The 55,675-nt window shown below is 62.8% G+C and carries 53 protein-coding genes, 1 tRNA gene, 1 pseudogene and 1 riboswitch (1 of these 56 cut by a window edge); of the genes and pseudogenes, 20 read left to right on the top strand and 35 right to left on the bottom strand.

Translation table 11 applies throughout. The features are described from left to right. On the top strand, window positions 1–27 hold the final stretch of the coding sequence (locus tag DBP26_RS23250; RefSeq protein ID WP_108239802.1) for a general stress protein. It extends 159 nt beyond the left edge of the window; only the last 27 of its 186 coding nucleotides appear in the window; its start codon lies off the left edge, out of view; the stop codon is at window positions 25–27. 63 nt (window positions 28–90) lie between these two features. Here DBP26_RS23250 and DBP26_RS27010 read toward each other — a convergent pair whose 3' ends face one another. Then, the gene (locus tag DBP26_RS27010; protein ID WP_158541434.1) at window positions 91–246 is read right to left on the bottom strand and encodes a hypothetical protein; all 156 of its coding nucleotides are present in this window, start codon (window positions 244–246) and stop codon (window positions 91–93) included. 38 nt (window positions 247–284) lie between these two features. Next, entirely contained in the window at window positions 285–842 is a 558-nt protein-coding gene (locus tag DBP26_RS23245; protein WP_108239801.1) for an ATP-dependent Clp protease proteolytic subunit, read from the bottom strand. Window positions 843–1,012: 170 nt separating this feature from the next. Here DBP26_RS23245 and DBP26_RS23240 point away from each other — a divergent pair, with 170 nt between their 5' ends. The 5 genes from DBP26_RS23240 (at window position 1,013) to DBP26_RS23220 (ending at window position 6,331) form a co-directional block, all read left to right on the top strand. After that, on the top strand, window positions 1,013–2,008 hold the full coding sequence (locus DBP26_RS23240) for an aldo/keto reductase (protein ID WP_108239800.1): 996 nt from the start codon (window positions 1,013–1,015) through the stop codon (window positions 2,006–2,008). Window positions 2,009–2,281: 273 nt separating this feature from the next. After that, window positions 2,282–3,013: an aspartate/glutamate racemase family protein gene (locus tag DBP26_RS23235; RefSeq protein WP_108239799.1), complete on the top strand. Its 732-nt coding sequence runs from the start codon at window positions 2,282–2,284 to the stop codon at window positions 3,011–3,013. Between the two features lie 166 nt (window positions 3,014–3,179). Beyond that, a riboswitch (cobalamin riboswitch) is annotated at window positions 3,180–3,376 on the top strand. A 125-nt stretch (window positions 3,377–3,501) separates the two neighbouring features. After that, window positions 3,502–4,518, top strand: coding sequence for an ABC transporter substrate-binding protein (locus DBP26_RS23230; protein ID WP_108239798.1), 1,017 nt, complete (start codon window positions 3,502–3,504; stop codon window positions 4,516–4,518). Beyond that, on the top strand, window positions 4,515–5,546 hold the full coding sequence (locus DBP26_RS23225; protein WP_108239797.1) for an iron chelate uptake ABC transporter family permease subunit: 1,032 nt from the start codon (window positions 4,515–4,517) through the stop codon (window positions 5,544–5,546). Before DBP26_RS23230 ends, DBP26_RS23225 begins: the two co-directional genes overlap by 4 nt. Beyond that, entirely contained in the window at window positions 5,543–6,331 is a 789-nt protein-coding gene (locus DBP26_RS23220) for an ABC transporter ATP-binding protein (RefSeq protein ID WP_108239796.1), read from the top strand. Before DBP26_RS23225 ends, DBP26_RS23220 begins: the two co-directional genes overlap by 4 nt. A gap of 217 nt (window positions 6,332–6,548) precedes the next feature. On the opposite strand, the gene DBP26_RS23215 is transcribed toward DBP26_RS23220, so the two are convergent. The 13 genes from DBP26_RS23215 to DBP26_RS23150 all read right to left on the bottom strand — a co-directional run bounded on the left by DBP26_RS23215 (window position 6,549) and on the right by DBP26_RS23150 (window position 27,208). Beyond that, entirely contained in the window at window positions 6,549–7,166 is a 618-nt protein-coding gene (locus tag DBP26_RS23215) for a response regulator (protein ID WP_218565121.1), read from the bottom strand. Window positions 7,167–7,181: 15 nt separating this feature from the next. After that, entirely contained in the window at window positions 7,182–8,705 is a 1,524-nt protein-coding gene (locus tag DBP26_RS23210) for a winged helix-turn-helix domain-containing protein (protein WP_108239795.1), read from the bottom strand. A gap of 426 nt (window positions 8,706–9,131) precedes the next feature. Continuing rightward, entirely contained in the window at window positions 9,132–10,004 is an 873-nt protein-coding gene (locus DBP26_RS23205; protein ID WP_108239794.1) for an AraC family transcriptional regulator, read from the bottom strand. A 133-nt stretch (window positions 10,005–10,137) separates the two neighbouring features. Beyond that, window positions 10,138–10,233: transfer RNA gene (locus DBP26_RS23200), tRNA-Sec, on the bottom strand. 8 nt (window positions 10,234–10,241) lie between these two features. Next, window positions 10,242–12,170, bottom strand: a complete 1,929-nt coding sequence (gene selB / locus DBP26_RS23195) for a selenocysteine-specific translation elongation factor (protein WP_108239793.1) — start codon at window positions 12,168–12,170, stop codon at window positions 10,242–10,244. Then, window positions 12,167–13,612, bottom strand: a complete 1,446-nt coding sequence (selA, locus tag DBP26_RS23190) for an L-seryl-tRNA(Sec) selenium transferase (RefSeq protein WP_108239792.1) — start codon at window positions 13,610–13,612, stop codon at window positions 12,167–12,169. Before selA ends, selB begins: the two co-directional genes overlap by 4 nt. Window positions 13,613–13,711: 99 nt before the next feature. Then, window positions 13,712–14,653, bottom strand: coding sequence for a formate dehydrogenase accessory protein FdhE (fdhE, locus tag DBP26_RS23185; protein WP_108239791.1), 942 nt, complete (start codon window positions 14,651–14,653; stop codon window positions 13,712–13,714). Next, window positions 14,650–15,318 carry a formate dehydrogenase subunit gamma gene (locus DBP26_RS23180; protein WP_108239790.1) on the bottom strand — a complete coding sequence of 223 codons (669 nt, stop codon included), beginning with the start codon at window positions 15,316–15,318 and terminating at the stop codon, window positions 14,650–14,652. Before DBP26_RS23180 ends, fdhE begins: the two co-directional genes overlap by 4 nt. Continuing rightward, window positions 15,315–16,283, bottom strand: a complete 969-nt coding sequence (gene fdxH, locus DBP26_RS23175; RefSeq protein WP_108239789.1) for a formate dehydrogenase subunit beta — start codon at window positions 16,281–16,283, stop codon at window positions 15,315–15,317. Before fdxH ends, DBP26_RS23180 begins: the two co-directional genes overlap by 4 nt. Beyond that, on the bottom strand, window positions 16,284–19,349 hold the full coding sequence (fdnG, locus tag DBP26_RS23170) for a formate dehydrogenase-N subunit alpha (protein ID WP_146749665.1): 3,066 nt from the start codon (window positions 19,347–19,349) through the stop codon (window positions 16,284–16,286). Between the two features lie 248 nt (window positions 19,350–19,597). Further along, entirely contained in the window at window positions 19,598–21,832 is a 2,235-nt protein-coding gene (gene glgB, locus DBP26_RS23160; protein ID WP_108239786.1) for a 1,4-alpha-glucan branching protein GlgB, read from the bottom strand. A 2-nt stretch (window positions 21,833–21,834) separates the two neighbouring features. Next, window positions 21,835–25,155: a maltose alpha-D-glucosyltransferase gene (treS, locus tag DBP26_RS23155; RefSeq protein ID WP_108239785.1), complete on the bottom strand. Its 3,321-nt coding sequence runs from the start codon at window positions 25,153–25,155 to the stop codon at window positions 21,835–21,837. Between the two features lie 19 nt (window positions 25,156–25,174). After that, the gene (locus tag DBP26_RS23150) at window positions 25,175–27,208 is read right to left on the bottom strand and encodes an alpha-1,4-glucan--maltose-1-phosphate maltosyltransferase (RefSeq protein ID WP_108239784.1); all 2,034 of its coding nucleotides are present in this window, start codon (window positions 27,206–27,208) and stop codon (window positions 25,175–25,177) included. Window positions 27,209–27,522: 314 nt separating this feature from the next. Between DBP26_RS23150 and DBP26_RS23145 the strand changes: the two genes are divergently transcribed. Continuing rightward, window positions 27,523–27,714, top strand: a complete 192-nt coding sequence (locus tag DBP26_RS23145; RefSeq protein WP_108239783.1) for a hypothetical protein — start codon at window positions 27,523–27,525, stop codon at window positions 27,712–27,714. A 7-nt stretch (window positions 27,715–27,721) separates the two neighbouring features. Here the strand turns inward: DBP26_RS23145 and DBP26_RS23140 are convergent, their stop codons facing one another. After that, complete coding sequence (locus DBP26_RS23140; RefSeq protein ID WP_108239825.1) at window positions 27,722–28,267, bottom strand: MgtC/SapB family protein; 546 nt, start codon at window positions 28,265–28,267, stop codon at window positions 27,722–27,724. 140 nt (window positions 28,268–28,407) lie between these two features. Here DBP26_RS23140 and DBP26_RS23135 point away from each other — a divergent pair, with 140 nt between their 5' ends. Together DBP26_RS23135 and DBP26_RS23130 are read left to right on the top strand one after the other, a co-directional pair. Next, window positions 28,408–28,656, top strand: coding sequence for a DUF3203 family protein (locus tag DBP26_RS23135; RefSeq protein WP_108239782.1), 249 nt, complete (start codon window positions 28,408–28,410; stop codon window positions 28,654–28,656). Window positions 28,657–28,760: 104 nt separating this feature from the next. Then, window positions 28,761–29,162, top strand: a complete 402-nt coding sequence (locus tag DBP26_RS23130) for a hypothetical protein (protein WP_108239781.1) — start codon at window positions 28,761–28,763, stop codon at window positions 29,160–29,162. A 21-nt stretch (window positions 29,163–29,183) separates the two neighbouring features. Here DBP26_RS23130 and DBP26_RS23125 read toward each other — a convergent pair whose 3' ends face one another. The 17 genes from DBP26_RS23125 to DBP26_RS23045 form a co-directional block, all read right to left on the bottom strand. Continuing rightward, window positions 29,184–30,035 carry a DUF1989 domain-containing protein gene (locus DBP26_RS23125; RefSeq protein WP_108239780.1) on the bottom strand — a complete coding sequence of 284 codons (852 nt, stop codon included), beginning with the start codon at window positions 30,033–30,035 and terminating at the stop codon, window positions 29,184–29,186. Between the two features lie 14 nt (window positions 30,036–30,049). Beyond that, a complete protein-coding gene (locus DBP26_RS23120) occupies window positions 30,050–30,715 on the bottom strand; it encodes a GntR family transcriptional regulator (protein ID WP_108239779.1) in 666 nt (221 codons plus the stop codon). Between the two features lie 154 nt (window positions 30,716–30,869). Next, on the bottom strand, window positions 30,870–31,691 hold the full coding sequence (locus DBP26_RS23115; protein WP_108239778.1) for an alpha/beta hydrolase: 822 nt from the start codon (window positions 31,689–31,691) through the stop codon (window positions 30,870–30,872). A gap of 212 nt (window positions 31,692–31,903) precedes the next feature. Then, window positions 31,904–32,653, bottom strand: coding sequence for a phosphonate metabolism protein PhnP (gene phnP, locus DBP26_RS23110; RefSeq protein WP_108239777.1), 750 nt, complete (start codon window positions 32,651–32,653; stop codon window positions 31,904–31,906). After that, on the bottom strand, window positions 32,644–33,210 hold the full coding sequence (gene phnN, locus DBP26_RS23105) for a phosphonate metabolism protein/1,5-bisphosphokinase (PRPP-forming) PhnN (RefSeq protein WP_108239776.1): 567 nt from the start codon (window positions 33,208–33,210) through the stop codon (window positions 32,644–32,646). The genes phnP and phnN overlap by 10 nt, the downstream gene beginning before the upstream one ends. Further along, window positions 33,210–34,379 carry an alpha-D-ribose 1-methylphosphonate 5-triphosphate diphosphatase gene (locus tag DBP26_RS23100; RefSeq protein WP_108239775.1) on the bottom strand — a complete coding sequence of 390 codons (1,170 nt, stop codon included), beginning with the start codon at window positions 34,377–34,379 and terminating at the stop codon, window positions 33,210–33,212. The genes phnN and DBP26_RS23100 overlap by 1 nt, the downstream gene beginning before the upstream one ends. Beyond that, entirely contained in the window at window positions 34,373–35,104 is a 732-nt protein-coding gene (phnL, locus tag DBP26_RS23095; RefSeq protein ID WP_108239774.1) for a phosphonate C-P lyase system protein PhnL, read from the bottom strand. The genes DBP26_RS23100 and phnL overlap by 7 nt, the downstream gene beginning before the upstream one ends. A gap of 23 nt (window positions 35,105–35,127) precedes the next feature. Next, a complete protein-coding gene (gene phnK / locus DBP26_RS23090) occupies window positions 35,128–35,943 on the bottom strand; it encodes a phosphonate C-P lyase system protein PhnK (protein ID WP_108239773.1) in 816 nt (271 codons plus the stop codon). After that, entirely contained in the window at window positions 35,940–36,827 is an 888-nt protein-coding gene (locus tag DBP26_RS23085; protein ID WP_108239772.1) for an alpha-D-ribose 1-methylphosphonate 5-phosphate C-P-lyase PhnJ, read from the bottom strand. The genes phnK and DBP26_RS23085 overlap by 4 nt, the downstream gene beginning before the upstream one ends. After that, entirely contained in the window at window positions 36,824–37,897 is a 1,074-nt protein-coding gene (locus DBP26_RS23080) for a carbon-phosphorus lyase complex subunit PhnI (RefSeq protein WP_108239771.1), read from the bottom strand. The genes DBP26_RS23085 and DBP26_RS23080 overlap by 4 nt, the downstream gene beginning before the upstream one ends. Beyond that, on the bottom strand, window positions 37,897–38,514 hold the full coding sequence (phnH, locus tag DBP26_RS23075) for a phosphonate C-P lyase system protein PhnH (protein ID WP_108239770.1): 618 nt from the start codon (window positions 38,512–38,514) through the stop codon (window positions 37,897–37,899). The genes DBP26_RS23080 and phnH overlap by 1 nt, the downstream gene beginning before the upstream one ends. Continuing rightward, entirely contained in the window at window positions 38,514–38,981 is a 468-nt protein-coding gene (gene phnG / locus DBP26_RS23070) for a phosphonate C-P lyase system protein PhnG (protein ID WP_108239824.1), read from the bottom strand. Before phnG ends, phnH begins: the two co-directional genes overlap by 1 nt. Window positions 38,982–39,020: 39 nt before the next feature. Further along, window positions 39,021–39,725, bottom strand: a complete 705-nt coding sequence (gene phnF, locus DBP26_RS23065) for a phosphonate metabolism transcriptional regulator PhnF (protein WP_108239769.1) — start codon at window positions 39,723–39,725, stop codon at window positions 39,021–39,023. A gap of 38 nt (window positions 39,726–39,763) precedes the next feature. After that, entirely contained in the window at window positions 39,764–40,552 is a 789-nt protein-coding gene (gene phnE, locus DBP26_RS23060; RefSeq protein WP_108239768.1) for a phosphonate ABC transporter, permease protein PhnE, read from the bottom strand. 178 nt (window positions 40,553–40,730) lie between these two features. Then, window positions 40,731–41,735, bottom strand: coding sequence for a phosphonate ABC transporter substrate-binding protein (phnD, locus tag DBP26_RS23055; protein WP_108239767.1), 1,005 nt, complete (start codon window positions 41,733–41,735; stop codon window positions 40,731–40,733). Between the two features lie 50 nt (window positions 41,736–41,785). Beyond that, a complete protein-coding gene (gene phnC / locus DBP26_RS23050; protein ID WP_108239766.1) occupies window positions 41,786–42,619 on the bottom strand; it encodes a phosphonate ABC transporter ATP-binding protein in 834 nt (277 codons plus the stop codon). Window positions 42,620–43,017: 398 nt separating this feature from the next. Further along, window positions 43,018–43,440, bottom strand: a complete 423-nt coding sequence (locus DBP26_RS23045) for a helix-turn-helix domain-containing protein (protein ID WP_108239765.1) — start codon at window positions 43,438–43,440, stop codon at window positions 43,018–43,020. An 86-nt stretch (window positions 43,441–43,526) separates the two neighbouring features. Between DBP26_RS23045 and DBP26_RS23040 the strand changes: the two genes are divergently transcribed. After that, the gene (locus DBP26_RS23040) at window positions 43,527–44,384 is read left to right on the top strand and encodes an SDR family oxidoreductase (protein WP_108239764.1); all 858 of its coding nucleotides are present in this window, start codon (window positions 43,527–43,529) and stop codon (window positions 44,382–44,384) included. Between the two features lie 229 nt (window positions 44,385–44,613). Continuing rightward, complete coding sequence (locus DBP26_RS23035; protein ID WP_108239763.1) at window positions 44,614–45,543, top strand: AEC family transporter; 930 nt, start codon at window positions 44,614–44,616, stop codon at window positions 45,541–45,543. A 30-nt stretch (window positions 45,544–45,573) separates the two neighbouring features. Here DBP26_RS23035 and DBP26_RS23030 read toward each other — a convergent pair whose 3' ends face one another. Next, window positions 45,574–46,332 carry an SDR family oxidoreductase gene (locus DBP26_RS23030; RefSeq protein WP_108239762.1) on the bottom strand — a complete coding sequence of 253 codons (759 nt, stop codon included), beginning with the start codon at window positions 46,330–46,332 and terminating at the stop codon, window positions 45,574–45,576. Between the two features lie 120 nt (window positions 46,333–46,452). Between DBP26_RS23030 and DBP26_RS23025 the strand changes: the two genes are divergently transcribed. The 5 genes from DBP26_RS23025 (at window position 46,453) to DBP26_RS23005 (ending at window position 49,997) form a co-directional block, all read left to right on the top strand. Beyond that, window positions 46,453–47,358: a LysR family transcriptional regulator gene (locus DBP26_RS23025; protein ID WP_108239761.1), complete on the top strand. Its 906-nt coding sequence runs from the start codon at window positions 46,453–46,455 to the stop codon at window positions 47,356–47,358. Between the two features lie 256 nt (window positions 47,359–47,614). Then, window positions 47,615–47,884 (top strand): DUF2282 domain-containing protein, encoded by a 270-nt coding sequence (locus tag DBP26_RS23020; protein ID WP_108239760.1) that lies wholly within the window; start codon window positions 47,615–47,617, stop codon window positions 47,882–47,884. A 52-nt stretch (window positions 47,885–47,936) separates the two neighbouring features. Continuing rightward, complete coding sequence (locus DBP26_RS23015; RefSeq protein ID WP_108239759.1) at window positions 47,937–48,767, top strand: DUF692 domain-containing protein; 831 nt, start codon at window positions 47,937–47,939, stop codon at window positions 48,765–48,767. Beyond that, entirely contained in the window at window positions 48,764–49,549 is a 786-nt protein-coding gene (locus DBP26_RS23010; RefSeq protein WP_108239758.1) for a DNA-binding domain-containing protein, read from the top strand. The genes DBP26_RS23015 and DBP26_RS23010 overlap by 4 nt, the downstream gene beginning before the upstream one ends. Beyond that, on the top strand, window positions 49,530–49,997 hold the full coding sequence (locus DBP26_RS23005) for a DoxX family protein (protein ID WP_108239757.1): 468 nt from the start codon (window positions 49,530–49,532) through the stop codon (window positions 49,995–49,997). The genes DBP26_RS23010 and DBP26_RS23005 overlap by 20 nt, the downstream gene beginning before the upstream one ends. 64 nt (window positions 49,998–50,061) lie before the next feature. Here the strand turns inward: DBP26_RS23005 and DBP26_RS23000 are convergent, their stop codons facing one another. Continuing rightward, window positions 50,062–51,081 (bottom strand): branched-chain amino acid aminotransferase, encoded by a 1,020-nt coding sequence (locus DBP26_RS23000; protein WP_108239756.1) that lies wholly within the window; start codon window positions 51,079–51,081, stop codon window positions 50,062–50,064. Window positions 51,082–51,328: 247 nt separating this feature from the next. On the opposite strand from DBP26_RS23000, the gene DBP26_RS22995 reads away from it, so the two are divergent. The 4 genes and pseudogenes from DBP26_RS22995 to DBP26_RS27140 form a co-directional block, all read left to right on the top strand. Further along, the gene (locus DBP26_RS22995) at window positions 51,329–52,099 is read left to right on the top strand and encodes an MBL fold metallo-hydrolase (protein WP_108239755.1); all 771 of its coding nucleotides are present in this window, start codon (window positions 51,329–51,331) and stop codon (window positions 52,097–52,099) included. A gap of 223 nt (window positions 52,100–52,322) precedes the next feature. Continuing rightward, the gene (locus tag DBP26_RS22990) at window positions 52,323–53,147 is read left to right on the top strand and encodes an HDOD domain-containing protein (RefSeq protein ID WP_108239754.1); all 825 of its coding nucleotides are present in this window, start codon (window positions 52,323–52,325) and stop codon (window positions 53,145–53,147) included. A gap of 231 nt (window positions 53,148–53,378) precedes the next feature. Next, window positions 53,379–54,224 carry an NAD-dependent protein deacetylase gene (locus tag DBP26_RS22985; protein ID WP_108239753.1) on the top strand — a complete coding sequence of 282 codons (846 nt, stop codon included), beginning with the start codon at window positions 53,379–53,381 and terminating at the stop codon, window positions 54,222–54,224. A gap of 1,249 nt (window positions 54,225–55,473) precedes the next feature. Continuing rightward, window positions 55,474–55,675 (top strand): annotated as a pseudogene (locus tag DBP26_RS27140) (energy transducer TonB); the annotation flags it as partial.

The following is a 55,675-nucleotide window of genomic DNA, read 5'->3' as shown; positions in this document are numbered from 1 at the left end:
CAAGGCGGCGCAGGGCGCAAATCCTGATCGATGACGATCAGCGCAAGGAGCGAGGGCGAAAGCTCTCGCTCTTTTAGTTTGGGCCAACCGTCATTCGTCAGGATCGATCAACGGCACAGTGGCATCGCGATCGAACTGCGAACCCGGGTCTTCATTGCCGGGATCATTGTCCACGTCCACTTCCAGATCTTCTTCGTCCAGCGCGTCCGGCGCCGTGTGCATTGCTGTGTGCAGGGTGTGTTGCATGGCAGGCTCCTTTGTGTCGGTTCGGTCAGTGCGGCGGTTCAGTTGCCCGTCACCGTCCAGTGGACGGCGTCCTCGGGAAATTTCAGTTGTTCGACCCGATGAGCGATGCCGCAGGCAATGGACTCCTCGGCGCTGATCACCTTTTCCTCGGCAGACAGGCAGCGGCCAATGTCCAGCGGCTGCGGGGCGCCCTGGGTTTCACTCGAGTAGATGTTCACGTAGCGCTGCAGGTCGTTGTCCAGGCTGCGCAAGTACTCGCGAATCCGCGAATGGTCCACGGAGCTCTGATTGAAGTACCAGCTCATGGGGTGGATCAGAAAGCGCGAGTGAGGACAGACGATTCGCTCATGGGCGGCGAGGTACATGACGATGCCCATCGATTCGATGTTGCCACTGTTCAACGCGCGGATCGGCACCGCCAGCGACTTGAGAAAGTTGTAAAGGGTAAAACCCAGCGCGGTGCTGCCACCGGCGGTCGAGAGGTTCAGCAACAGGCCCGTGGCGCCTTTGTCGAGGGCCTCCAGACAGCGGTCGCGAAAATGCTCGGTGCTGGCTTGATCGACCCCACAATGGAAATGGACGATGTGTTCACTCATCGACTGCCCTCCCTTTCCGGATTATCGAAACCGCGTGTGAAGTTGGAAGCCACGCGCTCGGGAAAAGTTGCATTTGCCCTTCCGGTCGAACTCCCGCCCCGCACGAGGATCTTTACCCATGCCGCTCCGCTCGTCGGCCGGTATTTCATGACGCCAGACAGGACACTCTCATGAGTCTGCACGACAAGATCATCGGCCGCCTGGGTTTCGGCTCGGCTCCGTTGGGCAACATGTTCCGCGACATTGGCGAAGAAGAAGCCGCCGCCACCGTGCAATCGGCGTGGGACCAAGGCATTCGCTATTTCGATACGGCGCCGCTGTACGGGGCCGGTCTGTCCGAACAGCGCCTTGGCCGGGCGCTGGCTCACCTGCCCCGGGACGCCTACACCCTCAGCACCAAAGTGGGCCGACTGGTGTCCGAGGCGCTCGACACGCAACCGCGCAACGGTCCGTTCACGGACGGTTTGAAGAACAAGATCCTGACCGATTATTCCGCCGACGCCACCTTGCGCTCCATCGACGCCAGCCTTGAACGGCTGAAGACCGACCGGCTGGACATCGTGTTCGTTCATGACATCGCGCAGGACGCCCACGGCGATGAGTGGATCGAGCATTTCAATGTTGCCCGTACCGGCGCCTTCCGTACCCTCACGCGCCTGCGTGAGGAAGGCGTGATCAAGGCTTGGGGACTGGGCGTCAACCGCGTCGAACCCTGTGAACTCACCCTGGATTTGAGTGAAGCACAACCCGATGGTTTTCTCTTGGCCGGACGTTACTCGCTGCTCGATCACGACCAGCCACTGCAACGCCTGTTCGCCAAGGCGCGCGAACACAACGCCGAGTTCGTCGTGGGCGGGCCTTACAGTTCGGGGGTGCTGGTCGGCGGCAAGCATTTCGAGTACCAGCCCGCTGCCCAGGCCATGCTGGACAAAGTGGCGCACATACAGGAGATCGCTCGGCAGTATCAGGTCGACATCAAAGCCGCAGCGTTGCAGTTCGTGCTGGCCAACCCCTTGGTCGCTGCGGTGATTCCCGGGGCCAGCCGCCCCTCGCGGATTGCCGAGGATGTGGCCGCGGTCGAGGCCCAGGTGCCTGACGGATTCTGGCAGGCCATGCGCGATCAGGGCTTCATTGCCAGCCAGGCGCCCGTGCCAAGCAAATTCTGACCGCCCCCTCACAGCGCTGGAGTCAGTTTGGCTCCAGCTCAATGTGTCTGGCGCGATGGGCTGTCATGACGGCGCTGCCTGCTGACACACCTGAGCGCAGGCCTTGGGTTCACGTGCCATCGAACGCGGTGACCTCTCTCCCCCTCGTGTGCCACCCTCGATTCCGTTCCCACAAACCGCGTGCGTTGAGTTAGCCTTGCCCTCGCCCTGTATACACAGCACCCATAAATCGTGCACACCGCTCAATCTTGTCCTACCGCGAGGCCGCCGCTCATGCGAATTCTGATCGTCAACGTCAACACCACCGAATCGATGACCCAGACCATCGCCGAACAGGCGCGCAGCGTCGCCTCCCCGGGCACCGAAATCATCGGCCTGACCCCACGCTTCGGCGCCGAATCGGTGGAGGGCAATTTCGAGAGCTACCTGGCCGCCTTGGCCGTGATGGACCGGGTGCTGTCGTACGATCAACCTTATGACGCGGTGATACAGGCCGGCTATGGCGAGCATGGTCGAGAAGGTTTGCAGGAGTTGCTTGAGGTGCCGGTGGTGGACATCACCGAAGCGGCCGCCAGTCTGGCCATGCTCTTGGGCCATGCCTATTCGGTCGTCACCACGCTGGACCGCACCGTGCCGCTGATCGAAGACCGACTGAAACTGGCCGGGGTCTACGAGCGCTGCGCCTCGGTTCGCGCCAGCGGCATGAGCGTGCTGGAACTGGAGCAAGCCCCGGATCGCGCACTGCACGCAATCGCCGAGCAAGCGGTCGAGGCCGTGCAGCAGGACAAGGCCGAAGTCATCTGCCTGGGGTGCGGCGGCATGGCCGGGCTGGAGCAACTGATCCGCGAGCGCGCCGGGGTGCCGGTGGTCGATGGCGTGACGGCTGCGGTGGCGCTGGCCGAATCCTTGGTGCGGCTGGGGTTGAAGACGTCCAAGGTGCGCACCTACGCCACGCCGCGCCCGAAGCGCGTGTCAGGCTGGCCGTTCAACTTTCCCGTCAAATGACGGCTATGCAGGCTGCGGCAGCGCTTGAACCGGTCCGCCGCCGTGGGGGGCCATTGGGCCTCGCACCCGTGTCGTGCCCTGCAACCGGCAGGTCCGTTGACGCCGTCGTACGGCTGAGCAATCGCCATCAGGCGGCAAGATCGACGTGTTCGGTCGGCCGCAAATCGTTTAGTATCCCCCCGCCGGTTTCCACACGGAATTAATAGGGAATCCAACAGCCTCGGCGTGAGGCTGAAACGGAACTGTCCCCGCAACTGTAGGCGCTGAGCCCTGCTTCCCGATTGCCACTGGTTCACACCGGGAAGGCCGAAGCAAGGCAACGACGCGCCAGTCAGGAGACCTGCCGGCCAGCGTCAATCATTCACCGGCGGGGTGTCCGGGGAAGGACTTCCGTCTGCGTACTCTGCGCCGCCTCCGCTCGCGTGGAGCCTATCGGATGTGCTTTCCAGTGCCTGCGCCCTTCAACAGGTCCACTGGAGACGCCCTTGATGTCGTTGCGCCCCCTTGCCGTGCTGTTCACCGGTCTGACGCTGTCCAGCGCACTGTTCATGTCCGCTGCCGTTGCCGCCCCTACGCACTACCCCTTGACCATCGACAACTGCGGCGTGCCGCTGACGTTCGCTCACGCCCCGCACCGTATCGTGACCATTGGCCAGGCGGCCACGGAGATGCTCTACGCACTGGGCCTTGGCCAGCAGGTGGTGGGCACCTCGCTCTGGTTCAACGACACCCTCCCCCAATTCAGCGCGCAGAACGCCCGGATCGAGCGCCTGGCCGACAACGCCCCCAGCTTTGAATCGGTGATCGGCAAGCGTCCTGACTTCGTGCCCGTGCAGTTCGAGTGGATGGTCGGCCCGCAAGGTGCCGTGGGCACCCGGCAACAGTTCCAGGACCTGAACATCGCCACCTACATTCTGCCGTCGGACTGCGAGGGGAAGAACAATCGGGTCGGTGCCGATGGCACGCGCACCGAGGCCTTTGGCGTTGATACGCTGTACAAGAGCATCAGGCAACAAGCGCAGATCTTCGATGTCCAGGCCCGCGCCGAGCAGTTGATCGAGGGCTACAAACGCCGTCTGGCCGATGCCGTCGAGCAGACCCGGCGTCGAAATGCCGAGCCTCTTTCGGCGGTGTTCTGGTTCTCCAGCCCCGATCTGCACAGCGACCCCTATGTGGCCGGGCGCAAAGGCATACCCCATTTCATGCTGGACACCCTGGGCATGCGGAACGTCATCCAGTCCGATGAAGAATGGCCGACCGTGGGCTGGGAAACCATTGCCAAGGCCAACCCGATGATTCTGGTGATCGCCCGCATGGACCGTCGGCGTTACCCGGCTGACGACCACGAGAAGAAGCTGGCTTTTCTCAAATCCGATCCAGTGACCCGCAACATGGACGCGGTGAAAAACAACCGCATCGTCATCATGGACGCCAGCGCGATGGAATCTGGTATTCGGCTGTTCGACGGCATCGAACAACTGGCCGCGGCCACCACCGGGCCATGAAGCTGCCCAGCATCGCCCGTTTGCTGGGCCATGGGCTGTGGGTCGGCGCGGTGCTGCTCCTGGCGATCCTGGCGGGCGTGGCCATCGGCGAAACGCCCATCAGCGTGTCGATCATCGCTCAGGTGCTGGCGAACAAACTCTGGGGTGCGGGGTTCGCCGTCGATCCGATCGATGAAGGTATCGTGTGGAATTACCGCCTGACCCGGGCCATCGTCGCCGCCGCGTGTGGGGCCGGTCTGGCGGTGTCTGGTGTGGTGCTGCAATCCTTGCTGCGCAATGCCCTGGCCGACCCGTACTTGCTGGGCATCTCGGCGGGGGCCTCCACCGGCGCTGTGTTGGTGGCGGTGATCGGGGTCGGCGGCGGCGCGGTGTCCTTGTCCATGGGCGCGTTTGCCGGGGCCGCGGCCGCGTTCGCCATGGTCGCCCTGCTCGCTCGCGTGTCCCGTGGCCAGCCTGCGACCGGTCAGATCATTCTGGCGGGCATCGCCGGTTCACAATTGTTCAACGCCCTGACCTCATTGCTGATCACCAAATCGGCGAATGCCGAGCAGGCCCGCGGGATTCTGTTCTGGCTGCTGGGCAACCTGAGTGGCGTGCGCTGGAGTGCCGTGGCGCTTTCGGTGCCCGTGGTGCTGCTCGGGCTGGGCGTGTGCCTGTGGCATCGACGGTCGCTCGATGCCTTCACCTTCGGCACCGACGCGGCCGCGTCCCTGGGCATTCCGGTGCGCCAGGTGCAGATCCTGCTGATCGCGAGCACGGCGCTGATCACCGCCGTGATGGTCTCTCTCGTCGGCTCGATCGGCTTCGTCGGGTTGGTCATTCCCCATGCCGTGCGGATGGCCACTGGCGTGCGGCATGCCCGGCTGCTGCCCCTGAGCGCCTTGAGCGGCGCGCTGTTTCTTGTCGCGGCCGACGTGGTCTCACGCACCCTGATCAAAGGCCAGGTGCTGCCGATCGGGGTGATCACCGCGCTGGTGGGCGCTCCGGTCTTCGCCCTGATTCTGATTCGGGGGAACCGCAGCCGATGAACGCTCCCGTGGACCAGGTGGTCAGCGTGCTCACCGCCTTCGATCTGAGCTACCGCATCAAAGGAACGCCGTTGCTCGAGGGGGTCGAGCTGGCAATACGTGCCGGCGAAAACCTGGGCGTCGTCGGCCCGAACGGCTCCGGCAAATCGACACTGATCAAACTGTTGGCCGGCATCGCAGTGCCCACCACAGGTGAGGTGCGGTTGCTCGGCGAACGGCTGACGACCCTCCCGCGCCGCCACATCGCGCAACGCCTGGCGGTGGTCGAGCAACAGGCCGAAACCAGCGATGCCATCAGCCTGGTGCAAGCGGTCGAACTGGGCCGCACGCCCTGGCTGTCGGCGTTGGCTCCCTGGGGCGAGGAGGACACCCGGATCGTTCACCAGGCGATTGCCGATGTCAGCCTGCAACACCTGCGCGATCGAGCCTGGCACACGCTGTCCGGCGGCGAGCGGCAACGCGCGCACATTGCCCGCGCACTGGCCCAACGGCCGCAGATTCTGCTGCTGGACGAGCCGACCAACCACCTGGACATTCAGCAGCAATTGGCGATTCTCACGCTGGTGCATCGCCTGCCCGTCACCACGATCATCGCCCTGCACGACCTGAATCAGGCCTTGGCCTGTGATCGGCTGGCGGTGATGGAGCGTGGAAGACTGGTGGCGTTGGGATCGCCGTTCGACGTGCTGACACCGGAGCGCTTGCGCAGCACGTTCGGCGTCAAGGGGCGTTGGCTGACCGATCCGCACGACGGCGCCCGGATATTGCGCTTGCAGTCCACCTGACCGCAGCCGATGGCGAGGCCTCGTCACGGCGCCCCGCTGACACCTTGAATGCACGATTAGGGCCCGTATGAAAATTCCCGAGACTTTTCATGCAGGCCCTAATCGATAAGGCGCGGGCATCAACCACCGAACTTCAGCGACGGCTTAGTTGGCCCGTTTGACATGTTAGATGACATACCAAGTTCAATTCGGCGCACATGGACAATTGTGCGCTCAATCATTGCGAGACTTCGCCAAGCCGCTCGTGCAGTTTCAATAGTTCGATGACATTGCGTGCATTCATCTTTGTCATCACGTGCTTCTTATGAACTTTTGCGGTGACTTCGCTGGTGCCTAGTTCCAACGCAATCTGTTTATTCATCTTGCCGGTAATCAATAACGCCATGACTTCCTTTTCCCGTGGCGTCAGTTGATTGAAGCGCTCTCGCGCGTCGCACACCCGTTGCCGTTCACTGAGATTGAGGGCGTCGGCGGCCAACGCCTCACGGATCAGGTCGAGCAGTTGCTCAGGCTCGAAAGGTTTGGTCAGGAATTCATGGGCACCGGCCTTGATCGCCTTCACCGACATGGCGATGGTGCCGAAACCGGTCATGAAGATGATCGGAAAGTGCTGGCCGCGCGCGTGCAGTTCATGCTGCAGATCGAAGCCGGACCCCTGCGCCAGGTTGACGTCCAGCAGCAGGCAGGTGGGCGCCTCCTCCAGGGTATGCCCAAGAAAGGCTTCGGCGCTGTCGAAGGCGCGGCAGGCGATGTCTTCCGAGCTCAACAGGCGTTGCAGGGCGGTGCGGATCGCGGCGTCGTCATCGACCACATACACCTTGGGGTTCACGCTCATGCACATATCCGTCGTTCAGCGGTTGGCCGCCATGCCTCTTTGATGGCGGGCATGATACCTGTCGGCCTCGACAGGCACAGCCATGAAGGCGGCAGACAGCCCGGCCGTTGCCCGGTAGCGGGGGTCGAGCCGGAGGGTTTCTCCGCTGATTTCCTGAGTCTGCACCACGCGCAGGCAGGCACGGGTGGAGGCCAACATGCGATACACACGGAACGGACCCTGCGCGGTCACCATCAGCAACGACTTGGTCGCCAGCCTGACCATGCAATCCATGATGCAACTGCGTGCCAGCGTTGCGCGCTGCAGCGCATGGCACGCCTGCTCCAGGGTGAATGGGCCCTCAAGGTCGGCCAGCAGGCGCAACACCGCACGCTCATCGGTACTCAACAAGCGGTAGCTCCAGGACAGCGAGGCATCCAGTGTTTGCTGGCGGGCGGGTGCCGTGCGACGGCTGGCGGCCAGCAGGTGCATGCTTTCGTCCAGGCTCTCCAGCAACTGGTAGAGGCCCAGGGCACACGCCCGGGCGGCGGCCATTTCGAGTGCCAGGGGTATACCGTCCAGGCGCCGACAGACTTGACCGACCAAGTCGACACTGTAATTGTCCAGTGCGGCGTCGCAGGTGTCGGCCATGTGGCAATCCAGCGCACGCCAATGCCGCAGAAACAACTGCGCCGAGCTGGCACCAAGAATCGCCGCGCGCGTCGCATCGGCCTCGGGAATCGCCAGCGGCGGGACCTGGAGACTGCGCTCTGCGGCGATCCTCAACGGCTCGCGACTGGTGGCGAGGATCTTCGTGCCCGGCGCGCCCTGCAGCAATTGCTCGGCAAAGCCGGCAATCGGGTCGATGAGGTGCTCACAGTTATCGAGGATGATCAGCCCAGGGCGCTCGGCCAGGTGCCGGATGAGCGAATCGAGGCTGTGCCCCGACCCCAAAACGCTGGCCAGGGCCTCCGGCAGATGATCCGCCGTCGGCAGCTCGGCCAGCGAAACGAAATGAACCGGCGCTTGATGGCGCTCCAGCCATTGCCGCCCCACCGCCACCGCCAGACTGGTTTTGCCCACGCCGCCAGGGCCGATCAAGGTGATCAGCGCATGGGCGTCACGCAAGGCTGAATGGACCTCATCCGCCAGCATGTCACGCCCGACCAGTTCAACCGCCGACGGCAGGTGCTGGCCAGCCAGGCTGCCTGTGTTGCGCGCCAGCGGAAGCGCCCGGGAATTGTCTTGCCCCGCGCTGTCCGCCGCCGTCTCTTCGCTTCCCAGGAGCATGTAGCCGCGGCCGGGAACCGTGCGGATCAGGTCACGATCACTGCCCAGCGCCTTGCGCAGGGCTGAGATATGCACCTGCAGGTTGTTCTCTTCGACGACCGTGTCGGGCCAGACACACTGAAGGATCTGTTCCTTGCTCAGCAACTGCCCCTGGTGGCGGATCAACAACTCGAGAATGTCGAAGGCACGGGTGCCGATCCGCAGCGCGACGCCGTCTTTGAACACATCCCTGAGCGCCAGGGACACGGTAGCCTGACCGAGCGTTATCATGATATTTGCGCAGTCCTTAAAGTGGGTTCGGCCGCTCCGATGTCATCGAACATGCTCACGTTAAAGCATCGCGAACAGGATCCATGTCATTGACCCAATTGTCATCAGCGTTCATCTAAACATTAAATGGTTCGGCGTGATATTACCTGTTGGGGTAGTGCACGGAGAACAACTTAATAATCGTGACCTGTGACCGTTATGCCCCTCTTTCAAAGTTATAACAAGTCCAGGCGTTATTGACTGAGTGTCCCCGTGCGGCACAGGTGTCTATTCGGCATGTTTTCCGGATCGCCCCCTCTTTGATCCGACCGCTCACGCTCGGGGGCTCCGGTTGACGGATTAAACCGGGTTTTGGCAGCGTGCTGTCGGCGCCGGGGGGCTGCGCGCAGGCCGGGTGACCCAAGGAGGCGCCGCGCGGCTGGCGGCTCAGCGAGGCAGGAACACCGACGCCTGATGGCGGTTGCGCCAGGCACTCGGCGGCTCGCCCACCAATCGCGTGAACACGCGCGTCATATGGGGCTGGTCGGCGAACCCGCAGGCCTGGGCGATCTGCGCCATCGGCATCGGCGGCACGGCGCGCAGCAAAGCCTGGGCACGTTCAACGCGCCTGTGGAGTAACCAGGTGTGAGGCGCCATGCCGGTGGCCTGCTTGAACGCGCGGGAAAAATGGCTGCGGGTCAGTGAACACTCTTGCGCGATGCGTTCAACCGAAAGCTCACCATCCAGGTGGTGGGCGATGAGTTCTTTGGCCACGGCCAGTTGCGCCGCCGTCAGGCTGGCATGCAACCTGCCGGAAGGAGGTGCCACCCGGCCATAGCGCTCGATCGAGTGCGTGGCAATGGCCATCAGCATATGGTCGAGAAACAGACGATTGGCCAACTCGGGGCGCTGCAAGGCGGGGAGTAACGCTTGGGCCAGGTGGTAGAGGGTCGCATCCTCCGCGCCGCCCGCATCGTAGCGAAACACGTCGACCCGCTTGCCACCCTGCTCTGACTGCAGCTCATCCAGCGTCTGCCGAGGCAGAATCAGGCGCAGGTTGTCATACCCGGATCGGTGCTGACAGCGCAGTTGGTCACCCATGAACGGCAGTGACACGGCGCCCTGCCGGTAACCTCCCGCGTAGCTCAGGCGACGTCCGCGCCACAGGCGATGCGCCTGGAAGTCCTGCAACTGGACGATGATCGAAAAAGCGTCGACCTGAGGTATTTCGACGATCGCGTCGGGGTCGGGCATGGGCTGACGGACGCGAACGGCTGAAAAGGCCTCACCGTTCAACTGGCTGATCAGGGGTGCGCTCACATTCCGCTCCTGTGCAATGGGCGATCGTTCGCGCACTTTCGCCAAGTCCGGCCGATTGTGCAATGGGCAAGGCGGACCGGATGACGCCCGCCCCGGCGCGCCGCTTCGGCGCCATGCGCGGTGCGGCGAGAAATGGCGGAAGGCAGCCGGAGTCGAACCTGCCCGGGAACGGATGCCGTCCCCCACCGGGTTTGAAGCCCGGCCGCGCCACCGGGCGCGATTGCCTTCCATGATCGCTCAAGCCGAATCGACTGCCCGCCGCTGTGCCATGGCGCTTTCAGGGCGCAGCCGGCGCTGGTCGCCAACCCGACGGGTCAAGCCGATACGGTCGAAAAATTCGAGAATCTGGATACTGCGCTTGCGCCCGATCCCGAGCCGGTCACGAAACGCGGCGGCCGAGATTGACGCATCGGCGTCAGACAGTTGCAACAGCATAGTCGCCATTCGTTCGAGTGTGGAGGCGGGATAAAACAGATCCTTGACGATCTGATGCACCTGGCCGATCCGCGCCAGTTTGCGCAGCAGAAGGCGGACGTCCGCTTCCGTCTGCCCACTATTGGCAGCCAGATGCCGCACCCACGGTGGATCGAAGCCGCCCTGCTCCATCAATGGCTGCAGTTGCACCCACAGCCCAGCGTCCTGCTCGTTGAGCTGCACCCGGTGCTCCGGACGCTGCAGCCAGGGTCCACTGCTGACCACCCTGCCATCGGCCACCAACTCGTCGAGCAAGGCGAGGAATGCCGGGCGTTCCAGCGCCATCGCCGCGAAGCGGCGCAAGCGGTCGCGATCCGGCCCCAGTTGATCGGGCTCCTGTTCGTGGAACCTCGCCAGATGCTGCAAGAGGTGCTCCTGCAGAGACGCCCAGCGCGCCTGGCTGAAGAGCAGCGAGCCTTGACGCGTGGCGATAAGGCGCACGTCGTCCGGCAGCCGCCACGTCGCACGCAACCGGTTGAACTGCCGCTCCAGGCGCTGCGGGTCGAGGCCGCTGTCGCTCTGGGCGATCAACGGCGGCAACGCCTGCTCCAGGCTCGCGGCGTCGGTCAATATCCGCAACTGGGCCAGGCGCGCCGGGTGGCGCCGGTGCCGGGACGGTGCAAATGGGTCCAGTACGCGGCCGCCACCCAGCGTGCGCTGGGCGCTGTGGTCACGCAACACCAGTGGATCGCCATGCACCGCCTGCACCGCGGCGTTGAGCAGCAGCTGCGCGAGCATGCGTCCGCCCGGCTCGATTCGCGCCCCTTCGAGCAAGGCCACGCGCGCCGAGACATCCTGGGTGCCGAGGTGCACATGCACCGGGGTGAAGTGTTCGAAGGCGCGGACTTCGCTCGACAGCAGGTGCATCTCGATGTCGACCCGTTGGGTCGGCGCGAACAGCCACTCGGCCAGCAACCAGTCGCCGCGATGAATCTGATCGAGCGTCAGCTTGTCCGCACTGAGGTTCAGCGCCACCCGCTGGCCCGCCCACGCTTGCGCCGCCTTCCGGTTTTGCGCATGCAGCCCCCGCACCCGGACGGCTTTACCGGCCAGCCCCAACAGCAGCGTGTCACCCACCGTCACCTGACCTGCCAGTGCGGTGCCGCTGACCACGATGCCGGCACCTGGAACGCTGAATGCCCGGTCGACCGCCAGGCGGAAACCGCCCTGATCGCTGCGCGCCTGCACTTCCCCGTGCGCCAGCAGCAAGGCGCGACGCAATGCATGGATGCCTTCACCGGTGTGGCTGGACACTTCGAACTGCAGGGCGTCGGCGTAGCGCCCCGGCGCCAGCAGCGCTCGGACCTGCATCCAGACCTCCTCTACACGTCGCCCATCGACCCGGTCGCACTTGCTGATGACCACCAGCAGCTCGGGAATGCCCAGCAGCTCGACGATCGCCAAGTGCTCCCGGGTCTGGGGCATCACGCCGTCGTCAGCGGCCACCACCAGCAACACCAGGTCGATGCCCTGCGCGCCGGCCAGCATGTTGTGAATGAAGCGTTCATGCCCCGGCACATCGATGAAGCCGGTCAACGGCCCGCCAGGTTCCAGCGCGGCATAGCGATAGCCCAGATCGATGGTGATGCCGCGCTCACGCTCTTCGCGACGCCGATCGCCTGCCTGCCCGGTAAGCGCCTCCAGCAACGCGGTCTTGCCGTGGTCGATATGCCCTGCGGTACCGACGATCACCCTGAACCCTCCTGCGTAGACGAACGGTTCAATCGAAGCCGGTGCAACTGTTCCAGCCAGCCCGCTTCGTCATCCAATTGGCGCAGGTCCAGCCACAGCGCGTCATCATCGATGCGGCCCAACACCGGAATCGGCAGCGCCCGCAACTGGGCTTCCAGGCCGTGCAAATGACGTCCTAGCCACTTCTTCGAGACGATCGGTCGTAAACACAGCGAGGCGCTGGGAAGCCGCGCCACCGGCTGACTGCCGCTGCCGATCATGCCCAGCGTCGGCACTGCGGTTACGTCCCAACCCGCCCCCACCGCACGGACGAGCGCCGGTTGCAGGCGCAGGGCCTGGGCCTGGATGTCGTCCCGGGACCGGGTCAACGCTCGCAGGCTGGGCAAGCGCTCGGCCAGGCGATCGGGATCGAGGTACAGCCTGAGCACCGCTTCCAGCGCTGCGAGGGTCAGTTTATCGACCCGCAGTGCACGCTTGAGCGGGTTCTTCTTGATCTTCGCGATCAGCGCCTTGCGACCCACGATCAAACCGGCCTGGGGCCCTCCCAGCAGCTTGTCGCCGCTGAAGGTGACCAGATCCGCGCCTTCGGCCAGCGCCTGGCGCACCGTGGGTTCGGCAGGCAGGCCCCAGCGCCTGAGATCCACCAGGCTGCCGCTGCCCAGGTCTTCCAGCAGCGGCAGCCCATGCGCTTGCGCAATCTGCGCCAGTTCCGGCGTCGACACCGAAGCGGTGAACCCTTGCACCCTGTAATTGCTGGTGTGGACCCGCATCAGCAATCCGCTGCGAGGATTGATCGCCTCGGCGTAGTCCTGGGGGTGCGTGCGGTTGGTGGTGCCGACTTCGCGTAATTTGACGCCGGCCCGGGCCATGATGTCAGGAATGCGAAACGCTCCCCCGATCTCGATCAATTCGCCGCGCGAGATGATGCCCTCTTTTCTCGCGCCCAGGCTGTTGAGGGCCAACAGCACGGCGGCGGCGTTGTTATTGACGACCGTGACCGCCTCGGCACCCGTCAACTCGCCGATCAGGTCTTCTATGAGGTCATCGCGATCACCGCGTCTACCGGTGTTCAGGTCAAACTCGAGGTTGAGGGGGTAACGGGCAGCGCACTGAATGGCTTCGATCGCTTCTTCCGGCAGCAGCGCTCGGCCGAGATTGGTGTGCAGCACTGTGCCGGTCAGGTTGAACACCCGGCGCACCCGACTCTGATGGTGCAAGGTCAGGCGTTCGTCCAGCCTGCCCACGATGACCTCGCTAGCGGTTTGGGCAGCGCCGAGCTGCCCCGTACGAACGGGCTCACGCAGATCGTCCAACAACTGACGCAAGGCTGTCAGCACCGCGTCGCGGCCATAGCGTTCAAGCAGAGGCTGGCAGGCAGGATGACGCAACAGGCTGTCGACGGAGGGTAATCGAGGGGCTTCGGCATTCACGGGTTGCGCCATTCACTCACTCCACCAGGGGCTGACTTGGCTTTCGACACCGGCCTCAACAGCCAGGCCGGAATCAAAAGGCGATCATCCAAGGAGTGTAGTCGCCGATCCTCAATCGCCGCCCGGTGCGAAAAGTAAATTCGGTGCGCGACGATGAACGCCCTCCTCATCCAGGCGCATGTCCAGCATCAGGGTGGCCAGGTCCGCGGACAGCGCTTCGGCGTCCGGCTCGCACTCCAGATAGACCTGTTTGAGGTAGCCGTTGCACGTCGGGCAGACCTCGGCGCGTACGGGCGCCTTGGTCACCGCCGCCCGGTCATCTTCCAGGCTGACGTACCGCAGCCCCGCGCTCTGTTCGCAGTACACGCATTTGACCCGCACCACATGCCATTCGCAGGCACACAGGGAACACACCAGGTAGCGCAGCCCGTTGTATTTGCCGCGGTGGCGAATCACCCCGGCCATGGCCGACGAGCCGCAGGCCGGACACTGACTGAGGCTGTCACCCGGCTTGAAATCATGGCTCGGCAGGGTCAGTAATCCATGGCTCCACGCCGCTTGCAACGCGGCGCCGAGAAAGGGTACCAGCGCCGCCGAGACACCTGAATACTGGCCGCCGAGCAGTGAAACGGCCCATGCCCGGCGCTGCCCCCTGTCGGCTTCACGCAGCCGCGTCATCGCCCGCTGCACTGGGGCAGAGACAGGGTCCGGAAGCTCGAACAGCAACGCATCCAGCCACACTTGCCAGGCGTCCTCCCGGGCCAGGGTCTCAGCTGACAAGGGTGGTAATCCGTGCTGAATGCACTGGCTCAGGCGCTGAGGATCAGGCGCCCAGTGAGCCGGTGGCTGATCGATCAGACGCTGCTGTGCTCGACACACACCTGCCAACAGCCGCAGGTATTCACCCAGCGGATGGCCGTCGGCCAATCGTTCGAGCCGTCGAGCACGCAAGGCGAACAGGTCGTTCGGCGGCAGGTGCAAGAACGGCAAGGCATTGCCCCCTGCCTCGGCCTGAATCTGTTCGGGTTCACGAATCCGGTCTGACGAGGTCATCCTTTTTTACCCACTCGGTCCGACGAAGATTCTTTCTCGGCCACCTGCCGGTACCACAGTGCGTGATGCTTCCTGGCCCAGCGGCGGCTGACCCAGCCGTGCAGCATCGCGCCCACCGACCCCTTGATCCAGATGCCGGCGTAGATGTGCACGATGATGCTGGTCACCAATACGAACCCGGCCAGCGCGTGGACCAGCGCGCCAAGGCGAATCACCCCAATGTCGAAGTAGGCGCTGAAATAGGCGCGCCAGATGATCACGCCGCTGACCAACAGACCCAGCATGCACAGCAGCAAGGTCCAGAAGAGCAACTTCTGACCGGGGTTGTATTTACCGATGGGTGGCACGCCCGCCTCCTGATTTTTCATCACCCGGTCGATGCGTTTGAGCCACAACCGATCATTGGCGATAAACAGGTTCGCACGCCAGAAACGGACCACCAGCCCCATGAAGAACAGAAACATCGCCACCCCCATGAACGGGTGCAGAATGCGCGTCCACGGGCCGCCGCCGAACAGATGCGTGAGCCAGAACAGTGCGGGGTGAAACAACGCCAGGCCTGAGAGGGCCGCCATGAAAAACAGAATCGCAACGATCCAGTGGTTCGTCCGCTCGTTGGCGTTGTACCGCAGAATGGTTTTACCGGGTTCACGGTGGTCGCTCATGGTCGCGGCTCTCCTTCATGCCCTCGGTTCGTGTGGGTGTCCCTCGGCTGCTGCGGGTCGTAGACATGCACGGCCGGGTCGACTTCGTGCACGACCGGGTCGGGGCCAGGGTCCTGCTCATCTTCTTCACGCTGCGGTCCGACCCGAACGTAGTGGAAGAATCCCGCCAGCACGGCCAGCCCCATCGCCAGCAGCGCCAGGGGCTTGGTCGCGCCCTTCCAAAGACTCACCAGCGGGCTGATCTGCGGGTCCTGCGGCAGCCCGGCGTAGCGATTCGGGTCGTCGGCGTGGTGCAACACATACATCACGTGGGTGCCTCCGACGCCCGGCGGGTCGTAAAGGCCCGCGTTGTCGAAGCCCCGGGACTGCAGATCCACGACCCGCTCGGCGGCATGGACTTTCATGTCTTCCTTGCTGCCGAACACGATTGCCCCGGTCGGGCAGGTTTTCACGCAGGCCGGCTCCAGGCCGACTGCGACCCGATCCGAACACAGCGTGCATTTGTAGGCTTTGTGGTCCTTCTGCGAAATGCGTGGAATGTTGAACGGGCAACCGGTGATGCAATAGCCGCAGCCAATGCAGTGGTCCTGATTGAAATCGACGATGCCATTGGCATGCTGGATGATCGCTCCCGGGCTCGGACAGGCCTTCAGGCAGCCGGGTTCGGCGCAGTGCATGCAACCGTCCTTGCGAATGAGCCACTCCAAGGTATCGTCGGCGGTTTCATGTTCGGTGAAGCGCATCAGCGTCCAGGTCTCTGCGCTCAGGTCCTGGGGGTTGTCGTAAGTGCCGTGGTTGTGGCCGACCTCATCGCGCAGCTCGTTCCACTCCGAGCAAGCGACCTGGCAGGCCTTGCAACCGATGCATTTGGTGGTGTCGATCAGCTTGGCGACTTCGTCCATCTGGCGGACCGACGACGGCACCGTAGTGGTCGCTGAACGGGCAATGATGTCTTGAATGGCCATTCAGAGCTTCTCCAGGTTGACCAGGAACGACTTGGATTCCGGGGTCTGCGAGTTGCCATCGCCAAGAAACGGCACCAAGGTATTGGCCAGGTAGCCGTTGCGCGTGGTGCCGGTGAAGCCCCAGTGGATCGGAATGCCGATCTGATGCACCACCTGGTTGTTCACCTGCAATGGCCGAATACGTTTAGTGACCACCGCCACGGCTTCGATGAAACCGCGCTTGCTGCTGACCCGCACCCGATCGCCCGCCACGATGCCCTTTTCCTTGGCCAGGGCTTCGCCGATCTCCACGAACTGCTCCGGCTGGGCAATTGCGTTGAGACGACAATGCTTGCTCCAGTAATGAAAATGTTCGGTGAGCCGGTAACTGGTGCCTGCGTACGGAAAGTCCTTGGCCACTCCGAGCGAATCCCACACTGAGTCGAAAATGCGCCCGGCCGGATTGCTGGTCGCGTTCTTGTTGGTCGGGTGCAGCGGGTTGATGCCGATGGGCGTTTCGAACGGCTCGTAGTGCTCAGGGAAAGGCCCTTCGTTCATCTTGTCCACGGCAAAGAAACGCGCCACCCCTTCGGGGTTCATGATGAACGGGTTCATCCCGGCCTCCGGTGCCGAGGTCACGGCGAAATCCGGCACGTCAGTGCCCGTCCAGACCTTGCCGCTCCACCAGATCAGGCGCTTTTTCGCATCCCACGGCTGCCCCTTGAGATCGGCAGATGCCCGGTTATAGAGAATGCGTCGGTTGCTCGGCCAGGCCCACGCCCAACCCTGATGCTGGTGCATCTCATAAGGGTCGCTGTTGTCACGGCGGGCCATCTGATTGCCGGCTTCGGTCCAACTGCCGCAGAAAATCCAGCAACCGGACGCCGTGCTGCCGTCGTCCTTCAATTGCGCGAAACCGGCGAGTTGAGCCCCGCCTTTGACGACCGCTCCGGTGGCATCGGTGACGTCCACGACGGCCGAGCCGTTGATTTCCCTGGCGATTTCTTCCGGGGAAGGCTCCTGCGGCACTTTGTATGGCCAACTGAGTTTCAGCAGCGGCTCGGGATAGGCCCCGCCCTGCTCCTGGTAGCGTTTGCGCAGCCGCAGGAACAGCTCGCTCATGATGCGAATGTCGGTGATCGCCTCCCCCGGCCCCTCCGCGCCCTTGAAATGCCACTGCAGCCAACGGCTGCTGTTGACCAGCGAACCGTCTTCCTCGGCAAAACAGGTAGTGGGCAGGCGGATGACTTCGGTCTGGATGTCCTGCGACTGCACATCGTTGTAAGGGCCGACGTTCTTCCAGAACTCGGAAGTTTCCGTGGCCAACGGATCCATGACCACCAGCCACTTCAGCTTGGCCAAGGCCTTCATGACCCGGTTCTTGTCAGGAAGCGCCGCAATCGGGTTGAAACCCTGGCAGACGTAGCCATTGACCTGCCCCTTGCCCATCAGGTCGAACATTTTCAGGATGTCGTACGTAGGAATGTCCAACTTCGGCAACCAGTCATAGCCCCAATTGTTCTCGGCTGTCGCATTGGCCCCGTACCAGGATTTCATCAGGCTGACATGGAACTTGCTGTAGTTCTGCCAGTAGGACAGTTGCCCAGGACGCAGCGGCTTTTGCGTGCGCTTGGCGATGAAGGCGTTGTAATCCTGTTCGGCGTCCATCCCGAGGGTCAGGTAGCCGGGCAGCGCGTTCGAGAGCAGGCCCAGATCGGTCAGCCCTTGAATGTTGGAATGCCCGCGCAACGCGTTGACCCCGCCGCCCGGCATGCCGACGTTGCCGAGCAACAACTGCACCATCGCTGCACTGCGGATGATCTGCGCCCCCGTCGAATGCTGCGTCCAGCCCAGCGCATAGAGAATGGTCATGGTCTTGCCCGGTGCCGAGCACGTGGCGATCTCTTCCCAGATTTTCATCATCTGCGCCTGCGGCATGCCACAGGTGAGGCTGGCGAGTTCGGGCGTGTAACGGCTGTAATGCCGCTTCATCAGTTGATAGACGCAACGAGGGTCCTGCAGGGTCGGATCGACCTTGGCAAAGCCATCCTCGCCCAACGCGTAGCCCCAACCGGACTTATCGGTGTAGAGACGCTTGCTGGCGTCGTAGCCGCTGAAAATCCCGTCCTCGAAGCTGAACCCCTCATTGACGATGAACGACACGTCGGAGTAATTGCGCACGTATTCGTGCTGGATTTTGTCCTGGGTGATCAGATAGTTGATCAGCCCGCCCATGAACGCGATGTCGCTGCCAGTGCGGATCGGCGCGTAGTAGTCGGCCACGGACGCCGTCCGTGTGAACCGAGGATCGACGACGATCAATCGCGCCTGATTGTGCGCCTTGGCTTCGGTCACCCATTTGAAACCGCAGGGGTGCGCTTCTGCTGCGTTGCCGCCCATGACCAGAATCAGATTCGCGTTGGCGATATCGGTCCAGGTATTGGTCATGGCACCACGGCCGTACGTCGGGGCAAGACTTGCCACCGTCGGGCCGTGTCAGACACGCGCTTGGTTATCGAACCCCAGCATGCCGGTGGCGCGGACCACCTTATGGGTCATGTAGCCCGCCTCGTTGGAGGCCGCCGATGCCGCGAGAAAGCCTGTGGTCAGCCAGCGGTTGACGGTCTGGCCCTTGTCATTCTTCTCGACGAAGTTGGCGTCGCGGTCGGCCTTCATCAGATCGGCCACGCGGTCCAGCGCCTCGTCCCAGGAAATGCGTGTCCACTCGTCGCTGCCGGGCTTGCGGATCTGTGGGTACTGAAGGCGGCTTGGGCTGTGGATGAAGTCCAGCAACCCTGCTCCTTTGGGGCACAACGTGCCGCGATTGACCGGGTGATCGGCGTCGCCTTCGATGTGGATGATGTGCTGTGCGACGTTTTTCGCCGCGTCGCCGAGGCTGTACATGATTAACCCGCACCCCACCGAGCAGTAGGGGCATGTGTTGCGGGTTTCATGGGTGTGAGCGAGTTTGAAGTGGCGTATCTGCTCGGCGAACGCAGGCGTCGGGGCCATGCCCAACGCCGCCAGGCTCGAGCCTCCAAGGCCAACGGCGGCGACCTTGAAGAACTGCCGACGGTTGAGATCCATCGTGCACTCCTGATCAGGTGTAAAGCCCGGTACGTTGCCGGGCAGAAAGTCGATCACGGTGTCAGCGTCAGTGGGCCGACACTTGGAGCGTAGACGAGATTTCGAAGCGGTACATGAAATCGGGGGGTAGCCAGGTGAAACCCGGCTGGAGGCGGGCCCGACCGCCGCCGAGGATCCCTCGACGGCGGCGGCCTCAGTTCAGACCGCCACCGCCTGCGGGCCGCCGCGCAGGCGGAACCTGAACGGACTTACTGCTCGGCGACAGGCTTGAACACCACCACGGCCAAGGGTGGCAGGTCCAGTGCCAAGGACACGGGCTGGCCATGGCTCTTCACGTCGTCGGTGGAAACCGCCCCACCATTGCCGACGTTGGAACCGGCATACACCTCGGCATCGGTGTTGAGCAGCTCTGCCCATCGCCCGCCAAACGGCACACCAACGCGGTAACCGTGACGCGGCACCGGCGTCAGGTTGGCCACCACCAACAGGGGCTCGCCCTCCTTGCTCCAGCGCAGGTAGGCGTAGACGCTGTTCCCCGCGTCATCACCGATCACCCACTGAAAACCCTGCGGTTGGCAGTCCTGTTCGTGCAGCGCCTTTTCCGAACGGTACAAGCGGTTAAGGTCGCCGACCAGCGTGTGCACGCCTTTGTGGTCGGCGTACTGCAGGAAGTGCCAATCCAGTTCGGTGTCATGGTTCCACTCCCGCCACTGGCCGAACTCACAGCCCATGAACAGCAGCTTCTTGCCGGGGTGGGTCCACATGAAGGCCAGGTAGGCGCGCAGGTTGGCGAATTTCTGCCAGCGGTCGCCAGGCATTTTGTCGATCAGCGAGTGCTTGCCGTGCACCACTTCATCATGGGAAATCGGCAAGATGAAGCGCTCCGACCACGCATAGACCAACCCGAAGCTCAGTTCGCTGTGGTGGTGCTGACGGTGGATCGGGTCCTGCTGGATGTAGTGCAGCGAATCATGCATCCAGCCCATGTTCCATTTGTAGGAGAAACCCAGACCACCCTGTTGGGTCGCCTGCGTCACCCCCGGCCAGGCAGTGGACTCCTCGGCGATGACCAGCGCGCCGGGGGCTTCCAGCGCTACCACATCGTTGAGGTGGCGCAGGAAATCGATGGCCTCCAGGTTCTCGCGACCGCCGTAACGGTTCGGTACCCACTCACCGGCCTTGCGTGAATAGTCGCGGTAAAGCATCGAGGCCACCGCATCCACCCGCAGTCCGTCGATGTGGAAATGCTTCAGCCAGTGCACACCCGACGCGATCATGAAGCCATGCACCTCAGTGCGCCCCAGGTTGTAGATCAAGGTGTCCCAGTCCTGGTGGAACCCCTCGAGCGGGTTGCCATACTCATACAACGCAGTGCCGTCGAATTGCGCCAGGCCATGGGCATCGGTAGGGAAATGCGCCGGCACCCAATCGAGGATCACGCCGATGTCGGCACGGTGGCAGGCATCGACGAAGCCGGCGAATTGTTCGGCCGTGCCATAACGGGCGCTGGGGGCGAATTGTGAAAGCAACTGGTACCCCCATGAACCGCCGAAGGGGTGTTCCATGATGGGCATCAGTTCGATGTGGGTGAAACCCAGGCCCTTGATATAGGGGATCAACTCATCGGCCAGTTCTGTCCAGTTGAACGGACGGTCCGGTTCATCTTCGCCGCCGTGATGCCATTTCCAGGAGCCTGCGTGCAGCTCATAGATCGAGAGCGGCTTATGGATATCCTGCTTGTCGCCCCGGCCCTGCATCCAGTCATGGTCTTGCCAGGCAAAGCTCAGCGGCGCTGCGACCTTGGAGGCCGTGTCCGGCGGCAATGCCGTGGCGAGGGCCATGGGATCGGCTTTCAGCGGCAGAACGCCGTGCTGCCCGAGGATTTCGTATTTGTAGGTTTCCCCTGGGCCGATGCGCGGAATGAAGATCTCCCACACGCCGGCAGGATGGCGCAACCGCATCGGATGGCGGCGGCCATCCCAACTGTTGAAATCCCCGACCACCGAGACCCGTCGCGCATTCGGCGCCCACACCGCGAAGCGCACCCCATCCACCCCGTCGACCGTCTTCACTTGGGCGCCCAGGGCGCTGCTCAAGTCGCGGTGGTTGCCCTCGGCAAACAGGTACAAATCCATTTCGCCCAGCAACTGACCGAAGCTGTAGGGATCTTCGGTGATCTGCTCGCCCGTGGCCCAGTTGATTTTCAGCAGGTACGGTTCACGCACCGCAAAGTGCCCGGCGAAAAAACCGGGCTTGTCGCTCATCTTCAACTCACCCAGATCGCGCTCACCGTCCCGCGACAGCACACGAACCGCCAATGCATTGGGCAGGTAGGCGCGAATCACCTGGCCATCCTTGCCATCGCTGTGAGGCCCCAGCATGGAGAACGGGTCGCGGTGTTCGGCGCGGATCAACGCGTCCATATCGCCGGCGGTAGGCAACAGCTTGTGGTTGCCCGTGCCGAATTGGTCAGACGCACTCATGTTCATTCTCCATCAGACAGGTTCAACAGCCCGCGCAGGCCTTGAAGCGGAACCGACAACCAAGTCGGGCGATTCTCAGCCTCGTAGGCCACTTCATAAGCGGCTTTTTCCAAGGTGAACAGCGCCAGCGCGGCGGCTTCCCCCTTGGCATCCTTAAACGCGTGGGCAACGTCAACGGTAGCTTGTTTGTAGGCCGCCAAAAACGCTTCCCGCGCTTGTAACAAATACGTTTCAGCCACATGCCGACGCGCGGCGGACGCCTGCTCCGAGGTGTCGGTGGCGTGGGCATTTCGCATCGCCATCGCCGCAGCGTAGTCGAATGACCGCAACACGCCGCTGACGTCCTTGAAGGGGCTGTACTTGGCGCGTCTTTCTTGCAATGGACGGGCCGGCTCGCCTTCGAAATCGATCAGGTAGGCATCCCCCTTGACCACCAACATCTGGCCCAGGTGCAGGTCACCGTGCACGCGCATCCGCAGGCCGCCCACCGATTGTTTGGCCAGGGTCTTCACGTGAGCCAGCAACGCCTGACGCTTGCCCAGCAGTTCACTGACCAACTGCTGATCGCCGGGTTCCAGCGTTTCGCGATGCTGCTCCAGCAAATTCAGCGCCCGTTCCACCTGAGCCGAGACACTGTTGGCGGAGGCCTGGCTGTCTTTGGCGCTGGTGACCTCCGGCTTGAAATCCGGATCGTCCGTCGGCGCACTGAGCACCACGTGCATCTCGCCGAGGCGCTGCCCCAGCAAACTGGCGAAGTCTTTCAGTTCCAGCAAGGCATTGGCGTGCTGTTCAAGGTTGGAATGACCATGCGCCATCTCATCGCGAACGGCGCGTTCCAGATTGTTCTGCGTCCATTCCCAGGCATCGCCCTGGTTGCTCAAATAACCCTGAGCGATCATCAGCAGGTTGCTTTGACCCTCGCCATCGACCCGCACGACAGCGCCCAGTAGCGGGGAAATATGGCCATAACCGGCTTCGGTCAGATAGGCGCCCATTTCCAGTTCGGGGTGCGTACCGGCGGCCACGCGGCGGATCATCTTCAAGACCAGCGCCCCTCCTACCACCACCGAACTGTTGGACTGTTCGGCGGAGAGGTACCGCACTTCCGACTCGTCGTTCAACCCCAGCGGCAGCAGCTTCGAGGTTTTCTGGAAACGCAACTCGCCCGATCCCGTGGCCAGGGTCAGGTCGTTCTGCATACCCTTGATGACCTCGCGAATGAACGGCTCAAGGGTAAAGGCATCGGTAATCAGACCGACCTGGCGGCCGCGGCGGACCCGGGCCAGTGCCAGTTGTTGCGGCAAGGCTTTGCTGAAGTCGTCTTCGGCGAGGAACCCGAAAGGCATTTGATAGCGGGCAACCTCCCCGGCCGACGTGACCTCGATCTCGCTGAGCAGCACCGGGCGCTCACGGGTGCCGAAGCGCACGCCATAATCGATGTGCACCCGGTCGATGGCCGTTCCCTTGCCTGCGAACCAGCGTCGCTTGGGCAAGTAAACCGACAAGGACGTCTGCTCCATGCTCTGGCGAAGAGGTTCGTCGAGCAGTTCTTCCATCCGCTGTTTGAGCACGAGCGTTGGAAAGTCCGGCATGCTTTCGGCCGGTTCAACGTGCCAACTGGGCATTTGATTCTCCGCGGCCAGCAGGAACCAGTAGAAGCCATAAGGTGGCAACGTGAGCAGGTAATTGAGCTGGCCAATAGGTGGGAAAGCGCTGCCGCCGAGCATTTCCACCGGCACCGTGCCAGCGTACTGCGACAGTTCGAGTTCGGCCGCCTGGGCAGCCGAGGAGACGTTGGCGACACACAGGATGATTTCGCTCTTGCCGTCCGGCCCGGTGTATTCCCGGGTGTAGGCGAGAATCCGGCGGTTGCTCGGTGACAGCATCTTCAAGGTGCCGCGGCCGAAAGCCTTCTGCTGCTTGCGCACCGCGAGCATGCGGCGGGTCCAGTTCAACAGCGAGTGCGGGTCATGCTCCTGCGCCTCGACGTTGACCGACTGGTAGCCGTAGAGCGGGTCCATGATCGGCGGCAGCACCAGACTGGCCGGATTGGCTCGCGAGAACCCGCCATTGCGGTCGATGGACCACTGCATGGGTGTGCGCACGCCATCCCGGTCCCCGAGATAAATGTTGTCGCCCATGCCGATTTCGTCGCCGTAATACAAGGTCGGCGTACCTGGCATGGACAACAACATGCTGTTGAGGAGCTCCACCCGTCGACGATCGCGCTCGAGCAACGGCGCCAGCCGGCGTCGGATGCCGAGGTTGATTCGTGCGCGGCGATCGGACGCGTAGTAGTTCCACAGGTAGTCGCGCTCACGATCAGTGACCATTTCCAGGGTCAGCTCGTCGTGGTTGCGCAGGAAAATCGCCCATTGGCAGTTCTCCGGAATCTCGGGCGTCTGCCGCAAAATGTCGGTGATCGGAAAGCGGTCTTCTTGAGCTACCGCCATGTACATGCGCGGCATCAGGGGAAAGTGAAAGGCCATATGGCATTCGTCGCCGTCCTTGCCCTTGCGATCGCCGAAGTACAGCTGAGTGTCCTCAGGCCATTGGTTGGCCTCGGCCAGCAACATGCGATCGGGGTAATTGGCGTCGATTTCAGCGCGAATGGTTTTCAGGACGTCGTGGGTTTCCTGCAGGTTCTCGTTGTTGGTGCCGTCGCGTTCGATCAGGTAAGGAATCGCATCCAGGCGCAACCCGTCGATCCCCATGTCCAGCCAGTAACGCATCACTTCCAGCACCGCCTTCATGACCTGCGGGTTGTCGAAGTTCAAATCCGGCTGGTGGGAATAGAAACGATGCCAGAAGTACTGGCCGGCGACCGGGTCCCAGGTCCAGTTGGACTTCTCGGTGTCGAGGAAGATGATGCGCGTGCCATCGTATTTTTGGTCGTCATCGGACCAGACGTAAAAATCCCGTGCCTTGGAGCCTTTCTTGGCATGCCGCGCCCGTTGGAACCACGGATGCTGGTCGGAGGTGTGATTGATGACCAGCTCGGTAATCACCCGCAACCCGCGCTTGTGGGCTTCGGCGATGAACTTCTTCGCATCGGCCATGTTGCCGTAATCGCTGTGGATGCCCCGGTAATCGGAAATGTCGTAACCATCGTCGCGCCGGGGCGATGGGTAGAACGGCAGCAGCCAAATGGTATTGACCCCCAGTTCGGCAATGTAGTCGAGCTTGGCGATAAGCCCCGGAAAATCACCGATGCCATCGTCGTTGGAGTCGAAATACGACTTCACGTGAACCTGGTAGATCACCGCATCTTTGTACCAAAGCGGATCGTCGATAAACGCAGCGTTCCGGTTCTTTTTCGCCATGACGCCATCCTTAGAATGATTAATGGGCGGCCTTGATTCGCCAGATGCCAAACGGCTGGTACGCCGGATCGATGCGCATCCACTGGACTTTGCCGTACCAGGTCCAGGAATGCCCGGACATCAAGTCCTCACCCAGGGTGGCGGCATCGTCGGGCAGGCCCATTTCCCAGAGCGGCAATTCGAAATGCGCTTCCTGAGCGTTATGGGGGTCGAGGCTGACCGCCACCAGAATGAAGTTGCTGCCGTCAGCACTGCGTTTGCCGAAGTACAGGATGTTGTCGTTCCACGCGTTGTAAACGCGCAACCCCAGATGGGTTTGCAAAGCCGGGTTCTGGCGACGGATGCGATTGAGTTGAGCGATTTCGGCAATGATGTTGCCCGGCGCGGTGAAATCCCGAGGGCGAATCTCGTACTTCTCGGAATCCAGATATTCCTCTTTGCCCGGCACAGGGGCCGACTCGCAGAGTTCGAACCCTGAATACATGCCCCAGAGCCCGGAGCCCATGGTGGCCAGCGCGGCGCGGATCAAAAAGCCCGGACGCCCTGAGTCATGGAGGAAATGAGGGTTGATGTCCGGGGTATTGACGAAGAAGTTCGGCCGGTAGCACTCGCGCCATGGCGACTGGTTGAGCTGGGTGAAGTACTCGCTGAGCTCGGCTTTGGTGTTACGCCAGGTGAAGTAGGTATAGCTCTGGGAGTAACCGACCTTGCCGAGTCGAGCCATCATTGCCGGTTTAGTGAACGCCTCGGCGAGGAACATCACGTCGGGGTGCTGGCTGCGAACATCGGCGATCAGCCATTGCCAGAACGGCAGGGGTTTGGTGTGCGGGTTGTCGACCCGAAAAATCTTGACGCCCTCCTCGACCCAACCGACCACGATATCCCGCAGTTCCAGCCACAGGCTGGGAATGGCATCAGGCGCGTAGAAGTCGACGTTGACGATGTCCTGGTATTTCTTCGGCGGGTTCTCCGCGTAGCGGATGGTGCCGTCCGGGCGCCAGGAGAACCAGCCCGGGTGCTCCTTGAGCCACAGGTGATCCTGGGAACACTGAATGGCGAAGTCCAGCGCGATCTCCAGGCCATGCTCGGCAGCCGCCTTGACCAGGTTGCGGAAATCTTCGCGCGTGCCCAACTGTGGATGGATCGCCTCATGCCCACCGTCCTGGCTGCCAATGGCGTATGGGCTGCCGGGGTCGTTCGGCCCAGCGGTCAACGAGTTGTTGGGGCCTTTGCGGTGCGCGCGGCCAATCGGGTGGATGGGCGGGAAATACAGGACATCGAAGCCCATGTCACGGATCATCGGCAGTCGGCTGTGCACGTCATTGAAGGTGCCGTGGCGGTGCTTGTCATCGGTGATCGAGCGCGGAAACAGCTCGTACCAACTGGCGAACTGCGCCCGCTCCCGTTCCACATCCAGCGGGAATTCCAGGCTGCGGCTCAAGAAGGCATGGTTGTCGGCCTGGGCCATGATCGCCGCAGTTTCGCTGTTCAACAGCAGCGCCACCTGCGCCTCATGTTCGGTGTTCTCGGCTAGCCGTTTCAGCAGGCTGTCGAGCTGACCGCGCAGCTCGTGCTGGCTGCGCTCGGCTGCGTGCACCAGGTGCAGGCGCCCTTCTTCCAGCTCCAGGCCGATCGCGACGCCGGCCGAATACTTCTTCTCCAGCTCGTAACGGTAACTGGCGAACTGGTCGATCCACGCTTCAAGGCGGAAAACGTAGCGGCTGACGACTGTCGGGGTGAACTCACCGATCCAGCTGTCATTGCCCAGATCGCGCATGGGCGCGGTCTGCCACTCTTGGTCGTCCGCGGCGCGGTAACAGATGCGCACGGCCAGCTTGTCGTGACCGTCGGCGAACACCTTGCTGGTCACTGTCACGGGCTGACCCGCGATCGCCTTGGCGGCCAGATGCCCAGCGTCGATGACCGGCTGCGTGTCTTCGATGACGATACGCGGCAGTTGCAGGGCTTGGGTCAGGGGTAAGGGCCGGGTTGGGTGCGGTACATCAGTGGCCAGGGAATCCGGGCCGTATGGCTGATCAGCAGTCACATTCATCGAGCATCACTCCTCACGCCCCTGGGACGCTCCTGATTGATTATCCGTAGATTCGTATGTGGTCAACAAAAGAAGGAGGCTCCCGGACTCAACACATCCTGACGGGGCCGCATAGGTTCCGAACGCCGGGTTCGGGGAAAAGTTCAAAGAGCTTGCGCTGCACCCGGATCAATCCGTTGCCAGCCTAGCCGCCCCGCTGAAAAGCGCTGCGCAATCGGTGTGAATCATTGGCCGAGGACAACGGTCGAACCCTGCGAATGCGTGGGAGATCCTCCACACGCTTGCCCCCCACAGCGCTAAAGGAAGGTGAAACCATGACCATTCCCGTTCCCGCAGAAACGCCCGATCCCAATATCGATGACCCGGAACTGCCTGTCCCGCCAGCAGAGGAACCGCCGCCACCGACCATGCCGCCGGTGATCGAGCCGCCGCAGGGCGATCCACCCAGTCAGGAACCGCCTGCGGTTATGACCTTGGCCGGACGCGAGGGAGCGCCCGGCCGCTGAACCGGACTCAGGGTTGATGAGAGTCGCCGCCAGTCTTGCGGTCGGGATGGCGGGCTCTCGTCTCGGGTGGATCGAGCCGGTCGGTCACCATGGGCACCAGGCTGAGGATACCGAGCCCCAGAACCGTGCTCAGCACGGCAGTCAACTCCCTGCCCATCCCCGCCGCCATTCCGATGGCGGCGGTCATCCATAGACCCGCGGCGGTGGTCAGCCCCTTGACCTGCGCGGTGTCCAGCTTTTGCCCCTTGAGAATGGTGCCCGCTCCCAGAAAGCCAATCCCGGCCACAATTCCCTGCGCCACTCGACTCAAAGCCGCATCGTCCGCTCCCGCCAACTGCGGCACCAGTACGAACAGCGCGGCTCCCATGGACACCAGCATGTGGGTCCGCACCCCCGCCGCCTTGCCTTTGTGTTCTCTTTCGAAACCCAACACGCCTCCCAGCAACGCCGCGATCGTCAGCCTGACCGTGACCCTCGTCAGCTGAGACGCATCGGTGATATCCGAGAACTCCGATTGCAGCGTGTCGACGACCTCTTCCCACCAACCATTCATGTTCCGCTGCCCTTGTGCCGGATGCTGCAGAAATGGACCGTCTACACCGCCGAGAGTGCGGTTGACCCTGCGTCGGACGGGCGAAACCTCGATGGCTTGCCTGAGTCGAACCTTCCACACGCCTGAACGGGAGCCGGTTCATGCCTCTGCAATTCGATGCCACCCACGCGCACTGCTGGGCCGTGGTCGACCAGGCCACTTACCGCTGCGCGGTGGCGGATGTGGTCATTACCACCAACGACGCCACCCACATGTCCGAAGCACTGATCGACGGTCGACGGATTCCGATCACTGAGGCCGAGGCCGACGCCCTGACCTTATACAACGCGACGGACCGGCGGCATCACACCATAGGGGTTGAACCGGGCGAAGACTCGCCGGTGATCTAACGCCCGATGTGCGACCTGCTGCCGACGTGCTGAACCAGCGCGTCCGCACCGTGACCGCAGAGAGGTGGCTGTGCATCGCAGCACGGCCTCGTTATGATCGCACCATGATCGCCAACCGCCCTCTCCGCTCCCCCTGTCCTCCCGGCGCCTGCGTCTGCGACCGCGATCGGCTGCTGGAAACGCTGGATGCCGATCGGCGCATCCTCGACCTGACCCGCCAAGAGGAAAAACGGCTGCTGGAGCGCCTGGAAAACCTTGCCAGCCTGGAAGACCTGCGGCACATGCAGCGGCGCATGTTTGAATTGCTCGGGCTGCGCATCGAAGTCCAGCCAGGGCTCAATGAAGTGCGCAGCATGCGCGGTATCGTCATCGACATCGCCGAGCTGCCCGGCCTGTGTCGCAAGACCCGCGCGGCGATCCCGGCCGCCATCCGCAAAGGAATGGAGAAAAACCCCGAAATCGCCTGGCGCTTGCTCGACGCCCACGACCTGTTGCGGGACGCGTGACCGGCGAGCGGGGATGCGGCCTTACTGTTCCCACGGCGCCTTGTCGATCTTCAATCCGTGCAGGCCGTTGTATTCGGCACGCTGGGGCTGCTGCCACCCCTCCAGCAAGGACGGGTCGAGGTCATAGATTTCAACGCCCAACGGTCGGCAGACGCTCAAGGGGTCCTGCGCCTCCGGCCCCCACATGGGCAGCGACAGATCCCCACCCGGACAGGTCGACAACGCGCACAGCAGATCGATTTCGGCAAAAAATTCCAGGTAATCCCCCTGCTTCGCGGGACACGCCTTCATGAAATACATGTCGTCATGGTTCAAGCCGGTGCACTGGAAGATGTTCAACACATCGTGGACATCGAATTCGGTCAACCCATGGGGCAGCACGGCGCGGGTCAGGTTGGAATGACAATGATGATGAAAATCCTCTCCGGTGAGCATCTTGTTGACGTAGGGGTCGCAGCGAGTGCCGAGCAGATCGTGCAAACGTCCACCGTGTTCGTCGATGCCATAGCTCGCCAGGCTGTCATCGGTAATGGTCACCAAGGGGCGCAGAAACGGCAGGTTCGACCACAAGCGGTCATAGGTGGTGACATGCGCACCCTGCAATTGACGGGTGCGTGCCGCCCACAGACGCTCGCGAGGATCGTTGGCATTCCACACGTTGAAGTCTCCCACCTGAGGGCCGATGGGGGTGGTGACCCGGAAAACCTGGCCCGCCCTGACCTTCCATGCCCGCCCGGTGCGGATCGGGACCTGGAACGCTTCCACTTGGGTACGGCTGCCTTGTGCCTCGCGAATGCGCGCATAGAACGCCGTGTCGACCTGCAGTGCCGCACCTTTACTGACCTGATAGGCGGCGGGGTAATCTTTGTGCATGGGCATCTCCTGACTCAGGGGGTGGCGACACGGGACAGTAAATCCAGTGCCTGATGTTCGGAATCGTTGAGGTAACTGCCCATCGCCTCGTCGGCATCCCGGCGGCGGTTCTCGATGAGCAATTGAAAAAGGTGGCGGTCGCGGGCCAACCATGGCGCCTGGTAGCTCGCTTCGTCGCGGGCGGTGGAGAACACCAAGCGCATCTGCGCCACGATGTTGGTAAAGAATTCGTCGAATGCCGGGCTGCCGATCAGGCCCACGATCTGCTGATGGAAACGCAGACTGTGGCTGCCGAAAGCGCGCCAGTCTTCCCGCTCACAGGCCAGTTCCGCGGCCTCGATGGCATTGGCCATGGGCCCTGACATGCCACTGACGACCGGTGCGCCCGTCAGGATGGCGCTGGATTCGAGTGTGCGCCGGACGCGGAACAAGTCGCGGACATCGTCCACGCTCAGCCGTCGCACGATCACCCCCTTGTGTCGGACGTAGTGGGTGAGGCCCTCGCGCCCCAGCAAGTGCAGCGCCTCGCGCACGGTATTGCGCGAAGCGCTGTAGCCACGCACCAGCTCACTTTCCACCAACGGCATGCCCGACAAGAGACGGCCATGGATGATGTCTTCGCGCAGCTCGTGCGCCACTTGATCGGCCAGCGAAAGGCCGCTTTGTTGGGCAATCGACACGACATGGATTCCTGAAGAAAGCGGGATTGTTCAACAACCCGATGATCTTCAGGACAGCACAGCCCGTGCCAACCGGGGACAAACGGTTTCGCCAGCCTGGACTGGCGTTGTACAGCGCAGAATTGCCCGCGGGCAGGCGGCCGCTGGTCGTGGGTCAGCCTTTTATGAAGGCCAGCAGAATCTGGTTGATTTCGGCGGGCTGAACAGCGCACATGCCGTGAGATCCCCCTTTGACGATATGCAACGTCGAGCCTTTGACCAACCCATGGCTTTTCTGGCCGGAGGCCACCAACGGCACGATCTGATCATCGTCGCCGTGCAGGATCAGGGTCGGCACGTCGATCTTTTTCAGGTCCTTGGTGAAGTCGGTTTCCGAAAACGCCTTGATGCAGTCGAATTCGCCCTTCACGCCACCGAGCATGCCAATCGCCCAGAATGAATCGATGGCGCCCTGCGAAACCTTCGCACCTTCACGGTTGAAGCCGAAAAACGGGAGTGCCAGGTCTTTGAAGAATTGCGAGCGGTCGGCCGTGAAACCGGCGCGGATGCCGTCGAAGACCTCCATCGGCAGGCCTTCAGGGTTGGCCGCAGTCTTGAGCATCAGCGGGGGCACCGCGCCGATCAGCACCGCCTTGGCCACCCGTGAAGTCCCGTGCCGGCCAATATAGCGCGCCACCTCCCCGCCCCCCGTCGAGTGGCCAATCATGATGGCGTCCTTGAGGTCGAGCGCTTCGAACAACTGCGCCAGGTCATCGGCATAGGTGTCCATGTCGTTGCCTTCCCAGGTCTGGCCCGAACGTCCGTGGCCGCGGCGGTCATGCGCAATCACCCGATAACCGTTCTGGCCGAGGAACAGCATCTGCGCATCCCAGGCATCGCCGTCCAGCGGCCAGCCGTGGGAGAAAACGATGGGCTGACCGCTGCCCCAATCCTTGTAGAAAAATTCGGTGCCGTCTTTCAGGGTCAAGATAGCCATGTGTCGCAATCCTCGGGAAATGTGCTGGGAAGATTCAGCGTAGACCCGGCTCGCGGATAAGCATTGTAGATATGTGCTCGTTTGCAGCGTCGGCCCGTGCGCTGCGCCCAGCGAACCGAAAACGGAAGGAATGATGATCCGAGCCGACGGCATGACTGCCCAATCGCGCATGGCTAGCCTGAGCGTCCACGCGCCCGGTCGTCATAGGCCGCTCAAATGACCATTCCATCCCACGCCATCACCACATCCGCCGGCAACTCACCGGCGTGTTCGATCAACCAGGCATCCAGCGCATGCCCGACGTGGGTCAGTACGGTGCTGCCCGGTTTCAGCGCGTCGATGATCTGCAACGCCAGATTCAGGTCGTTGTGGTTGCGCGGCGTCTGGGGTTGCGGAGGCAGCGAGCAGTCGAGGATCAATACGTCTACTCCCTGGCGCTGCAAATACGCCGTGGTGGCTTCCGGCAAACCCACGGTGTCGGTGAGGTAGGCGATGCGTCGCCCGCCCCCTTGCAGCCAGTAACCCAGCGTCGGCTTGGAATGCAGCAGCGGCACCGCCGTGACTTCGAGCGCGCCAAACACGCGGGTTTCAAAGGCTGTGAAGGGTTGGCTGAAATCAAGCATGCCGGGGTGTTTGTAGAGGTCCGACAGGCCTTCGGGATCCGCCGGACCGTGCACCGGGATGACCCACCCCTGCCCCCAGCGCAGGTGCAACAGCCCCTGTGCGTGGTCGGCGTGGTAATGGGTCTGGAAAATGCCGCTGAAGCTGCGCGGTGGGAAGCGCTCCGTGAGGTCGGGCAGCCCGCTGTCGATCAACCAGCGCTGATCGCCCAGTTCGACCATCGCCGAGCACGGTCGTCGGCGCAGGCGTGGATCGGCATGGGCCGCTGCGCACGCCGGGCACGGACAGCCGTAGACCGGAACTTGCCGCGCATCCCCCGTGCCGAGCAACGTCAGACGCATGTGTACTCGCGGTCGATGCCTTGCAACAGGCGGGCGACGGTCTGCTCCAGTGGGCCGGAATTGTCCAACAGCAGGAGCGCCGCGTCGTCGGCCAGCAGCTCATCGGTGAACTGTGCGTTACGGGCCAGGCGACTCTCGATTTCCTCAGCAGACTCCCGGCCCCGTGCCAGCAAGCGCTGGCGCAAGATGGCATGATCGACGCTGAGCAACACCACCAGCAAATCAGGGTAACGCGCCCTGGCGTGGGCAAGATGCCCCCGTGAGCCGTTGATCAGCACATCGTGGCCGTCGGCAAGCCATTGATCGATCTCGTTCGGAATCCCGTAGTGCAGCCCGTTGGCGTACCAGCTCAGAGCGAAGGCCCCCTGCTCCTGCAATTCGGCGAAGCGCTCTGCGCTGACAGCATGCGCCGCCTCGCCCTTGGCCTCCGCCGAGCGGGTGATGACTCGGCGCACAATCCGGCAGCCGCGCGCGGCCATCGGTTCACGGGCCGCATCCAGCAGGCTGTCCTTGCCCGAACCGGATGGTCCGATGAGATAGATCAACCTGCCCGCCATCAGAAAACCCTCTTCGCTTCTCGCCAGACCTGCTGGATCACCGGCAGGTTGCCCACGGCCCGGGCGTGGATCAGATCGCCGCGCAGCCCGGCGCGGATTTCGCCACGATCGTCCAGCCCCGCCGAGCGCGCCGGTGCCAGGCTGACGGTATTCACCGCCTGGGCCAATCCGGCCCCCGGCGCCTGTCCGTTTTGCTGGCCCTCCAATTGAGCGCCGAGTGTGAATGCCGCCTGCAACAGACTGGCCGGATAATAGTCGCTCGACAGAATATCCAGTAGCCCTTCGTTGGCAAGGGTCGCCGCTGCGATATTGCCCGAATGCGACCCGCCGCGCACGATGTTCGGTGCCCCCATCAGCACGTTCAGGCCCAGGCGGCGACAGGCCTGGGCGGCCGCGAGGGTGGTGGGAAACTCGGCGATGGTCATGCCATAACCCGCCGACTCCTCCACATGCTCGACCGTCGCATCGTCATGGCTGGCCACCGACAACCCGCGGGCCAGGCACAACTCGACGATGGCTTGGCGGTAGCGGTCGCTGTAGACCTTGGAATTCGCCACCTGCTCGACGATGAACGCGTCCATTTGCTCGCTGCTCATGTGGTATTTGCCCATGTAGTACTCACGGTACTTCGATTCCAAGGCGAATTGGCGCTGGCCCGGCGAATGGTCCATCACTGACACCAGTTGCACCAGCGGCTCATCCACCAGGTCGCGGAACACGCTGAGGGTATCCGGGTGGCAGACCTCGCAGCGCAAGTGCAGGCGGTGCTCGGCGCGTGTCAGCCCCTCGGCGTTGGCTTTGGCGATCGCCTCGACCATGCCGGGCAGTTGCTGCATCCGTTTGCCCTTGGGGTTGACGTCACCGATGGACAGCGCATCGAAGACGGTGGTAATGCCGGCAGCGATGATCTGCGCATCGTGGCTCATGACCGCCGATGCGGAGGGCCAATCCACGCCCGGGCGCGGGCTCAAATGTTTTTCCAGGTTATCGGTGTGCAGCTCGACGAGCCCGGGCAACAGGTAGTCGCCGTCCAGGTCCAGTGCTCGCGGCACCTGGCTGACCCCGGCCTGCACGTCGCTGATCAGGCCATCGCGCAGCACGACGGTGCCGGTAAAGGCTTGCTCGGCGGTGACGATCCGGGCGTTGGTCAGGATCTGTTCGTTCAGCATGGTTGCTTCTCCGTCAAACACGGGGACTCGTCGATGGCTTGGAGGGGGGTCATGTCGAGCACTCGGTCAGCCAGCACCTCGCGGGCCAGCCGATCGTGGAAGATGCCCATCACTGCGGCGCCCGCCTGCTTGGCTTCGGTGATCAGCGCCAACACCTCGTGGCGATTGCGCTCATCCAGCGAGGCCGTGGGCTCGTCCAGCAGCATGATCGGCCACGGCACCATGAAACCTCGGGCGATGTTGACCCGCTGTTGTTCACCGCCCGAGAAGGTGCTCGGCGCCAGTTGCCACAAATGCGGTGCAATGTTCAGACGGCTCAGCAGATGCTCGGCGCGGGCTGTCGCCACGTCGCGCTTCCAGCCGCGGGCCAGCGCAGGTTCCATCACCACATCCAGCGTGGAAACCCGCGGGATCACGCGCAAGAACTGGCTGACGTAGCCCACCGTATGCTGGCGGACCTGGAGAACCTCACGAGGTTCGGCCCCTACCAGCTCAAGCCAGCGCTCCTGGTGCTTGACGCGGATGCTCCCGCCCGCGGGCAGGTAGTTGCCGTACACCGTGCGCAGCAAGGTGCTTTTGCCCGCACCGGAATGCCCGTGCAGGACCAGGCATTCACCGCCCTGTACGGAAAAACTCACGTCATTCAAGACCTTCAGCACCACCCCGTTCTGTGGGTGCAGCGTGAAAGTTTTCGAGAGGCCACGGACCTCGATCAGCGGATTCATCACAGCTCCTTCCAAGGCTCGGTTCATGGTTGCAACACCGAGGACACCAGCAGTTGCGAATACGGGTGCTGCGGGTCGTCGAGCACCTGGTCGGTCAACCCCGTTTCCACCACGCGGGAACGTCGCATCACCATCAGCCGGTCGGCCAACAGGCGCGCCACGGCCAAGTCGTGGGTGACGATGACCACCGCCAGGTCCAGCTCGCGTACCAGACCGCGCAGCAAATCCAGCAAGCGGGCCTGGACCGACACATCGAGCCCGCCGGTGGGTTCGTCCATGAACACCAGGCGCGGGGAGGACACCAGGTTGCGGGCGATCTGCAGCCGCTGCTGCATGCCGCCGGAAAAGGTGCGCGGCAAGTCGTCGATGCGGGCCGGGTCGATCTCCACCTGACTCAGCCAGTCCAGCCCGGCGGCGCGCAGTTGGGCGTAGTTGCGCACGCCCTGCGCCATCAGCCGTTCACCGATGTTGGCGCCTGCGGAGACGGCCATGCGCAGGCCGTCGCGGGGGTTCTGTTCGACGAAGCCCCATTCGGTGCGCAACAGGGTGCGGCGCTGGGCCTCGCTGGCGCTGTACAGGTCCAGCCAGCGATTCTGGCTGTCGCGGTAATCGATGCGCCCTCGATCCGGGGCGCAACGGCCGCTGAGTAATGACAGCAACGTCGACTTGCCTGAGCCGGACTCGCCGACAATGCCCAGCACCTCCCCGGGGTAGAGTTCGAAGTTCACGTCCTGACAGCCCTTTTCGGGGCCGTACAGCTTGCTCAGGCCAGCGACTTTGAGCAGCGGCAGTTGGTGTTCGGCGGCCGTCAGTGCCACGTGCTGTTGCGGCAGGCTCATGGTTCTGCCCTCCCCGCGGCGACCTGTTGGGCGCAGTAATCGGTGTCCGAGCAGACGAAGCGCTGCGTGCCTTGATCATCGAGAATCAACTCGTCGAGGAATGACCCCTCGCTGCCGCAGATGGCGCAGCGGTGCGCCCATTGCTGTACGGCGAAGGGATGATCCTCGAAATCGAGGCTGGTGACGCGGGTGAAGGGCGGCACCGCATACAGCCGTTTCTCTCGCCCGGCACCGAACACCATCAAGGCCGGGCTCATGTCGAGCTTGGGGTTATCGAATTTGGGGATGGGCGACGGGTCCATCACGTAGCGCTCATTGACCATCACCGGATAGGCGTAAGCCGTGGCGATATGGCCGAAGGTGGCGATGTCTTCGTAGAGTTTGACGTGCATGACCCCGTAATCGTTGAGCGCGTGCATGGTGCGGGTCTCGCTTTCCGACGGTTCGATGAAGCGCAGCGGGTCCGGAATCGGCACTTGGAAGACCAGGATCTGGTCGGCGTGCAGCGGGGTTTCGGGGATGCGGTGACGGGTCTGAATGATCGTCGCCTCCGGGGTGCGCTCAGTGGTCTCGACGCCCGCCGTCCGGGCGAAAAAGCGCCGGATCGATACCGCATTGGTGGTGTCATCGGCACCCTGGTCGATGACTTTCAGCACGTCGTCGGCGCCCAGAATCGCTGCCGTCAGTTGCATGCCCCCGGTGCCCCACCCATAGGGCAGCGGCATTTCACGACCACCGAACGGCACTTGGTAGCCGGGAATCGCCACCGCCTTGAGCAAGCCACGACGGATCATGCGCTTGGTCTGTTCGTCCAGATAAGCGAAGTTGTAAGCCTCGTCGCGTGACGTGGGTGGCAGGCGACGGGGGTGCGTGGCGGCATTCATTGGGCCGGCTCCTTTGCAGGTGTGCGCAATTTGCGAATCAGTTCCAGCTCGGACTGGAAGTCGACGTAGTGCGGCAGTTTCAAATGCGAGACAAACCCCGAGGCTTCGACGTTGTCGCAGTGCGCCAGCACGAACTCTTCCTGTTGCGCGGGCGAAATCACCTCTTCGGCGTACTCACCGGCTCTCAACGCGCGATCCACCAGGGCCATGGCCATCGCCTTGCGCTCGGCGTGGCCGAAGGTCAGGCCATAGCCGCGGGTGAACTGCGGCAGTTCGGTGGCCGAGCCGACGAACTGGTTGACCATCTCGCACTCGGTGACGTCGATGACGCCGAGGGTGATCGCAAAACCCAGTTCCTCCGGCTCGATCCAGACCTCGACCTGACCGACGCGGATTTCGCCGGCAAACGGGTGGTTACGGCCATAGCCGCGCTGGGTCGAATAGCCCAGCGCCAACAGAAAGCCCTCATCGCCTCGGGCCAGCGCCTGCAAGCGCTCGGCGCGGCTGGTCGGGTACTCCAGCGGCTCACGGGTAATGTCCGCAACCGGGGCGCCGGTGTCCGGCTCTTCCTTGATCAACCCCTCTTTGGCAAGCAGTCCGGAGACCCGCGGGCAGTCGTCGACGTGCGCGTCGGCACGGGAGGGTGGCGCGGGAAATTCGCCTTCGGCCAACAGGGTGAAATCCAGCAGACGATGGGTGTAATCGAAGGTCGGCCCCAGCAATTGCCCGCCCGGCACGTCCTTGAACGTCGCCGACAATCGACGGCGGATGTGCATGGCCGAGGTGTCGACGGGCAGGCTCGCGCCGAAGCGCGGCAAAGTAGTGCGGTAGGCACGCAGCAGGAAGATCGCCTCCACCAGATCGCCCGCCGCTTGCTTGATGGCCAGCGCGGCAAGTTCTTCATCGAACAGTGAACCCTCGGTCATCACACGGGCGACGGCGAGCGGCAATTGCTGGCGAATCTGCGCTACGGCCAACTCGGCCACGGCGGTATCGCCCCGGCGTTGTTTGGCCAACAGTGCGTGGGCGTTGTCGATCGCCTGCTCACCCCCTTTGACGGCGACGTACATCAGGCACCTCCCATGGACAGCACCTGGGTGCTGCGCGGCAGGCCGATCAGGTCGCTGCCTGCGACGAAAAACACGTCGATGCCTCGTGGAAAGTCGTTACGCGCCGCGCGCTCGACCCAAAAAGCCTCCTGCAGCGGCAGGCTGACAGCGTGCCGGGTTTCGATCCCCGGCCCTTGCCAGGCCAATGGCCGACCGCCCTGCAGGCTCGGCAGTTGTACCAACAGCGTGCAGGACTGATCCGGGTAGCGGTCATTGCCCAGATCGAAGCCGCTCAGGTCATGCAATTGGCTGTCGTCGAGCAGCGCGAAGCGGGCGTTCTGCCGGTCGCCGACGATCGGACAACCGCAGTGAAAGGTCAGGTTGGCGCGGATCGCCTGGGTGTCGAACCGCGGGGCGAGCCACAGCGGTGTGTCCACGTCCAGTAACGCCAGGCACAGGGCGTGGCTGGCCGATGCCAGCCCTTCGAGGTGTGGCGGAAGCTGGCTCGGCGCCAGGCGCTGAGCCACCCCTGGCCCGGCCAGCGCCTTGAGCGCAGCCCGAAAGCTGCGTTGGGCGTCCAGCACCGGATCGGCGAAAGCGGGTTGCAAAAGCGAGGCCGTTGCGAGTGTCGTGCTCATCAGTTTTCTCCTCTGACCAGAGTGAAGAAGTCCACCTTGGTCGCAGCGGTTTCGGCGTTTTCACGGGAGCGGCGCTCAGCCTGGGCCTGCGCCAGTGGTTCGATCAGTTCAGCGAGCCAGTGAGCTTGTTGCGGGCCTTGCAGATGCGCGTCGACCAGCGCGGCCAACTCGGCGTGGGTCTTGTCGCGCCCGGCGAGGTAGCTGTAGCCGGTGCGACCGTCCGCCAGACGCAGCACGCAGCGGGTGACCGTCATTTCACCCAGGTTGAACGCCGCGCCCGTGCCGCCCATGCGTCCGCGGACGAGGGCCATGCCGATTTCGGGGGCGCGAATCACTTGGTAATCGACATCGCGCAACGCCGCCTCGAACGGCAACAGATCGGCGCGTGAAGTCCGGGACAGCACACCGATCCAGCGTTGGCGCGCAGTCTGTTCGGCGGTTAGCGAAGGGGGGGATGAAGCAGTCATCGAAGCATCCTTCGAAGTGGTCATGGCGGTGCATCTCCGTCAGGTGACGATCTGGTATTGGAAGCGATCCGAACGGCTGGTGGAGTGGGCGATTTCCACCGGCGTGCCGTCGGCATCGCGCGACAGCGTCAACACGGTTAACGCTGGCAGATGACGCGGCATCAACAGCACGCTGGCCTCCTCACGGCTGGGCAGCCGTGCGCCGATCAGGCTGAAGGTGCGGGTCAACGGCAGACCGCGGGACGCCAGGTACTGGCGCACCGAACCGCTGGTGTAATCGGCGACCAGCTCCGTGCGGCTGGCGCAGAAGCGATGGCGGATCAGGCTGACCGGTTGGCCGTCGAGACGGCGCAAGGTCTGCAACTCGATCAACGGCGCGTGTTCGGCGAGGCCCAGGTGTTCGGCTTCCTCGCGCGTCGCGACGCAGGCCCGCCGTTGCAGCAGGACCGCTTCGACACCATGGCCCAGGGCAGACAGCGACTGGCTGTAGGCCGACTCGGCCGCGACCGGGTATACCAGCGGCCGCCCCAACACTTGCGTGCCCTTGCCTTGGCGACGCAGCAGACAGCCCTCTCGCACCAGTTCGTCGATGGCCCGGCGCACCGTGTGCCGGTTGACGTCGAAACGGGTCGCAAGGCGGGTTTCGGCCGGCAGGAATTCGCCAGCAACATAACGGTTCAACTCATTGCGCAAGGTCTGTGCGAGTTCGCGGTAGACCGGCTCGGATTGTCTAGACAACTGCATGGTTTAAAAAAGGGTTCGCACCCTCTCCTGTCGAGTCGTTAGATGAACTGCTTGCGCAGGCGTTGGGAACCGATGTCGATGACGCTCACCACCACGATGATCACCAGCAACACGGAACAGGTCTGGGTGAATTGGAAAGCGCGGATGTTTTCCCACAGGATCACGCCGATCCCGCCCGCGCCGACCATGCCCACCACGGTCGCCGAACGGACGTTGGATTCGAAGCGGTACAGGGCGTAGGAAATCCACAGCGGCAATACCTGCGGGATCACACCGAAGATCACCTCCTGCAGGGCGCTGGCACCGGTGGCACGCACGCCTTCGACCGGGCCCGGGTCGATCGCTTCCACGGCTTCGGCGAACAGCTTGGCGAGCACGCCGGTGGTGCTGATCCACAGCGCGAGGACCCCGGCGAAGGGCCCCAACCCCACGGCGACCACGAACAGCATGGCGAAGACCATTTCGTTGATGGAGCGAAAGGCGTCCATGACCCGGCGCAGCGGCTGATGAACCCACCAGGGCGTGATGTTTTCAGCGCACAGCACACCCAGCGGCACCGAACAGACGATCGCCAGAAAGGTGCCCCACAAGGCGATGTGCACAGTGACCAGCATTTCCTTGAAATAAGCGCGCCATTCGTGAAAGTCCGGCGGAAAGAAGTCGGCGGCAAACGTGGCCATGTTGCCGGCATCGCGGTACAGGGCCAGCGGGTTCATTTCTGCGCCCTGCCAGGCCCAGGCCATCATCGCGAGAAACAAACCCCAGCCCAGGTACTGCGGCCAGGTGCGTTTGCCGACGGCGTCAGCGTATACAGCGTGCGTGCTCATGACAGAATTCCCGTGACGCTTGCGTCGACGCCCCCTCGCGGCGCTGTCCTACGCCCTGCGCAAAGCACGGCGCGGTGCAGCAGCGAGCTCGGGTCGCCCGACGAACGAAAGCGCGAAGATGATGATGATTGAGGCGACTGGCCCACTGCCGAGCAAGTCAGCCCTCCCGCGCAGCCCTTCAGCCCGCCTTGGCGGTGCTCTGTTTTTCCAGTTCGGAGAGACGGTCCTGCAGTTTCGTCAGGCCCGCGTCGATGTCCTTCAGGCGGCTGGCCTTCTCGTCGGCACTGAGGTTCGTATTGGCGAGGGTCTCGGTTTTTTGCTTGAACAGTTCGAGCTGGCGAATGGTCAGCAACTGGTCATCCGAGGATTTGAGGAATCGGCCCATTTGCATGTTCTTCAACACGGCCTGCTCCTGCTCGGTGTCGCCGTAGTGGGCGAAGAAATCACGAATCCTGTTCTTGGTCGCGTCGGACAGGCCTTTGCGCCAGACCATCGGGTCGGCCGGGATGATGGGCGACTTCCAGATCACTTTGAGCTTTGCCGCGCTTTCAGGTTGGGTCACTTCCAGCCGGTCCATGCTTTCGGTGTTGAAGGTCGCGACATCCAGCTGCCCCTTGGCGACGCTCAGGGCGTTGACTTCGTGACTGGAGTTCAGGGTGCGCTTGAAGGCGGTCGCGGCATCGACGTGGTTCTTGGCGAAGACGTAGTACCCCGGGACCAGGTAACCGGAGGTGGAGTTCGGGTCACCGTTGCCAAAGGTCAGTTCCTTGGCGTGCTTGAACATGTCGTCGATGGAATTGATGGGGCTGTCCTTGCGCGCGATGATCAGGCTCCAGTAACCCGGCGCTCCATTGGCAGCAGCGGTCTGCGCAAAGATTTCGCCGCCGGAACGGTCCACTGCTTCCATGGCCGCCTTGTTGCCGAGCCAGGCCACATCCACCTTGTTGAAGCGCATGCCCTGGATCAGGCCGGCGTAATCGGAGGCGAAGGTGGCGTTGACGGTCAGGCCGGTTTTTCTCGACATGTCGTCGAGAAACGGCTGCCAGACGCTTTTCAGGTTCTGCGAGGATTCGGTGGACATGATGCCGAAATTGAGCGTGGTCTCGTCGGCATGCGCGGTGCCTGTCAGACAGGCCGCAGCGACAGCGACAGAGGCGAACACGTGACCGATACGGTTCAACATGGAAAGCTCCTGAAACGTGGGTGAGAGTTCAAGCTTGAAGGTGGGTTGGGTCACGCCTGCGCCAGCATCAGCCGGGACGCAGGCACCGGGTGTCGGGCCTGATCGGCGAACATCAGGCTGGCATCGGCATCGGCGCCATAAAGGTCGTTGAGGAATGCGGCGCTCAGGTCGGCGCCCTGGCCGTCGAAATGAATCCGGCCGCCCTTGAGGGCGACGGCGCGAGGGCAATAGCGCACGGCGTAGTCCACTTGATGCAGGGTCACGACCACGGTCTTGCCATCGCGGCGATTGATATCGGCCAGAATGTCCATGACCTTGCGTGCGGACTCGGGGTCCAGCGAAGCAATGGGCTCGTCCGCCAGGATCACGTCCGCTTGCTGGGTCAACGCCCGGGCAATCGCCACCCGCTGTTGCTGGCCGCCAGACAAGGTGGACGCTCGCTGCCCGGCAAGATCCGCCAGCCCGACCCGTTGCAAGTTGGCCATGGCCCGCGCCTTCTCCTCGGCGTTGAACAGCGCCAGGCTGCCACGCCAGCGCGGCATGCGGCCCAGGCAACCGAGCAGTACGTTGTCCAGCACGCTGAGCCGGTTGACCAGATTGAACTGCTGGAAGATATAGCCGATGTCGGCGCGCAGCCGCCGGACCTTGCCGTTCAACCGCCCGGCAGACTGGACTTCACGCCCCAGCACCCGAACGGTCCCGCCGTGGCTGCGATCACAGCAGGCCAACCCTGCCAGGTGACGCAACAGCGTGGATTTTCCCGACCCGGAAGCACCGATCAGTGCCACCATTTCCCCGGGTTGTATAGACAACGCAAGGTCAACCAGAGCGGTCTTGCGAGCGAATGTCTTGTTCAAGCGGTCGACGTGGATAGCAGCGTTCATGGAGGGTCTCTCGTCAGTCTCGTGTCAGGGGCTGGCGCGCGGCCAGGGCTGAACTTCAGATCCGTGCGGCCCGTCCTGAGCGGCGTTGGATGCGACTGACCTTAGAGCCGATGTGTGGCAGTTCCATGAACCGTGGGTGACCACCCGATAACAGTTCGTTGACCGTTTGACGCAAGGTGGGAAAGGACTCTGACCGACCTTTGCGCAGTGCATGGCGGCCTGGCGGGCCCGTGGGCTAGACAAGTCGAGGGAGAAACGGAGGCGTGTGGCATGTCGGCGCATCAACGATGTGCAGATGAATCTTTTTTGACGGCCGCTCGCTGACCGCGTGACGGAAGCGAGGCCCGAGCAGAGGCAGCTCCATCCAAACTCGAACCGGCCCCCTGCTCAGCCCCTGCTTACGAATCCGACAGGGTATCGGCCGTGCGGTTTTCGCGGGCGGCCAGGATGCGCGGCAGGTTCTGCTCGATCCATGTGGTCAGGCCATCGATCCGCAGCGCCACTTCCCGGCCCATGGGTGTGAGGGTGTATTCGACGTGGGGCGGGACCACCGGTAAAGCTCTGCGGTCAATGAACCCATCTTGCTCCAGGCTCTGCAACGTCTGGGACAGCATTTTCTCGCTGACCCCGCCGATCTTGCGCCGCAGTTCGCTGAAGCGGTGCATGCCATCCAGCAAGACCACCAGCACCAGCACGCCCCAGCGGCTGCAGACATGATTGAGGATCTCCCTCGACGGGCAGTCCCGCGCCAACACTTCACCGACTCGAATGCGCTCAAGCAGCGAACGGCTCTCGGACGACACACTGGCAATATCATTCATTGCACTTACCTTTTTGTACGTACTTACTAAAGGTTAGCATGCGATTTATGCTGGATTCACCTCCTCACTGATGAAAGGAAATCCCCATGATCGTTATTACCGGTGCGTCCGGCCAACTGGGCCGTCTGGTTATCCAACAGCTGCTGAAAACAGTGGCCGCCTCGCACATCGTCGCGGCGGTGCGCAGCCCTGAAAAGGCCACCGACCTCGCCGCGCTGGGCATCGAGGTGCGCAAGGCCGACTACAACCAGCCAGACACGCTGGACAGCGCCTTCGTCGGCGCCGAAAAAGTGCTGCTGATTTCATCCAGCGAAGTGGGCCAGCGCCTCGCGCAACACAAGGCCGTCATCGAAGCCGCCAAACGCGCCGACGTGAAGCTGTTGGCCTACACCAGCGTGCTACGGGCCGATACTTCGCCGCTGGCCCTTGCCGCCGAACACCATGAGACGGAAATTGCCCTGGCCGAGTCCGGCGTGCCGACCGTATTGCTGCGCAACGGCTGGTATCACGAGAACTACACGATGCGCATTCCGGGAGATCTCGCCCATGGTGTGCACCTGGGCAGCGCCGGTGAAGGTCGTATCAGCTCGGCGGCGCGAGCTGACTACGCCGCCGCAGCGGTGGCGGTGCTGACAGCGAGCGAACCCCAAGCGGGCAAGACCTACGAACTGGCCGGCGACACGGCCTTTACCCTGCGCGAGTTCGCCGCTGAAGTGGCGCGTCAGGCGGGCAAACCGGTGGTCTATACCGACCTGCCCGAAGCGGAGTACAAAGCGGCACTGCTCAATGCTGGCTTACCCGAGGGTTTCGCACAGTTGCTCGCCAACTCCGATACGGCAACCGCGCAGGGCGCCTTGTTCGATGAGGGACGCCAACTGAGCAGGCTGATCGGCCGAGCCACCACGCCCCTGTCCGCGAGCGTAGCCGAAGCGTTGCAGCACTGAGATCCGGACTGCAGCACACGCCGAGGGCGACATACCGCGTCAGACCCTCGGCACATCATGCATCCAACCCTCCGGCTCGCCATTGCGCTCGCGTATCGCGGGCTGGAAAGGTTGGACGCTGACGATTTCCGACTTTACTCTTGGCCGCCTGCATCTACGCGCGCCTTTTGAAGTCGGCCTGGGAACCGCTTCACACAGGCTCTCTCGAAAACGCCCGAGCCGAGATTCGATGTCTTCCGTTTTGAACGTGCTGTTGCCCATCTTCGCCCTGATCCTGGTCGGTTACCTGTGCCGTCGCACGGGTCGTCTCGGCCCCACCGCCGCTTCAGAGATCAACCGCATGGTGGTGTGGTTATGCTTGCCGGCGCTGCTGTTCACCGCGACAGCGACGGCCACGTGGGAGCAGATCTGGCACCCTGGGTTCGTTGCGGTGTTCAGCCTGTCGACCATGATGCTGTTCGTCATCGCCCTTTTGATCAGACGCAAGAAAGCCGGGCATTTTGCCGACGCCAGCCTCGATGCCTTGAGTGCTTCCTACGCCAACACGGGGTACATCGGCATTCCGCTCTGCGTGATGGTGCTCGGTCAGAACGGTCTCGAGCCGGCGCTCATCGCCTCCTTGATCGTGGTGTGCGTGTTGTTCGGCTGCGCGCTGATCTGCGTCGAGATCGGGTTGCAGAGCGAGGCCCGTGTTCACCGTATCGTGCTCAAGGTGCTGGCCGCGCTGGCGAAAAACCCCCTGGTGGTGTCGCCGATCCTGGGCGCCTGCTGGGCGTGGACCGGGGTCCCGCTGCCCGGCGCGCTGAACACCTTTCTCGGCCTGCTGGGCGCGGCGACGACGCCTTGCGCGCTGGTGTCCCTCGGATTGTTCCTGGCGCACGAACAGCAAGGCCCGCGCCACGGCACGAGCCTGCTGGTGCTGCTCAAGCTGATCGTTCATCCGCTGTTGACGTGGTTCCTGGCGTTCAAGGTCTTCCACCTGCCGCCGCTTTGGGCCAACAGCGCCCTGCTGCTCAGCGCCCTGCCCACGGGCACCGGCCCGTTCATGCTGGCCGAGTACTACAAGCGCGAAGCTTCGGTCGTGTCCAGCACGATACTGGTGTCTACCCTGGGGTCGCTGGTCACCCTGTCGCTGTGCATCTATTACATCAGGGGATGAACCGGATCACGGCGGGCGCAACCCGGCGCCTCAGACGTACATACCGCCGGACGCTTCGATCCGTTGTGCCGTGATCCAGCGGCCGCCCTCGCCCAGCAACATCGAGATGGCCGCACCGATGTCATCCGGCAGCCCGGCACGCCCCATGGCCGTGTTCGCCGCCACCCAGGCGTTGACGTCCGCATTGTCACGCACCGTGCCGCCGCCGAAATCGGTCTCGATCGCGCCGGGCGCCAAGCTGTTGACCGTGATACCGCGGGGGCCCAGCTCTTGCGCCAGGTAGCGGGTCCAGACCTCGATGGCGCCTTTCATCGACGCATAGGCGGCGTAGCCCACCGGCGAAAAGCGCGCCAGCCCTGACGACAGGTTAACGATCCGTCCGCCGTCCGCGATCAGCGGCAGCAGTTTCTGGGTCAGGAAGAACGGGCCTTTGAAGTGCACCTTCATCAGTTGATCGAATTGCGCCTCGGTGGTCTCCGCACAACTGGCGTAGAGGCCAATGCCCGCATTGTTCACCAGAAAATCGAAGCGCTCGGCATTGAAATACGTGCCCAGCGCGTCAGCGACCTCACTTGCGAAGGCATCGAAACGGCTGCTGTCGCCGACATCGAGCTGCAGCATCTTCGCCTTGACGCCCAGCGCCTCGACTTGTGCAGCAACCTGGAGCGCCTCGTCTTCGCGGCTGTGATAGGTGCCGATGATGTGGACGCCTTGGCGGGCCAGGTGCAGCGCAGTGCTCTTGCCCAAGCCGCGACTGGCGCCGGTGATGATTGCGATCTTGTTGCTCATGGTTCACCTCGATGGAGTGTTTGCAGTCAGTGATGCCCACTGTATTGTTCGGACCGGGACTGAATAAACGGGTCTGATCCGACAGCACTGATCGGAACCAACGAACAATCGAGGCGTTGCATGAACAAGCTCGATCTACTGAAAACCTTCGTGCGGGTCGCCGAACTCTCCAGTTTCACCCTGGCCAGCGATGCGCTGGGGCTGCCGCGCTCCAGCGTGTCAGAGCAGGTCCGCGCGCTGGAACAACTGCTGGGCACCCGATTGCTGCTGCGCACCACGCGCAAGGTCCAAACCACCCCGGACGGGCAAGCGCTGTACGAACGCAGCAAGGATCTGCTGGCGCAGATGGATGAGCTGGAAAGCCTGTTTCGCCAGGACAGTGCTGCCCTCACCGGCCGTTTGCGAGTGGACATGCCGACGGCGGTCGCTCGGCGACTGGTCATGCCTCGGCTGAGCGAATTCCTCGACCGGCACCCCTTGATCGAGGTGGAAATCAGCAGCACGGATCGGCGTGTCGATCTGGTACGCGAAGGCTTCGATTGCGTCGTTCGGGTCGGGGAACTGCCCGACACCTCGCTGGTGGCGCGCAATATCGGGCAATTTCGCATCATCAACTGCGTAAGCGCCAGCTACGCCCAGCGCTTTGGCGTGCCTCACACCCTGGAGGAACTGCAACGGCATCGCCTCATCAACTACGTGTCGACCTTCGGGGCCAGCACCGCGCAGTTCGAATACCACCGCGACGGCAAGGACCATTTCGTCACCATGCCCTGCAGCGTGACAGTCAACTACATCGAAGCCTACGAAGCGGCCTGCCTCGGCGGGCTGGGCATCGTTCAGGTGCCGCAGCTCTCCCATGCGTATCAGTTGCAGCGAGGCGAACTGGTGGAAATCCTGACCGATTTCCGACCCGCGCCAATGCCGGTTTCATTGCTGTACGCCCACCGGCGTCATGTCCCCCAGCGCTGCCGGGTGTTCATGGACTGGATGGAAATGCTGTTGAAGGAATACGGCGTTCAGGCCTGACCGTCCGACAGAATAAAAAAATGTGCAGGCGGATGTAACCGAACGACGCCCTTGAGCGAACTCCCCTTCGCAACCGATGCACGGCCTCGTCAAATTGTCGTGCAGGGGCACAAGCCAGTGGGCTCACGCAGCAACATCAGGGCGCCGAATCAAGCTCGCGCCAAGGTCTGCGTCGAACTCACGTTCGGACCTGTCGCACGATGTGCATCAGCGCTCGTGACGCATTCATCCTCACTCAAGCATTGGGAGATCCACCATGAACAACCTCAAACTCGCTGCCGTCGCTCTGGCTTTCGCCTCCATCGCAACCGGCGTGAACGCGGCCGAAAGCGGCTCGGCACCGGCCATGGAAAAATGCTACGGCGTGGCCATGGCCGGCAAGAACGATTGCAAGGCCGGAGCCGGTACCACCTGCGCGGGCACCTCGAAAACCGACTACCAGACCAATGCCTGGAAAAACGTGCCGGCGGGTACCTGCACCTCGATCAAGACGCCCCATGGCATGGGCTCGCTGACCCCGATGTAACCGGTACTGCACAAGCGCCGATTCACACACCATCGAAGGGCTGACGTCGATCATGCACACCTCTCTCTCACCGGGTGCCGGCCTGGGTCTGAAGGCCGATCATTACCAGCAGGCTCATGACTGCAATGCGCGGGGCCTGTGGTTCGAGGTCCATCCGGAAAACTACATGATCGACGGCGGCCCACGCCTGGCGTGGCTGGAGCTGATTGGCGAACGTCACCCGCTGTCACTGCACGGTGTGTCACTCTCGCTAGCGGCGGATACCGCGCCTGACGCCGAGCACCTGAAACGGCTGAAGGCGCTTATCGACCGGGTCAAACCGGTCCTTGTTTCCGAGCACCTCGCCTGGTCCGCCTGGCGAGGTCGATATCACCCCGATCTGCTGCCGTTTCCACGCACCGAGGAAGCGCTGCAGCGTATCGCCGACAACATTCAACGCACGCAGGACAGCCTGGGTCGACGCATCGCGATCGAAAATCCCAGCCACTACCTCGCTCTGGAAGGCCACACCTTCGGTGAGGTCGAGTTTCTCAGCGCGCTATGCCAACGCACCGGCTGTGGCGTGTTGCTGGACATCAACAACGTGTTCCTCAGTGCCCACAACATGGGTTACGACGCCGCTGCCTACCTGGAGGCCTTTCCCGACACCGCGATCATGGAGATTCACCTGGCCGGGCACAGCCTGGACCCGGGAGGCGCAAACCTGCTGATCGACTCCCACGACGCGCCGGTCGCCGAAGCGGTCTGGTCGCTTTACGAGCACCTGATCCAGCGGATCGGGCCACGGCCGACGCTGATCGAGCGAGACGACCGAATCCCACCGTTCGCCGAGCTGCTCCAAGAACGAGACCGGGCCCAGGCACTGCTGGAGGTGCTGTCATGAGCTTGCGCGACTTTCAGGACCTGTTCGTCGAGGCGTTGTACCGGCCCGAGGCGACGGGCATGTCCGACCTGACGCGGCAACCCGGTTTCACGGTGTATCGCAACACCGTGATCAAAGGTGCCGTCGACGCGTTGCTTGCCAATTTCCCCACCGTCGAGCGACTGGTGGGCCGCGAGTGGATGGTCGCCGCCGCGACGCTGTACGCGCAGCAGAGCCCACCCCGTGACGCGCGGCTGATTTTTCATGGCGAGGGCTTTGCCGATTTTCTGGACCGCTTCGAACACGCTCGGGCCCTGCCATATCTGGGCAATGTCGCGCGGCTGGACTGGCTGTGGACCCAATGCCACACCGCCGTCGATGAACCTGGCCTGGACCTCGAACGCATTGCCCGCCTGCCCCCCGACCGATTGGCAGACCTGCACCTCAAGCCCCGCGTCGCCGCACGCTGGGGCTGGTATGCCGACCAACCGGTGTTCAGCATCTGGCGCCTCAATCGCGAGGGGTCGGCCATGCCGCAGTCGTTGCCCTGGCAGGGCGAAGGCGCGCTGCTGGTGCGCAGCGCCGGGGTCGTCGGGTGGCACCCGCTGGACGCGGGCGGCTGTGCCTTCCTGGACGCTTGCGCGGCGGGCCAATCGCTCGCCCATGCCGCTCGATGCGGCAGTGACATTCAACCTTCATTGGACGTACTCAACCTGCTGACGCAACTCGCCCGCGCGGACGTCTTTGCCGAGGCCGTTCTTCACCCCGCTCATGGAGCTGCTCATGGACACGCTGCGCACTGAACATCCAACGCCATCGCGTTCGGAGAACTGGCACCGGTTCACCGACACCCTGTACCGCCTGATCGACGACAACCTGCTCTCGCTGCTTGCACGGCTCGGCATCGCCGGCGTGTTTCTGATGTCGGGCAGAACCAAGGTCGAAGGGTTCCTCACCCTGACCGACAGCACCTATGAGCTGTTTCGCACCGAGTACAAGTTGCCGTTGATTCCGCCCGAGGTGGCTGCACATTTGGCGGCCTATGCCGAACACCTGTTCCCCACGCTGTTGATTCTGGGGTTGTTCTCACGCCTATCCGCGTTCGCGCTGCTGGGCATGACCCTGGTCATCGAGGTGTTCGTCTACCCCGATGCCTGGGCGACGCACCTGACGTGGGCAGGTCTGTTGTTGCTCATCATCGCCAAGGGCGGGGGAAAATGGTCGTTGGACCGACGGTGGGGCATTCGTTGAGCCCCTGAAATGAAACCACCGCCTGCGGGCGGTGGTTTTGGATGAAGCGGCGTCTGCGTCAGCCTCAGACTTTGACGACCCAGCCTGCCGGGCCTTCGATATCACCGAACTGAATGCCCGTCAGTTCCTGGTACAGGCGCTGGGTGACCGGCCCCACTTCCGTTTCGCTGTGGAAGACGTGCAGCGTGTCCTTGTAGCTGATGCCACCGATCGGGGTGATCACCGCGGCGGTTCCACAAGCGCCCGCTTCCTTGAACTGGTCCAGCTTGTCGATGAACACTTCGCCCTCGACGACTTTCAGGCCCAGACGGCTTTCAGCCAGTTCGATCAGGGACAGGCGGGTGATGCCCGGCAGTACCGAAGGCGAACGCGGCGTGATGAATTGATCGTCATGGGTGATGCCGAAGAAGTTCGCCGAGCCGACTTCCTCGATTTTCGAGTGGGTCAATGGGTCCAGGTAAATGGCGTCGGCGAAGCCGTGTTTCTTGGCTTCGCTGCCCGGCATCATGCTCGCCGCGTAGTTGCCGCCCACCTTCGCCGCGCCGGTACCCTGGGGGGCTGCGCGGTCGTAGCTGGAGATTACGAAGTTGTGGGGCTTCATGCCGCCCTTGAAATACGGGCCGACCGGGATGCAGAACACCGAAAAGATGAATTCCGGCGCGGCGCGCACGCCGATGTTGTCGCCGACGCCGATCACGAACGGCCTCAGGTAGAGCGCGCCCCCGGTGCCGTAGGGCGGGATGAAACGCTCATTGGCACGCACGACGTCCTTGCAGGCCTGGATGAACTGCTCGGTCGGCACATGGGGCATCAGCAGACGCGAGCAACTGCGCTGCATCCGCGCGGCGTTCTGGTCAGGGCGAAACAGGTTGATCGAGCCATCTTTGGCGCGGTAGGCCTTCAGGCCTTCGAAGCATTGCTGGCCGTAGTGCAGCGCGGTCGAGCCCTCGCTGATGTGCAGCACGTTGTCTTCGGTCAGGGTGCCCTCGTCCCACTCACCATCGCGCCAGTGAGCCAGGTAGCGCTTGTCGGTCTTGATGTAGTCGAAACCCAGCTTGTCCCAATTAATGCTCTCGTTACCCATGACACCCTCTATTTCCTGGCCAGCGCGCCCGTCGTGCCGGGGCTGGCGTTTCATCAATATGGTCGTGAAGGCACGGCGCAGGCATGACCTTCACCGATGTTGCGCCATATTACTGATTTTTTGCTCGACAAACTGCCCCGAGCACGCAAGACACGAAAAAGAGCGGCCCGCCCGCCTCTTCAAAAAGCGCCGACAACCTGCGAGTCTGGCAGCCTTCCCTTCTGGCCCGCCGAGCGAGGCGTCGACAATGCTCAAGAAAGTCGCAGACCAGTGGTACGCATTCAGTACCATCGATGACGCCATCACACTGATCACCGAGCCCCACGTCACGCCGTGGTTGCGCTGCAACATCTGGCACATTCGCGGGCGGGATCAGGACCTGGTGGTCGACACCGGCATGGGGATCTGCAGCCTGCGCGAAGCGGCCAGGCACCTCTTCGGCCATCGCATCAGTGCCGTGGCCAGCCATGTGCACCTGGATCACGTAGGCTGCCATCATGAATTCGACGAATGCCTGGTGCACCGCGCCGAAGCCGAGGCACTGCGCACCTCGGACGGCCATTTCACGCTCGTCGAACCCGGTTTCGATCCCCATGACTTCAGCCTCGCCACCCTGGGCGGCCACAAGCTGGGGCCGATCATCACGGCCCTGCCCTCGCCCGACTACGATCTTGACCATTGGAAAATCCAGGCCGCCCACGTGACCCGTACTCTGGACGAGGGGGATGTCATTGATCTGGGCAACCGGCATTTCGAGGTGCTGCACCTGCCGGGCCACTCCCCCGGCAGCATTGGCTTGTGGGAAGCCAAGACCCAGACACTGTTTTCCGGCGATGCCATATACGACGGCGAGTTGCTGGACAATCTCGCGCATTCGTCCATCGAAGCCTACATCCGCACCATGCACCGGCTGCGCGAGCTGCCGGTGCGGGTGGTGCATGGTGGCCACTGCGCCAGCTTCGGTCGCGAACGGCTGATCGAGTTGGTGGATGGCTATTTGAAGAAATTCGACCCATGACTCTTATCACATTGACGATCAAGGATGACTTATGACTGAAACCGCTTCGACATTGCCCAAGCGTGTATCCGGCCTTTTCGATCCGCGCACCCCTTGATTCCAAGGGGTCACCCAAGCCGCTCCGAGCGGTCTGTGCCGACCGTATCAAAATCACAACGAAGGCCGTGCAGTTTCGGGAATCTTGCCTATGGTGTTGTAAGTCAGACGAAACAGGAGCCAGGCCATGGGTATCGAGCAGTTGTTTGCGGATTTGGGCAGTCTTCCGAGCATTCCTAAAGTGGCTCAGGACCTGATTCAACAATTCGACAATCCGTCGTCGAATCTGGAAAGCGTTGCACGCAACATCGAGAAAGATCCTGTCATTGCGGCCAAGATCCTGCGCCTGGCGAACTCGGCGCGCTTCCGAGGGGCGCGGGAGTCTTCGAGCATCGAGGACGCAGCGATGCGGCTGGGCTTCAACACCCTGCGCACCTTGGTGCTGGCGTCAGCCGTGACCGGCGCGTTCAAGGCCAGTGCCAGTTTCGACCTCAAGGGGTTCTGGCTGAGGAGCTTTCAGGTGGCGGGAATCGCCCGCCTGCTGGCCAAGCAATCCAAGGCCGATGCCGAAATCGCCTTCACCTGCGGCGTGATGCATGACATCGGGGAATTGCTGATCCAGACCGGCGCACCGCACGTGGCCGAGCGTATCAACCAGGTCAGCAAGACCGGCACCACCAGCCGTGCGGCGCTGGAAACCCTGCAATTGGGCTTCGGCTACCCGGAAGTGGGCGCGGAACTGGCAAGGCGCTGGCAGCTGCCACCCGTGATCCAGCACGCTATCGCGTATCAGGCCCGTCCCATGCAGGCACCCGGTGACTCGACCCAGGCACGCATCGTGGCGCAGGCCATTCTCGTCGCCGACGCGCTGGAAGACCACGGCGGCGCCACCCCCGAGGCGCGCCAGGCGGTCGACGGCCCGCTGTTCGAGGGCGTTGACCTGCAAGCCCTGTTCGCCGCCCTGCCTGCGGTGCTGGAAGCGGACAAGGCGTTTGCCGAGCTGTTGAGTTAGCCGAAGGGAAGGCTGTGACCGCTGTGTGGTCCACTCGGATTGCGCAGCAGTCGTGAAGTCTTGTGCACGGCGGTGCGTCGGAGAACGCGGGGGCGGTTGGCTGACCGCCTTCGCGATACGGCTCATCGCTGCACGGGACTGCCTCGATACCGACCCAGTGTCAGCCCGCCGCACAACCTCCCCCTCCTCGTTTAGTATCAGCTCACTTGCCGTGTTCACGAGGACCTGCCCATGCTCGACTCGCCCGTTCCGACCAGCGTCGAATCCCTCTTGCACTGGATGACCGGCCGCTCTTTCGCGGTATTGACCGGTGCAGGCATCAGCACGTCGTCCGGTATTCCCGACTATCGCGACAGCGAAGGGGTACGGCGTGGGCGGCAACCGATGATGTTTCAGGAATTTCTCAACGCGCCCCAGGCGCGCCGCCGCTATTGGGCGCGGGCCATGCTGGGATGGCCAAGGGTACGGGCGGCCCGACCCAACGCCGCCCACGCGGCCCTGGCGAGGTTGGAGCGGCAGGGCTTGATCAGCGGGGTCATCACTCAGAACGTGGACACCCTGCACGATCAGGCGGGCAGCGAGGACGTCATCGAACTGCACGGCAGCCTCCATTGGGTGCTGTGCCTGGACTGCCGCCAGCGCACCGAACGCGACCGGGTCCAACTCACGCTCATGGAACAGAACCCTTATCTGGCAGAGGTGGACGCCGTACAGGCCCCCGACGGCGATACGCTGCTGGATGCCGCGTTCGAGGAGCGCTTTCAGGTCCCGCACTGCCCTCACTGCAACGGTGACCGGATGAAACCCGACGTGGTGTTTTTCGGCGAGAACGTCGCCCCGCCGACGGCCGCCCGTGCCGTGGCGCGCATCGAAGCTGCGGACGGCCTGCTGGTGGTCGGGTCTTCATTGATGGCTTATTCAGCGTTTCGTCTGTGCCGAGCCATCGCCGAGCAGGGCAAGCCTCTGCTTGCCATCAATCTGGGCAAAACCCGGGCGGATGACCTGCTGCAACTCAAAGTGGCTGACCCCTGTGAGGCGCTGCTCCCGGCGCTGGAGCAGCGGCTGAGCGAGGGTTGACGCAGCGGCCTCGGTATACCGCCATTGGACGGGCTTCCTAGAAGGCCCGTCCCTTTTCTGCGTCGACAAGGCGGGCCCGCTCGCGTCAAAGGGCCGTCGGCGAAGAAATGTTACAAAAAGGCGGCTTTTTGGCACATTTCTTTCAAGTGGAACGCCCGTACCACGAGAACCGGCCCAAACAGGCTATTCGTCGTGGGTATACGCTGCCCACCGGTGCGCTATACGCACCACGGTGCATGTAAAGGACATCACCCTGTCCAATAACAGTGCAGGACGCCTACCAAAAGTCTCGCGTCCGCTCGATAAGGAATTCGATCCGTGCCAGTCCGTCACTCCCCCCATTCGCTCCATCCGCTTGACCTCGCGCCTGCCTCCCCCTTGGGCATGACCCCTGATTCGGGTGCCCCACGCCTCGCTCCACCGCACTGCGCCAGCTTTGCCACTCCCCACTAGCGGCCTCGTTTGACCGACCTGGGCAAACCTACGGTGTCTGAGACGCGTGGGTATTCGCTGGGTGATTTATTTTTTTGTGACGACCCTCTTTTTTATTTAGTGCTTCTCGACCCTGACAATAAGGCGATAACAGACTTTTATAAATTCGGGACATTTTCTTACATTCAGCGGTAACCAAATATTAAATAGCCATCAAGATCGGATGGACGCTCTCGTTCGCCCTGAAAACTGTTCCATCTCACAACGTGTGACCCATTAGTCATTTAACAAAGGAGCCCAACCGCATGCCTCGTTAATACCTCACGCACCAAGATGACACCCAACTAACAGGTTTGGTGCAGTTATAAACATCGCTTGAAGCCGAACTTTCGCGAAGACACACCGCGCAATTCGTCGGGCTCGCTCGCCCCCGATTTTTCAAAAAAAACAGATCGCTATCGGCAAGAAAACAACCAATGAATCATGGGATCGCTAAAAACTTACAAGAATGCGACATCGAGGCTGCCAGCGCTGAAAAGCCCGCCCCAGAGGGTCTCGGCTGGCATACCGGTTGCTAAATCAGTGATGTAAAGGCCGTCGGTCCCCTATTCACCTCAACGTACAGAACAAGAATCAGGACATTGCCATGCCATCTTCTTGAGCACTTCATCGGTACAGATTGTTGACCTTTAGCTGGCAGTGAGTCGCCCGCTATTGACGTCTATTCGCCTTCTCTCTGCGCAGGCGTCACGCATTCGAACATTGCCACATGTTTGAACGAGCCCGTATTGCCCTTCTTTAATCCGAGGGAGCTTTAATGAACGACGCGGTAAAAATGAAAGCTTTACCCGAGCCGCCCCCGCATGAACTTTCTGGTGGCTGGCCGAGTATTCCTTTCAAGGAAAACACTTCGCGACCCGGAGGTTTGAATGCACCGTACGTTCTGCTATTGGTTGCGGCGTCGGTGCTTATTCACGGGGCCGTCTGGTGGTATTTGCAAACAGCAAAAGCCGACGTTC

It is taken from the genome of Pseudomonas sp. RIT409 (genome assembly GCF_003052515.2).
GTDB lineage: Bacteria > Pseudomonadota > Gammaproteobacteria > Pseudomonadales > Pseudomonadaceae > Aquipseudomonas.
The sequence above is the reverse complement of the archived record's forward strand: the minus strand, read 5'-3'. Positions and strand labels throughout refer to the sequence as shown.

What these genes read in the sequence shown, in the direction of transcription:
- DBP26_RS27010 (WP_158541434.1), bottom strand. Translation starts at nt 246, where the DNA reads ATGCAACACACCCTGCACACAGCAATGCACACGGCGCCGGACGCGCTG.
- DBP26_RS23245 (WP_108239801.1), bottom strand. Translation starts at nt 842, where the DNA reads ATGAGTGAACACATCGTCCATTTCCATTGTGGGGTCGATCAAGCCAGC.
- DBP26_RS23240 (WP_108239800.1), top strand. Translation starts at nt 1,013, where the DNA reads ATGAGTCTGCACGACAAGATCATCGGCCGCCTGGGTTTCGGCTCGGCT.
- DBP26_RS23235 (WP_108239799.1), top strand. Translation starts at nt 2,282, where the DNA reads ATGCGAATTCTGATCGTCAACGTCAACACCACCGAATCGATGACCCAG.
- DBP26_RS23230 (WP_108239798.1), top strand. Translation starts at nt 3,502, where the DNA reads ATGTCGTTGCGCCCCCTTGCCGTGCTGTTCACCGGTCTGACGCTGTCC.
- DBP26_RS23225 (WP_108239797.1), top strand. Translation starts at nt 4,515, where the DNA reads ATGAAGCTGCCCAGCATCGCCCGTTTGCTGGGCCATGGGCTGTGGGTC.
- DBP26_RS23220 (WP_108239796.1), top strand. Translation starts at nt 5,543, where the DNA reads ATGAACGCTCCCGTGGACCAGGTGGTCAGCGTGCTCACCGCCTTCGAT.
- DBP26_RS23215 (WP_218565121.1), bottom strand. Translation starts at nt 7,166, where the DNA reads ATGAGCGTGAACCCCAAGGTGTATGTGGTCGATGACGACGCCGCGATC.
- DBP26_RS23210 (WP_108239795.1), bottom strand. Translation starts at nt 8,705, where the DNA reads ATGATAACGCTCGGTCAGGCTACCGTGTCCCTGGCGCTCAGGGATGTG.
- selA (WP_108239792.1), bottom strand. Translation starts at nt 13,612, where the DNA reads ATGGCGCAACCCGTGAATGCCGAAGCCCCTCGATTACCCTCCGTCGAC.
- fdhE (WP_108239791.1), bottom strand. Translation starts at nt 14,653, where the DNA reads ATGACCTCGTCAGACCGGATTCGTGAACCCGAACAGATTCAGGCCGAG.
- DBP26_RS23180 (WP_108239790.1), bottom strand. Translation starts at nt 15,318, where the DNA reads ATGAGCGACCACCGTGAACCCGGTAAAACCATTCTGCGGTACAACGCC.
- fdxH (WP_108239789.1), bottom strand. Translation starts at nt 16,283, where the DNA reads ATGGCCATTCAAGACATCATTGCCCGTTCAGCGACCACTACGGTGCCG.
- glgB (WP_108239786.1), bottom strand. Translation starts at nt 21,832, where the DNA reads ATGAGTGCGTCTGACCAATTCGGCACGGGCAACCACAAGCTGTTGCCT.
- treS (WP_108239785.1), bottom strand. Translation starts at nt 25,155, where the DNA reads ATGGCGAAAAAGAACCGGAACGCTGCGTTTATCGACGATCCGCTTTGG.
- DBP26_RS23150 (WP_108239784.1), bottom strand. Translation starts at nt 27,208, where the DNA reads ATGAATGTGACTGCTGATCAGCCATACGGCCCGGATTCCCTGGCCACT.
- DBP26_RS23145 (WP_108239783.1), top strand. Translation starts at nt 27,523, where the DNA reads ATGACCATTCCCGTTCCCGCAGAAACGCCCGATCCCAATATCGATGAC.
- DBP26_RS23140 (WP_108239825.1), bottom strand. Translation starts at nt 28,267, where the DNA reads ATGAATGGTTGGTGGGAAGAGGTCGTCGACACGCTGCAATCGGAGTTC.
- DBP26_RS23135 (WP_108239782.1), top strand. Translation starts at nt 28,408, where the DNA reads ATGCCTCTGCAATTCGATGCCACCCACGCGCACTGCTGGGCCGTGGTC.
- DBP26_RS23130 (WP_108239781.1), top strand. Translation starts at nt 28,761, where the DNA reads ATGATCGCCAACCGCCCTCTCCGCTCCCCCTGTCCTCCCGGCGCCTGC.
- DBP26_RS23125 (WP_108239780.1), bottom strand. Translation starts at nt 30,035, where the DNA reads ATGCACAAAGATTACCCCGCCGCCTATCAGGTCAGTAAAGGTGCGGCA.
- DBP26_RS23115 (WP_108239778.1), bottom strand. Translation starts at nt 31,691, where the DNA reads ATGGCTATCTTGACCCTGAAAGACGGCACCGAATTTTTCTACAAGGAT.
- phnP (WP_108239777.1), bottom strand. Translation starts at nt 32,653, where the DNA reads ATGCGTCTGACGTTGCTCGGCACGGGGGATGCGCGGCAAGTTCCGGTC.
- phnN (WP_108239776.1), bottom strand. Translation starts at nt 33,210, where the DNA reads ATGGCGGGCAGGTTGATCTATCTCATCGGACCATCCGGTTCGGGCAAG.
- DBP26_RS23100 (WP_108239775.1), bottom strand. Translation starts at nt 34,379, where the DNA reads ATGCTGAACGAACAGATCCTGACCAACGCCCGGATCGTCACCGCCGAG.
- phnL (WP_108239774.1), bottom strand. Translation starts at nt 35,104, where the DNA reads ATGAATCCGCTGATCGAGGTCCGTGGCCTCTCGAAAACTTTCACGCTG.
- phnK (WP_108239773.1), bottom strand. Translation starts at nt 35,943, where the DNA reads ATGAGCCTGCCGCAACAGCACGTGGCACTGACGGCCGCCGAACACCAA.
- DBP26_RS23085 (WP_108239772.1), bottom strand. Translation starts at nt 36,827, where the DNA reads ATGAATGCCGCCACGCACCCCCGTCGCCTGCCACCCACGTCACGCGAC.
- DBP26_RS23080 (WP_108239771.1), bottom strand. Translation starts at nt 37,897, where the DNA reads ATGTACGTCGCCGTCAAAGGGGGTGAGCAGGCGATCGACAACGCCCAC.
- phnH (WP_108239770.1), bottom strand. Translation starts at nt 38,514, where the DNA reads ATGAGCACGACACTCGCAACGGCCTCGCTTTTGCAACCCGCTTTCGCC.
- phnG (WP_108239824.1), bottom strand. Translation starts at nt 38,981, where the DNA reads ATGACTGCTTCATCCCCCCCTTCGCTAACCGCCGAACAGACTGCGCGC.
- phnF (WP_108239769.1), bottom strand. Translation starts at nt 39,725, where the DNA reads ATGCAGTTGTCTAGACAATCCGAGCCGGTCTACCGCGAACTCGCACAG.
- phnE (WP_108239768.1), bottom strand. Translation starts at nt 40,552, where the DNA reads ATGAGCACGCACGCTGTATACGCTGACGCCGTCGGCAAACGCACCTGG.
- phnD (WP_108239767.1), bottom strand. Translation starts at nt 41,735, where the DNA reads ATGTTGAACCGTATCGGTCACGTGTTCGCCTCTGTCGCTGTCGCTGCG.
- phnC (WP_108239766.1), bottom strand. Translation starts at nt 42,619, where the DNA reads ATGAACGCTGCTATCCACGTCGACCGCTTGAACAAGACATTCGCTCGC.
- DBP26_RS23045 (WP_108239765.1), bottom strand. Translation starts at nt 43,440, where the DNA reads ATGAATGATATTGCCAGTGTGTCGTCCGAGAGCCGTTCGCTGCTTGAG.
- DBP26_RS23040 (WP_108239764.1), top strand. Translation starts at nt 43,527, where the DNA reads ATGATCGTTATTACCGGTGCGTCCGGCCAACTGGGCCGTCTGGTTATC.
- DBP26_RS23035 (WP_108239763.1), top strand. Translation starts at nt 44,614, where the DNA reads ATGTCTTCCGTTTTGAACGTGCTGTTGCCCATCTTCGCCCTGATCCTG.
- DBP26_RS23030 (WP_108239762.1), bottom strand. Translation starts at nt 46,332, where the DNA reads ATGAGCAACAAGATCGCAATCATCACCGGCGCCAGTCGCGGCTTGGGC.
- DBP26_RS23025 (WP_108239761.1), top strand. Translation starts at nt 46,453, where the DNA reads ATGAACAAGCTCGATCTACTGAAAACCTTCGTGCGGGTCGCCGAACTC.
- DBP26_RS23020 (WP_108239760.1), top strand. Translation starts at nt 47,615, where the DNA reads ATGAACAACCTCAAACTCGCTGCCGTCGCTCTGGCTTTCGCCTCCATC.
- DBP26_RS23015 (WP_108239759.1), top strand. Translation starts at nt 47,937, where the DNA reads ATGCACACCTCTCTCTCACCGGGTGCCGGCCTGGGTCTGAAGGCCGAT.
- DBP26_RS23010 (WP_108239758.1), top strand. Translation starts at nt 48,764, where the DNA reads ATGAGCTTGCGCGACTTTCAGGACCTGTTCGTCGAGGCGTTGTACCGG.
- DBP26_RS23005 (WP_108239757.1), top strand. Translation starts at nt 49,530, where the DNA reads ATGGACACGCTGCGCACTGAACATCCAACGCCATCGCGTTCGGAGAAC.
- DBP26_RS23000 (WP_108239756.1), bottom strand. Translation starts at nt 51,081, where the DNA reads ATGGGTAACGAGAGCATTAATTGGGACAAGCTGGGTTTCGACTACATC.
- DBP26_RS22995 (WP_108239755.1), top strand. Translation starts at nt 51,329, where the DNA reads ATGCTCAAGAAAGTCGCAGACCAGTGGTACGCATTCAGTACCATCGAT.
- DBP26_RS22990 (WP_108239754.1), top strand. Translation starts at nt 52,323, where the DNA reads ATGGGTATCGAGCAGTTGTTTGCGGATTTGGGCAGTCTTCCGAGCATT.
- DBP26_RS22985 (WP_108239753.1), top strand. Translation starts at nt 53,379, where the DNA reads ATGCTCGACTCGCCCGTTCCGACCAGCGTCGAATCCCTCTTGCACTGG.